At 61.3% G+C, this 54697-nt stretch carries 55 protein-coding genes and 2 pseudogenes (1 of these 57 cut by a window edge); 37 read left to right on the top strand and 20 right to left on the bottom strand.

Translation table 11 applies throughout. From position 1 onward, the window contains the following. The 3 genes in view from X730_RS160905 to X730_RS160915 are tightly spaced (at most 39 nt apart) and all read right to left on the bottom strand, a layout consistent with a single transcriptional unit that may run on beyond the window. A protein-coding gene (locus X730_RS160905) for a uracil-DNA glycosylase family protein (protein ID WP_023825549.1) crosses the window boundary here: on the bottom strand, positions 1–353 show its 5' portion. It extends 265 nt beyond the left edge of the window; 353 of the gene's 618 nt are visible here — the first part of the coding sequence; its start codon is at positions 351–353; the stop codon falls past the left edge of the window. Further along, positions 353–964, bottom strand: a complete 612-nt coding sequence (locus X730_RS160910) for a glutathione S-transferase (protein ID WP_023708349.1) — start codon at positions 962–964, stop codon at positions 353–355. The genes X730_RS160905 and X730_RS160910 overlap by 1 nt, the downstream gene beginning before the upstream one ends. Positions 965–1003: 39 nt before the next feature. Then, complete coding sequence (locus X730_RS160915) at positions 1004–1627, bottom strand: thermonuclease family protein (RefSeq protein WP_023825548.1); 624 nt, start codon at positions 1625–1627, stop codon at positions 1004–1006. 75 nt (positions 1628–1702) lie between these two features. On the opposite strand from X730_RS160915, the gene X730_RS160920 reads away from it, so the two are divergent. Beyond that, positions 1703–3226, top strand: coding sequence for a HAMP domain-containing sensor histidine kinase (locus X730_RS160920; protein ID WP_023825547.1), 1524 nt, complete (start codon positions 1703–1705; stop codon positions 3224–3226). A 9-nt stretch (positions 3227–3235) separates the two neighbouring features. Here the strand turns inward: X730_RS160920 and X730_RS160925 are convergent, their stop codons facing one another. Further along, positions 3236–4234 carry a nicotinate-nucleotide--dimethylbenzimidazole phosphoribosyltransferase gene (locus X730_RS160925; RefSeq protein WP_023688518.1) on the bottom strand — a complete coding sequence of 333 codons (999 nt, stop codon included), beginning with the start codon at positions 4232–4234 and terminating at the stop codon, positions 3236–3238. 187 nt (positions 4235–4421) lie between these two features. On the opposite strand from X730_RS160925, the gene X730_RS160930 reads away from it, so the two are divergent. Next, a complete protein-coding gene (locus X730_RS160930; RefSeq protein ID WP_023824914.1) occupies positions 4422–4655 on the top strand; it encodes a DUF1289 domain-containing protein in 234 nt (77 codons plus the stop codon). A gap of 13 nt (positions 4656–4668) precedes the next feature. Beyond that, positions 4669–5373, top strand: a complete 705-nt coding sequence (locus X730_RS160935) for a TIGR02281 family clan AA aspartic protease (RefSeq protein WP_023688519.1) — start codon at positions 4669–4671, stop codon at positions 5371–5373. Between the two features lie 5 nt (positions 5374–5378). Here the strand turns inward: X730_RS160935 and dusA are convergent, their stop codons facing one another. Further along, on the bottom strand, positions 5379–6374 hold the full coding sequence (gene dusA / locus X730_RS160940; protein ID WP_023755283.1) for a tRNA dihydrouridine(20/20a) synthase DusA: 996 nt from the start codon (positions 6372–6374) through the stop codon (positions 5379–5381). A 218-nt stretch (positions 6375–6592) separates the two neighbouring features. Then, complete coding sequence (locus X730_RS1000000167360; RefSeq protein ID WP_023726601.1) at positions 6593–6889, bottom strand: hypothetical protein; 297 nt, start codon at positions 6887–6889, stop codon at positions 6593–6595. Positions 6890–7137: 248 nt separating this feature from the next. Between X730_RS1000000167360 and X730_RS160950 the strand changes: the two genes are divergently transcribed. Then, positions 7138–7485 (top strand): DUF1294 domain-containing protein, encoded by a 348-nt coding sequence (locus tag X730_RS160950; RefSeq protein WP_023755284.1) that lies wholly within the window; start codon positions 7138–7140, stop codon positions 7483–7485. Positions 7486–8071: 586 nt separating this feature from the next. On the opposite strand, the gene X730_RS160955 is transcribed toward X730_RS160950, so the two are convergent. Next, positions 8072–8746 carry an isoprenylcysteine carboxylmethyltransferase family protein gene (locus X730_RS160955; protein ID WP_050595681.1) on the bottom strand — a complete coding sequence of 225 codons (675 nt, stop codon included), beginning with the start codon at positions 8744–8746 and terminating at the stop codon, positions 8072–8074. A 746-nt stretch (positions 8747–9492) separates the two neighbouring features. Here X730_RS160955 and X730_RS160965 point away from each other — a divergent pair. From X730_RS160965 to X730_RS160975, 3 genes are all read left to right on the top strand, one after another. Further along, positions 9493–9978, top strand: coding sequence for a tetratricopeptide repeat protein (locus X730_RS160965; protein WP_023755287.1), 486 nt, complete (start codon positions 9493–9495; stop codon positions 9976–9978). Positions 9979–10076: 98 nt separating this feature from the next. Then, positions 10077–10664: a hypothetical protein gene (locus tag X730_RS160970; RefSeq protein WP_155922394.1), complete on the top strand. Its 588-nt coding sequence runs from the start codon at positions 10077–10079 to the stop codon at positions 10662–10664. 66 nt (positions 10665–10730) lie between these two features. Beyond that, the gene (locus tag X730_RS160975) at positions 10731–11291 is read left to right on the top strand and encodes a hypothetical protein (RefSeq protein WP_023825545.1); all 561 of its coding nucleotides are present in this window, start codon (positions 10731–10733) and stop codon (positions 11289–11291) included. Positions 11292–11324: 33 nt separating this feature from the next. Here the strand turns inward: X730_RS160975 and X730_RS0133095 are convergent, their stop codons facing one another. The 4 genes from X730_RS0133095 to X730_RS160985 all read right to left on the bottom strand — a co-directional run bounded on the left by X730_RS0133095 (position 11325) and on the right by X730_RS160985 (position 13930). Beyond that, positions 11325–12290 carry a phosphatase PAP2 family protein gene (locus X730_RS0133095; protein ID WP_023755290.1) on the bottom strand — a complete coding sequence of 322 codons (966 nt, stop codon included), beginning with the start codon at positions 12288–12290 and terminating at the stop codon, positions 11325–11327. 98 nt (positions 12291–12388) lie between these two features. Continuing rightward, a complete protein-coding gene (locus X730_RS1000000168055; RefSeq protein WP_023755291.1) occupies positions 12389–12664 on the bottom strand; it encodes a hypothetical protein in 276 nt (91 codons plus the stop codon). A gap of 154 nt (positions 12665–12818) precedes the next feature. Beyond that, entirely contained in the window at positions 12819–13013 is a 195-nt protein-coding gene (locus X730_RS160980) for a hypothetical protein (RefSeq protein WP_023755292.1), read from the bottom strand. 389 nt (positions 13014–13402) lie between these two features. Beyond that, positions 13403–13930: a hypothetical protein gene (locus tag X730_RS160985; protein WP_023755293.1), complete on the bottom strand. Its 528-nt coding sequence runs from the start codon at positions 13928–13930 to the stop codon at positions 13403–13405. A 435-nt stretch (positions 13931–14365) separates the two neighbouring features. Between X730_RS160985 and X730_RS160990 the strand changes: the two genes are divergently transcribed. The 18 genes from X730_RS160990 (at position 14366) to X730_RS161070 (ending at position 30390) form a co-directional block, all read left to right on the top strand. After that, on the top strand, positions 14366–14560 hold the full coding sequence (locus tag X730_RS160990) for a hypothetical protein (RefSeq protein WP_023755294.1): 195 nt from the start codon (positions 14366–14368) through the stop codon (positions 14558–14560). Positions 14561–14719: 159 nt separating this feature from the next. Further along, positions 14720–15721 carry a Flp pilus assembly protein CpaB gene (gene cpaB / locus X730_RS160995; protein ID WP_023755295.1) on the top strand — a complete coding sequence of 334 codons (1002 nt, stop codon included), beginning with the start codon at positions 14720–14722 and terminating at the stop codon, positions 15719–15721. Between the two features lie 42 nt (positions 15722–15763). Next, positions 15764–17269, top strand: a complete 1506-nt coding sequence (locus tag X730_RS161000) for a type II and III secretion system protein family protein (protein ID WP_023755296.1) — start codon at positions 15764–15766, stop codon at positions 17267–17269. A gap of 34 nt (positions 17270–17303) precedes the next feature. Next, the gene (locus X730_RS161005) at positions 17304–17537 is read left to right on the top strand and encodes a pilus assembly protein (protein WP_155922393.1); all 234 of its coding nucleotides are present in this window, start codon (positions 17304–17306) and stop codon (positions 17535–17537) included. An 89-nt stretch (positions 17538–17626) separates the two neighbouring features. Continuing rightward, entirely contained in the window at positions 17627–19093 is a 1467-nt protein-coding gene (locus X730_RS161010; RefSeq protein WP_023825544.1) for a Tad domain-containing protein, read from the top strand. After that, positions 19090–19569 carry a TadE/TadG family type IV pilus assembly protein gene (locus X730_RS161015; protein WP_023755299.1) on the top strand — a complete coding sequence of 160 codons (480 nt, stop codon included), beginning with the start codon at positions 19090–19092 and terminating at the stop codon, positions 19567–19569. The genes X730_RS161010 and X730_RS161015 overlap by 4 nt, the downstream gene beginning before the upstream one ends. After that, entirely contained in the window at positions 19563–20192 is a 630-nt protein-coding gene (locus X730_RS161020; protein WP_023755300.1) for a TadE family protein, read from the top strand. Before X730_RS161015 ends, X730_RS161020 begins: the two co-directional genes overlap by 7 nt. A gap of 43 nt (positions 20193–20235) precedes the next feature. Then, a complete protein-coding gene (locus X730_RS161025) occupies positions 20236–21369 on the top strand; it encodes a hypothetical protein (protein WP_023830077.1) in 1134 nt (377 codons plus the stop codon). After that, a complete protein-coding gene (locus tag X730_RS161030) occupies positions 21366–21950 on the top strand; it encodes a L,D-transpeptidase (protein WP_023755302.1) in 585 nt (194 codons plus the stop codon). Before X730_RS161025 ends, X730_RS161030 begins: the two co-directional genes overlap by 4 nt. 14 nt (positions 21951–21964) lie before the next feature. Beyond that, positions 21965–23407 (top strand): CpaF family protein, encoded by a 1443-nt coding sequence (locus X730_RS161035; protein WP_023755303.1) that lies wholly within the window; start codon positions 21965–21967, stop codon positions 23405–23407. A 7-nt stretch (positions 23408–23414) separates the two neighbouring features. Beyond that, on the top strand, positions 23415–24368 hold the full coding sequence (locus X730_RS161040; protein WP_023755304.1) for a type II secretion system F family protein: 954 nt from the start codon (positions 23415–23417) through the stop codon (positions 24366–24368). Positions 24369–24377: 9 nt separating this feature from the next. Next, positions 24378–25319 carry a type II secretion system F family protein gene (locus X730_RS161045; RefSeq protein ID WP_023755305.1) on the top strand — a complete coding sequence of 314 codons (942 nt, stop codon included), beginning with the start codon at positions 24378–24380 and terminating at the stop codon, positions 25317–25319. Positions 25320–26358: 1039 nt separating this feature from the next. Then, positions 26359–26742: a hypothetical protein gene (locus tag X730_RS0133090; protein WP_245261294.1), complete on the top strand. Its 384-nt coding sequence runs from the start codon at positions 26359–26361 to the stop codon at positions 26740–26742. A gap of 240 nt (positions 26743–26982) precedes the next feature. Next, positions 26983–27459, top strand: coding sequence for an Hsp20 family protein (locus tag X730_RS161050; RefSeq protein WP_023824891.1), 477 nt, complete (start codon positions 26983–26985; stop codon positions 27457–27459). Positions 27460–27533: 74 nt separating this feature from the next. After that, positions 27534–28043, top strand: a complete 510-nt coding sequence (locus X730_RS161055) for an Hsp20/alpha crystallin family protein (RefSeq protein ID WP_023714223.1) — start codon at positions 27534–27536, stop codon at positions 28041–28043. A 70-nt stretch (positions 28044–28113) separates the two neighbouring features. Further along, positions 28114–28881: an NADH dehydrogenase ubiquinone Fe-S protein 4 gene (locus X730_RS161060; RefSeq protein ID WP_023714224.1), complete on the top strand. Its 768-nt coding sequence runs from the start codon at positions 28114–28116 to the stop codon at positions 28879–28881. 203 nt (positions 28882–29084) lie between these two features. Continuing rightward, positions 29085–29582 (top strand): 2,4'-dihydroxyacetophenone dioxygenase family protein, encoded by a 498-nt coding sequence (locus X730_RS161065; RefSeq protein ID WP_023752250.1) that lies wholly within the window; start codon positions 29085–29087, stop codon positions 29580–29582. 70 nt (positions 29583–29652) lie between these two features. After that, positions 29653–30390: an SDR family oxidoreductase gene (locus X730_RS161070; protein WP_245260122.1), complete on the top strand. Its 738-nt coding sequence runs from the start codon at positions 29653–29655 to the stop codon at positions 30388–30390. Between the two features lie 659 nt (positions 30391–31049). Here the strand turns inward: X730_RS161070 and X730_RS161075 are convergent. Beyond that, positions 31050–31460 carry a hypothetical protein gene (locus tag X730_RS161075; RefSeq protein ID WP_023825542.1) on the bottom strand — a complete coding sequence of 137 codons (411 nt, stop codon included), beginning with the start codon at positions 31458–31460 and terminating at the stop codon, positions 31050–31052. A 293-nt stretch (positions 31461–31753) separates the two neighbouring features. Next, entirely contained in the window at positions 31754–32848 is a 1095-nt protein-coding gene (locus X730_RS161080) for a mandelate racemase/muconate lactonizing enzyme family protein (protein ID WP_023825541.1), read from the bottom strand. A gap of 187 nt (positions 32849–33035) precedes the next feature. On the opposite strand from X730_RS161080, the gene X730_RS161085 reads away from it, so the two are divergent. From X730_RS161085 to X730_RS161110, 6 genes are all read left to right on the top strand, one after another. Then, complete coding sequence (locus tag X730_RS161085) at positions 33036–33785, top strand: FCD domain-containing protein (protein ID WP_023748427.1); 750 nt, start codon at positions 33036–33038, stop codon at positions 33783–33785. Further along, positions 33782–35401 carry a GMC family oxidoreductase gene (locus X730_RS161090; RefSeq protein WP_023825540.1) on the top strand — a complete coding sequence of 540 codons (1620 nt, stop codon included), beginning with the start codon at positions 33782–33784 and terminating at the stop codon, positions 35399–35401. Before X730_RS161085 ends, X730_RS161090 begins: the two co-directional genes overlap by 4 nt. Before the next feature lie 103 nt (positions 35402–35504). Beyond that, entirely contained in the window at positions 35505–36485 is a 981-nt protein-coding gene (locus X730_RS161095) for an ABC transporter substrate-binding protein (protein ID WP_023672664.1), read from the top strand. A gap of 60 nt (positions 36486–36545) precedes the next feature. Further along, positions 36546–38090: a sugar ABC transporter ATP-binding protein gene (locus X730_RS161100; protein ID WP_023825539.1), complete on the top strand. Its 1545-nt coding sequence runs from the start codon at positions 36546–36548 to the stop codon at positions 38088–38090. A 53-nt stretch (positions 38091–38143) separates the two neighbouring features. Then, on the top strand, positions 38144–39091 hold the full coding sequence (locus X730_RS161105; protein ID WP_245259923.1) for an ABC transporter permease: 948 nt from the start codon (positions 38144–38146) through the stop codon (positions 39089–39091). A 3-nt stretch (positions 39092–39094) separates the two neighbouring features. Then, entirely contained in the window at positions 39095–40060 is a 966-nt protein-coding gene (locus tag X730_RS161110; protein ID WP_023682464.1) for an ABC transporter permease, read from the top strand. Between the two features lie 183 nt (positions 40061–40243). On the opposite strand, the gene X730_RS161115 is transcribed toward X730_RS161110, so the two are convergent. Continuing rightward, positions 40244–41644: a Do family serine endopeptidase gene (locus X730_RS161115; protein ID WP_023707500.1), complete on the bottom strand. Its 1401-nt coding sequence runs from the start codon at positions 41642–41644 to the stop codon at positions 40244–40246. 445 nt (positions 41645–42089) lie between these two features. Here X730_RS161115 and X730_RS161120 point away from each other — a divergent pair, with 445 nt between their 5' ends. From X730_RS161120 to X730_RS161130, 3 genes are all read left to right on the top strand, one after another. Further along, entirely contained in the window at positions 42090–42701 is a 612-nt protein-coding gene (locus tag X730_RS161120; protein WP_023672669.1) for an ATP-dependent Clp protease proteolytic subunit, read from the top strand. A 69-nt stretch (positions 42702–42770) separates the two neighbouring features. Next, complete coding sequence (locus X730_RS161125; protein ID WP_050588073.1) at positions 42771–43199, top strand: GFA family protein; 429 nt, start codon at positions 42771–42773, stop codon at positions 43197–43199. Positions 43200–43246: 47 nt separating this feature from the next. Then, positions 43247–44314 (top strand): M20/M25/M40 family metallo-hydrolase, encoded by a 1068-nt coding sequence (locus X730_RS161130; protein WP_023672671.1) that lies wholly within the window; start codon positions 43247–43249, stop codon positions 44312–44314. A 129-nt stretch (positions 44315–44443) separates the two neighbouring features. On the opposite strand, the gene X730_RS161135 is transcribed toward X730_RS161130, so the two are convergent. Next, positions 44444–45268, bottom strand: coding sequence for an SIR2 family protein (locus X730_RS161135; RefSeq protein ID WP_023696169.1), 825 nt, complete (start codon positions 45266–45268; stop codon positions 44444–44446). A gap of 914 nt (positions 45269–46182) precedes the next feature. On the opposite strand from X730_RS161135, the gene X730_RS1000000165740 reads away from it, so the two are divergent. Together X730_RS1000000165740 and X730_RS161140 are read left to right on the top strand one after the other, a co-directional pair. Continuing rightward, positions 46183–46353: a hypothetical protein gene (locus tag X730_RS1000000165740; RefSeq protein ID WP_023672674.1), complete on the top strand. Its 171-nt coding sequence runs from the start codon at positions 46183–46185 to the stop codon at positions 46351–46353. Between the two features lie 39 nt (positions 46354–46392). Further along, positions 46393–46890 carry a hydrolase gene (locus X730_RS161140; RefSeq protein ID WP_023702861.1) on the top strand — a complete coding sequence of 166 codons (498 nt, stop codon included), beginning with the start codon at positions 46393–46395 and terminating at the stop codon, positions 46888–46890. Positions 46891–47086: 196 nt separating this feature from the next. On the opposite strand, the gene X730_RS161145 is transcribed toward X730_RS161140, so the two are convergent. From X730_RS161145 to cphA, 3 genes are read right to left on the bottom strand one after another with little or no spacing between them, the layout of a single operon-like run. Further along, positions 47087–47911, bottom strand: a complete 825-nt coding sequence (locus tag X730_RS161145; protein WP_023710470.1) for a cyanophycinase — start codon at positions 47909–47911, stop codon at positions 47087–47089. Continuing rightward, a complete protein-coding gene (locus X730_RS161150) occupies positions 47908–48807 on the bottom strand; it encodes an isoaspartyl peptidase/L-asparaginase family protein (protein WP_023825538.1) in 900 nt (299 codons plus the stop codon). Before X730_RS161150 ends, X730_RS161145 begins: the two co-directional genes overlap by 4 nt. Then, complete coding sequence (cphA, locus tag X730_RS161155) at positions 48807–51692, bottom strand: cyanophycin synthetase (RefSeq protein ID WP_245261293.1); 2886 nt, start codon at positions 51690–51692, stop codon at positions 48807–48809. Before cphA ends, X730_RS161150 begins: the two co-directional genes overlap by 1 nt. Positions 51693–52240: 548 nt before the next feature. Between cphA and sdhD the strand changes: the two genes are divergently transcribed. After that, the gene (sdhD, locus tag X730_RS161160; RefSeq protein WP_027050929.1) at positions 52241–52630 is read left to right on the top strand and encodes a succinate dehydrogenase, hydrophobic membrane anchor protein; all 390 of its coding nucleotides are present in this window, start codon (positions 52241–52243) and stop codon (positions 52628–52630) included. Positions 52631–52733: 103 nt separating this feature from the next. Here sdhD and X730_RS0133080 read toward each other — a convergent pair. Both X730_RS0133080 and X730_RS1000000165735 read right to left on the bottom strand, forming a co-directional pair. Then, positions 52734–54059 (bottom strand): annotated as a pseudogene (locus X730_RS0133080) (cytochrome c oxidase subunit 1); the annotation flags it as partial. 10 nt (positions 54060–54069) lie between these two features. Continuing rightward, a pseudogene (locus X730_RS1000000165735) lies at positions 54070–54618 on the bottom strand (cbb3-type cytochrome c oxidase subunit I); the annotation flags it as partial. Positions 54619–54697 lie beyond the last annotated feature (79 nt).

Raw genomic sequence — 54697 nt, 5'->3', positions numbered from 1 at the left:
GGCGCGCGCCAGGCCAGCGCGCATTCTCGGCGCGGCGGCAGGTCGCCGCCCTTGGCGTCCTGGCCGGGGAAGCAGAACCCCATTGGCACGATGGCGAATTTATCCGTGTCGTAGAATTCCTCGCTTGTCACGCCCAGCCAGCTTCGCAAGCGGTGGCCGGACGCGTCGGTGAACGGCATGCCCGACAAATGCACCTTTGTGCCTGGCGCCTGGCCGGCGAGCAGGATGCGGGCGCTGGATGATGGCAGCAGCACCGGGCGCGGCTCGTGCGGCAGTGGCCTGCCGACTGGAGTGTCGACGCAGATGCGGCAGGCGCGGACCTTTGCCGTCAGGCGTTCGAGTTCCGCCTCCATCAGGCGGAAGCGCTCGGGCGACTGGAGACGGCACTGTACCAGCGCAGCACGTTTGTGCACTCGTCCGGCACTTTGATGCGCGCCGGTTTCATGAAATCCATGGCGATCATGCCGGTGATATCGGCGATCGAATAGGCGTCGCCGGCGGCGAATTCGCGGTTTGCCAGTTCGGGGTCGAGCAGTTTCAGGAATTCAACCGCTTTCGCCTTGTTGGCCTCGCCCCATTCGGGGATCTGCGGAATTTCCCATTCCTTCATCGCCGGATGGATGTGGCGAAAAGCCTGGGCGACGCAGCTGAGCAGATTGAACTCCATGCGCCTTTGCCACATCTCGACCTTGGCCTTGCCGAGCGCGCCTTGCCCGAACAGCGCCGGTTCGGGATGCAGTTCCTCGAAATAGCGGCAGATGGCGACGGATTCGGTGAGGATGGTGCCGTCGTCGAGCTCGAGCACCGGCAGCCGCTGCAGCGGGTTGCGCGACCTGACCGGCTCCTGTTTGTGCCCCATCGCACCCATGTCGACCGGCACCAGTGGCACTGCGATGCCCTTCTCGGCGAGGAAAACCCGCACGCGCCGCGGGTTGGGGGCGCGGCCGCCGTCGAACAGTTTCATGCTTATCCTCCCGATCTGGTCCTTCAACTATAGTGCTCGTCACCAGAAGCGAAACATCTCTCGCAAGGCGTCACCGACCGAAGCCAGGGTGCCGTGCTTTCTTTCGAGCGGGCCGCCGTGGTGGCTTTCGCGCCAGTCTTGCGGCTCATCGAACGTGCCGGCCCAGATGCCAACCTTGCCGGCGCGGGCAATGGCCTGCTCGGTGTCGAAATCGCCATAGGCAATGGCCCAGCCGGCCTCGACCTGGGCCCGGTTGAGATCCTTGCCACCGGCCTTGCAATCGCCGAGCAGGCGGCCGTAGCGGTCGCGCTGCCAGCCGCTGCAGGTCACCGGATTGCCTGATATCAGCCGCACCAGCGCCTGGCGTGCCAGCCTGCCGCAAGCGTAGTCTGCGCCATGCCTACGGCAGATCTGCTGGTATTCCGGAGCGTCGATGCCGCGCATGCGGATACGTTCGGTGCCAAGGGTGAGTGAATCGCCATCGTTGACGATCGCCGCCCCTTGCGCCTTGCGCGTCTCGAAACGGTCGAGGCGTGCGGCGAGCAGGATCAGCAGGCCGAGCAGAATGACCGTCAGCGCGTAATCCAGCAGCTTGCGCCACAGGCTTCGCGGCGGCGGCGGATAGTATCGCCGGCGCGGCCTTGGCGACCACGAACGGCTCATATGGCAAACAGTCTCTTAATCATTCGAACGTAGCTTAACGAATTGAGATCGCTGCGCGCATAAATCGAAGTTTCCATGCCTCTGCTACGCTCGAACACAGCGGATAAATTCATTGTGGACCGCCGGAAACCGCACCGCAACAGCGATGTGGCGCGCGCGGTGCGCAAGACGCGCGACCGTCTTTCGCAGCAGGTCGGCAATCTCGACTTCGACCGCGAGCTGCTGAAGCTGCATGCCGGGACCATGGTGCGCGGCGCAGCCGTCATCCCACTGCTGGTGTTGGCGGTCGCGGCGGCCGGGCTGCTGGCCGGTGTGGACAAACAGATCAGCGTCTGGGCGCTGTTCACCCTGATCTGCTATTCGATCGTCGCCTTCATGGCGCGCCGCGTCGAGCGCACCGAAGCCGCCGAGCTCAATCCTGTTCGCACCCGCAGGGATTTCCTGATCGGACATTCGCTGTGCGGCCTCGGCTGGGCGTGGTTCGCATGGCTCGGCTGCGCCACCTGCCAGATCGACCAGTTCCAGGCCGCCAAGGCGGTGGTGCTGCTGCTGGCCATGGCGGCGACCGCTATCATGGCGTCGTCCTTGCGCGGCTCTCTGCTTGCCACCTTCGTCGTTCCGGTGGCGGTCTATGCCTATGCTGAAACGAAATTTTGGGTGCCGGTCGGGACGATCATGGTCGCCCTGCTGGTCGCGGCATTGCCGTTCTTTGCCTATATCGCGCGCCATCTCAACCGCTCGTCGCTGATACTTCTGTCCTTCCGCTCCGAAAAGGACGCGCTGCTCGCCGAGGTGGAGACCGCGAAATCGATGTCGGACGAAGCTCGTCGGCGGGCCGAAGACGCCAATCTGGCGAAGTCGCGCTTCCTTGCTTCTATGAGCCATGAGCTCAGGACGCCCCTCAACGCCATTCTCGGTTTTTCCGAGGTGATGGCCAATGAGGTGCTCGGGCCGATGAGCAACCCGACCTATCGCGACTACGCCCGCGACGTGCACGATTCCGGCCAGCATCTGCTCGACCTGATCAACGAAATCCTCGATCTGTCGCGCATCGAGGCCGGCCGCTATCAGCTCAACGAAGAGCCGGTGATGCTGCTCAACATCGCCGAAGATTGCTGCCACATGATGGAATTGAAGGCGCGCAACAAGGACATCCGCATCGTCCAGGATTTCGAAAGTGCCCTGCCGCGGCTGTTCGCCGACGAGCGCGCGGTGCGGCAGATCACGCTCAACCTCCTGTCCAACGCCATCAAATTCACCGCCACCGGCGGCGAAGTTCGCGTGCGCGTCGGCTGGACGGCGGGCGGTGGCCAGTACATTTCGGTCAAGGACAATGGGCCGGGCATACCGGAAGACGAAATCCCGATCGTGCTGTCCGCCTTCGGCCAGGGCTCGATCGCCATCAAGAGCGCCGAACAGGGCACCGGGCTCGGACTGCCGATTGTGCAGGGCCTGCTCGCCATGCATGGCGGCGAATTCGAACTTCAGTCGAAATTGCGCGAAGGCACCGAGGCAATCGCCATCTTCCCGCTCGCCCGAGTGATGGAGGAACTGCCGGCGCTGCCAACCAAGACCGTGGCGGCGGCCCGCCGACGTTGACAGCTTGTTCTAGGCTTTGACCGCCGCCGCCATGCCCGAACTGGTAAGCGCCGCCGCCTTGACCAGACCGGCGGCAAGGGCGGCCCCTACCCCTTCGCCGTGGCTGATGCCGAGATCGAACAGCGGCCTGAGGCCGAGCCGCTCGGCGGCAAGCCTTTGGCCGGACTCCGGCGACAGACTGGCCAGCAGGCAATGGTCGAGCGCACCCGGGTTGGCGGCGTGCAGCACGGCAGCGGCGGCGGTCGCGGCGAAGCCGTCGAGCAGCACCCGGATTTTCTGCATCCGGGCGGCGAGGATAGCGCCGGCAATGGCCGCGAATTCGCGGCCGCCGACCCGGCGCAGTGCTTCCAGGGGGTCCTTCAGAGCCGCACCATGGAAGGCGACGGCTGCATCGACTACATCAGCCTTGCGCGCCTGCATGGCCGCGTCGGCACCGGAGCCGGGGCCGACCCAGTCGGCGCCGCTGCCGCCGAACAGGGCGGCGCACAAAGCCGCCGCAACGGTGGAGTTGCCGACGCCGAGATCGCCGAGGCAAATCAGATCGGAGCCACCGGCAATGGCTTCCATGCCGAAGGCCATGGTGGCGGCGCAGCCGCGTTCGTCGAGGGCGGCGTCCTCGGTGATGTCGGCGGTCGCAATGTGCAGCGCCAGGTCGAACACCTTGAGGCCAAGATTGTTGGCGACGCAAATCTGGTTGATTGCCGCACCGCCGGCGGCGCACAGCTCAACGGCGTTTGCGGTCTCAGCGACAGGGCGCGGCGAGATGCCGTGGCGGGTCACGCCATGGTTACCGGCGAAGATCGCCACCAGGGGCCGGTTTACCGCCGGCGGGGCGCGCCCGCTCCAGGCAGCAAGCCAGGCGGCGATGTCCTCAATGCGGCCAAGCGAGGCTTTCGGCTTGTCGGCCTTGGAAAACAGGGTGCGCACCCTGTTTTCCGCGACTGTATCGGCAGGCGGCAGGCTCGCCAGCAGATTGCGAAAGTCGTCGAAGGGCAGCGCGCTGGTCATGTCGGTCCTGATCATTCCCTGTGGTTGATCAGCGGCATAACCGCCTTGCCCGGCCGGCACAACTCCCCTCGACATTGGCGCGAAAGCGGTTGCCCGCGCCGCATTCCGAAGGGCTTGCATTGGCTTTGCCGTTGCACCATGTGGAGATGGAACGAGGGATTCCGGACGGAACCTTCAAGAGAAAGTCATGACGGCCATCGAATCCCCGTGCATCCTGGTCTGTTCGATCGACATGAAAACCGGCTTCTGCTTCGGCTGTGGCCGCACGCGCGATGAAATCGGCGCCTGGATGGGGATGACGCCGGAGGTACGCCGCAGCGTCATGGCCGAGTTGCCGGCCCGATTGGAAACGGTCGAGCGCCGGCCGCGCCGGGAAACACGCCGCAGCCGCATGGCGCGCGAGCGCGACGTCCTCTCTTGAGGCGGCAGGTCCAATGAACCGACTGTTCTGGATCGTGATGGCGGCAATCGGCCTCGGGCTGATGCTGCTGATGATCAACAACGACGCCGGCAGCACGTTCGGCATCGAGAATTACGATTTCAGCCGTCTGGTCTGGCTGGGGGCGATCGGCTTGCTGGTCAGCGCCGGCCTTGTCCGGTCCGGCAGGCCGCTCGGCGTCATGGCCCGCAATCTCGGCACGTGGGCCCTGATCGTGCTGGCGCTCGTCGCCGGCTACCAGTACCGCTACGAGTTGCAGGATTTCGCCAGCCGGGTGACGGCGGGCCTCGTTCCCGGCAGCCCGCTGGCGCTCGGCGTCGAGGACGGCCATGCCACCGTGACCCTGGACAAGGCCGGCAGCGGCCATTTCGAGGCCCGCATCACGATCAACGGCGCGCCGATCCGCACCGTCGTCGATACCGGCGCGACCAGTACAGTGCTCACCGCCGAAGACGCGCAGGCGGCCGGCTTCAATCCGGCCGCGCTGAGCTTCACCGTCCCGGTCTCGACCGCCAATGGCATGGCACGCGCCGCTTCGGTGCGCACCGACGAACTGGCGATCGGCGGCATCGTGCGCAAGAACATGCAGGTGATGGTCGCCGCGCCCGGCGCGCTCAGCCAGAGCCTGCTCGGCATGAACTTCATCGGTTCCCTGTCGGGTTTCGACGTGCGCGGCGACCGGATGATTCTGCGCGACTGAACTGCTTAAGCGGCCTTTTCAACACGGTCGAAATCGACGGCAGCGAACGCTGCCTTCAGCACATCCGGTCCGGCGCCGGGTTTCGTCGCGTCGGTGGACAGTATCTGCCGGAAGCGGCGCGCGCCCGGCAGGCCGTGGAACAGCCCGACCATGTGGCGGGTGACGTGGCCGAGCCGCCCGCCCTGCTCGATATGCCGCGCGGCGTAGTCGGCTATCGTGTCGATCAGCGCGGCAAAATCGTAGGCGCCGGCCTTGTCGCCGTAGAATGCCGCGTCGACGCCGGCCAGGATGCCTGGCGTGTGGTAGGCGGCGCGGCCAAGCATGGCGCCATCGACATGATCGAGGTGGCGAGCCGCCTCTTCGAGCGATTGAACGCCTCCATTGATGCCAATGAATTTGTTCGATTTTCTAGCCTTGAGGCGATAGACCCTGTCATAGTCGAGCGGCGGGATGTCGCGATTTTCCTTCGGGCTCAGACCCTCCAGCCAAGCCTTGCGCGCATGCACCCACAGCGCGTCGGCGCCGGCCGCGAAAACGCCGTCGGCCAGCGCGTCGAGCGCGGGCTCCGGATCCTGCTCGTCGACGCCGATGCGGCATTTGACCGTCACCGGGATTGTCACCGCCGCCTTCATCGCCTCCACACAATCGGCGACGAGGTCAGGCACTTTCATCAGGCAGGCGCCGAACGTGCCGGATTGGACCCGGTCGGACGGACAGCCGACATTGAGATTGATTTCGTCGTAACCGAAGCCCTCGCCGATGCGCGCCGCCTCGGCCAGCTTTTGCGCATCGGAGCCGCCGAGTTGCAGTGCCACCGGATGTTCGGCCTCGTCAAAACCAAGCAGCCGCTCGCGCGCACCATGGATGACAGCGTCCGCCACCACCATTTCGGTGTAGAGCAGCGCACGCTGCGTCAACTGGCGGTGGAAGAACCGGCAATGCCGGTCGGTCCAGTCCATCATGGGTGCAATAGCCAGTCTATGATCTTGATTTTTCAGCATTTTCTTTAACATCAAATCGTTAGAGCAGCCCGAGTGCACGCGAATTTACGCCAGAATACGACCCTTTTCGCCACGTTTCGATCTCTCAGTGCACACGGAGCGCACACGAGAAAATGGACTAAACTCTCGTCCGGTTCATGGCGTGTCCGAGTCCGTCGCAAGGGTCGCTACGTTAGCGAGACCTTTCTGCGCCGAGACGACGCCAGGCGCTGGGCAACCTAAACCGAGCGCCAAGTCGATCGCGGTGAGACGCCGACCAAGTCCGTATAGCGCGCCTGAAAACTTTCGGCGAACCCATCGACCTTCATATCGACGACATGTGCGATGTAGGCAAGTCCCCTCGCCGCTCCAAGGCCGCAGCCCTCGATATGCTCCAAAGACATCTGGGGAAGTGCAACATAGCTGCCCTTGATCGCGAACGGCTCATTCGTTTTGGTCGCGACCGGGCCGCCCAAGGTGCCGGACCGATGACGCTCGGCATCGACATTGGCTTTGTAAAACTCATTCTGGCTCATGCCGCTGCGGTGCACGGTCTGCCCGTCAAGGTCGAACCGGTTGATCTCGCGCGTATTGCCCTGAAGAGGCTTCGCGTGGTTGGAAAGGCCATCAGCGCGACAGGCGCCGGACGCAGGATGAACTCGACAGGCTCATCGGTCACTTCGTGTCACCATGACGACGTTTCAGATAGCCCATTTAGATGGACCCGTTGCCATCCGATGATTTAGCGGGCTTAGGTTATACTGGCCCGAAGGTGGAGGAGCGCATGCCGGGGCAGTTTGCAATCGGGGTCATCGGCTACGCTGTCGCGGTAAACTTGCTGGCTTACGCCACCATGTCGTTCGACAAGGCTATGGCCAAAAACGGTGCCCAACGCATTCCAGAGTCGACGCTTCTTACACTCGCCATCATTGGCGGTAGCATCGGGACTGTGATCGCGCAAAAGACGATCCGGCACAAGACGCGCAAGGAGCCGTTCCGCTCCAGCCTCGCTCGCATCGTCCTGCTCCAAGTCCTCGCGGTAATCGCGATTGAAGTGGGATTGCTCTTTCCGGGATTGCCCGAAGCGCTCTCGCAATTACTGACATTCGGAGGCGAATTCGGGGGCCTCTAGTTTCAAGGGTGTCAAGAGCGGACGTTCAGGTCATACAATTCGCGACATGGCCGAAACGGATGAGGGCGCGCATTGCCTGCTGGCAGATTTGGCGGCAAGCGGCGCGTCCATCCGGCCGGCACCTAATAATTGTTACCCAGTCACGTGGTGCTGTCCCTGGTAGCCGTTCTGAGTGGCCCGGCACCTTGGCGGGGCTCCACCAAGTACGCGCCGGGCCTAGCCGGAAGTGGACTATCGGGAAACCGGCTGGGGCCACATGCGCACCATCTGGACATCGGCGAAACATGCAGACGAATGACGCCCTGCCACGCGCTGAGAGCTTCCCTGCGTCGGCCTCTATTTGCTAGCAGGGACGGCGGTTTCGAGAAACACGCAAAGCTTGGTCTCGTCTTGCAATCCCGCAAACCAGCGCCACGCCGTAAAGCTGGATCCAGGTCCCGTGAGCGGATCATCCCAACCCATTCGGATGACGGCAGCGCACGCTCTAATCTTAACTTGCTCCCAATGAAAGGCTCCAATGCCAAGCGGCACCGGATCAGCGATGAATGTGGGGCGCCCTACTGGAACCGTCCCCGACTGGTGCCCCTCAATGCGCGGCTAGCGGCAACCTTCGCGAAAAAGGAATGAGCATCGGCACCTTTCGCGAGTACGAGTCATATTCGGGAAAGGACAAGGACAAGACGCGTTCTTCGTTCAAGATCCGCCAGTATTGAATGGCGAAATTCACCACGACCGACGTGATGACCACGGGTGACGGATTGGCCGCGACGGCTCCGAGCATGAAGAGCGATTCCGCGAGATAAAGCGGATGACGGACGACGGCGTAAGGACCGCGCGTTACCAATCGGCGGGCCTGCGCATCGATCGAAAACGATCGGCCGAGCCAGAGAAGGCAATAAGCAGAGCCCGTCATGCCCGCGAAAACCAGCAATGCCGCGACGGTTTGCATGCCCTCTGTCGGTGTTGGGCGAACCGTGATGGCGATAGTCGCGAGCATAAAAGTTCCGCAGACAGCTGCGATGCGCGGCCCCCAGCCAAGGCTGATATCCCTAGGGGGGAGCCGGATGATGGTAAATGTCACCAACAGCGTGGAGAAGACGAGCGAAGACGCCCGCGAGACGAATTGGAGCATGAAGTCGTCTGGAGACATTTGCGCGTTGCCAAAGAGTGCGACGAGGCGCCCAACCCCGCTAAGCACGAAAAATGCAAAAACCAGCATGAGGATCAGGCGCCCCGCGAAGTCGAACGACCAGATTTTCATGATCCACCCTCCCCTGTCCAACGGAGAATGAAGCATTTCTTAACCGTTCCCGCAACTTCGCTCGTAAGAAAGCGTTAACGCTGCTCTTAACGTCGAATTAGCCGAAGCTCCCTAACTTGGGTGGATCGACCTTGGGGCGCTGTAGCTTATGTTTCGGCAATCTGTGCGAATTCTGGTGGTGCTTGTCAGCCTCCTGATCGTGGCGGCTGGCGTTTTCATTGGCCGGCTTCCTGCTCAATGCGAGTGGAAACTTGGCACTGGCCCCATGAGCGCTTGTATCAATCGCGCGATCATCCGCAACGGGGATCGCTTTGAGACGAAGCGGATGCATGCCTCGGCGTGATCCGGCCGCGCTTGAGTCACTCCCGATATGAGTCATGGCTCGGAGGACAGGGCACCCGCTTCGTATAAAAGCCTTTGCGTATCCGCTGCGGATTGCCTGCTTGGCGACTTAGTATTTGATCGGGCATCAATGCTGTTTGGGCTGGGCAGTGGCGGGCCCTGAACGCGAGCGCCTGGGGCTGGAGGTGACGAACGCCACTAGGAGCTGTCCAGAGCGCATCCCCGATCACCCGCTGGAACGATTTTCATAATGCGGTCGCGGGGCATTTTTGCAACAGCTTGTTCAGAAATACCTAATATAATCGGTCGCGCTGTTGGATTCGGCATATTCGGCCTATAGCCTTGGGGGAAATAGGTCCTGCGTGGGGAAAGGTCCGGGAAGCGTGTTCAGGAGGGGCTGGGGTTTGGCGGCGATTGTCGTCGGCGCTTTGTTTCTGGCCGGTTGCCAGACCGGAGATTTGTCCTCCTATGGCGACAGCGCCGCCTCCGTAAAGGACCTCCCCGACGTGTCTTTCTACAAGACCGACGAGCTGGTCGCACTAGGCAAGACCCAGTTCAAGGAAAAGAACTACGGAATGTCCTACGCGCTCTTCAAGCGCTCGGTCGAACTCTTCCCCAAGGACCCGCAGGCATGGCTCGGCTTCGCGGCTTCTGCCGATCAGATTGGCCGTTTCGATACATCCGACCTCGCCTATCGCCAGCTTGCAACGATGATCGGCGGTCGCCCGGAATACTACAACAACGTCGGCTACTCCTATCTTCTGCGTGGAAATCTCCAGCAGGCGCGACGCAATTTCCTGAAAGCCTATGAGTTGGACCCGTCGAACGAGACGACTGCTAACAACCTTCAACTGCTCGCCAACAGCACTGCGTTGGCGAAGCGGCCGTGATGCCATGTCTTCACGGCGGTTTTGGAAAGACGGCTGAACTGAGATGGATCGGACGGCTCGGCTGCTCCCGTTGAAACAACCGGTCCGGCGAGGCGGTTATGCTTAACTTCGTCGTCGGCAGTGAACCGGCATCCCTGGCGTATCCACAAAACTCGGGACCGCCAGAGCCGGGGCCGTTGATGCAGAAGGCCGGAGTGGCTGGCGGCATAGCCATCACGCTTAACGTAATCTCCCTTGTTTTCGCCGTCGGCATGGTCGTCATGCTGATCTTTCTCTCGCGATCGGTCCGCGAGGTTTCCGCGCTCGAGGATCGGCTTTCCGGCCTCGGTCAATTCGAGACGCGGCTTTCCAGACAATTGGACACGGTCAACCAGGGTGTCCAAAGCCAGTTCGAGGAATTGAACCGGCGTATCTCGGCGCTGGTCGATCAGACCACGCAGCTGGAGAATCAGGTCGCGAAGCTCACTGGCGAAAACCAGGACATGGCCGAGCGTTTGCAAGCGGTCTCCGAGGCCGGCGACCCCGTGCTCTCCACCCCGGAACCACCGAAGGAAATCGTTCTGAGCGCTCCCCCGCCGCAACCGAAAGAAGTGCGTTCCGAACCTGCCCGTCCGGCGAACCCGGTCCAGTTCGAGCGGACCGTGTCGCCCGACGGAAAAGTAACCTACAGCAAAGTCCGCGAGTAGGTTTGCGCGGAACCAATTCTTAACGGAAGAAGTTCATCGTCCCTGCAAATGTTGCGGGGACGACCGATGCTGAGATATGCCGCCAGGTTGATCTACCTTGCGCCTGCGCTGACCTTTGGCCTCGGCGCGGCGTTCATTGCGTCCGCCTATCGGCTTGGCGCCTCACCCGCTGATCCCACCGCTTGGGAAGGTTTTATGACTCTCGCCCCGCTGGTCCGCGAGCCGTTCTACCTGGTTGCCGGGCTGCCGGGTTCCGGTTACGCCGCCGCCTTCGTCATATTCGCGGCTGCCGCACTCGCCGCCGCCGTGATCGCTTTCTCCTCCCGTCCAGCCGGCAGGGCACTATTTCTCCAAGCCCATCTGGCTTTCCTGATGCTTTTTCTGTCGATGGGTCGCGCCGGAGTGTTTTCAGCCGGCACCGACATGGGCGGCATCGGCCCGGCATCGCCGATCGACTGGACCCCGGATTTCGGCAGCTTTCCCGCCCTTGGCGTGAGCCTTTTCGCGGTCGTCGTCCTGGCCTGCGCGGCAAGCCATCTGTTCGTCATACGCGACATGATTGCGCGGTCGACGGCCAGGCGGCAGGTCGAGAGCCGATTGCTGACTGGCCTGCGCGAGTTGGCCTGAGACGGGACTGCCCAACCTGCTTGCTCGCCGGCGTTATGTGGCTCTTGAAGGCAATCCGGCCTGTCTGGCCGTGCCGACTCTGAAAAAGCAGACAAAGTAGATCGACAGGGCCGCGATGGCCCCGCCTGCAAGAGTGTCGACGAGATAGTGGCCGCCGAACGGCACGGCGCCAACGATCAGAAGCGAATTGAGAACTATTGCGGGACCACGCACATAAGGTGTTGCCCGCAGGGCGAACGCCAGCAGTACGGCAAGGATCGTGTGAAAAGACGGAAACGACACAATCCCGGCGTTGCGCTTCAACAGAAACGGTTCGCCAGACCTTAATGCATTGAAATCTGCCAGATGGGAACTTCCGGCGACATTTGAGTAGGCATCGAACAGGGCCGGCGCCGGATGATAGTAGCCATAAGGTCCGATCACCGGGACAACGGCCGAAATAGCTACCGTGAGCGTCACGGTGAGGCCAATCAGCGCCGCAAGTTCAAGCAGGCATCTCGTTTGCGATGTGGCGATCAAAATGATTGGTACCACGGCCAGTTGCCAATTTAAGCTCTGATAAGCGAACTGAAGGACAGATGGTGCAAAGGCAGTCTCGTTCGTAAGGGCAAGGAAGCCGAGCCAGTCAAAGGCCAGCGCCGCGTCGAGCGCGGAGAGATCGGCGTCAACCAGCGATACCCCGGCGGCTGCGGCGAGATAGCTCAAAACGACAGCGGGGACCGCGACTGGCACCATGATGGCCAGATAGAGTGCCGCACGCATGGCCACATTGAACACCACGACGAACGCCCGGCCGAGCCTGGATTGATCGTCTCGGGCTCGATAAACGATAAATCTGCTGAATAGATACAGGGCCAGAACGAAGGCTTCGAGCACCCCGAAACTGCGGACGATGACCGGGTCGAGCGTCACCGTCGAACGGGGTAGCAAAACCGCAAGCGCGGCCAGGTTCAAACCGGCAACCACCAACGGAATGACGATCAGTCGGTCGGGTTTCATTGGCGCATCGACCTCGAGAGCAGCATTATCGCGAATTCCTGAAAAGCCAAGTCGTTCCGGCAGGACTACAAGGGGTACCGTTGGGCGAGGTGACGCTTTCACGTTGCGAAATAGCGCGAGTAAATCGCAACCAGCGCCGCCGCGGCCATGATGACGCCATAGGGCACCTTGCGCGATTTTCGGATCTCCTCGATGCGGGACAGCGCCGGCCATGCCTGGTGTTGCAGCGGCATGGGAAACTGCAAGGCGAGGCTGACGACGACCCCGCCGACGGCAAGCCCGACGGCGAACGAGAACAGATGGTCCAGCCCGACGACAGGCCGATCGGGAAGAACAGTTTGGCGTCGCCGGCGCCCAGCATCCGCAAGGCCCATAGCACGAAGCCGATCGTGAGCAGCCCGCAGCCATGTCGCCCTGGAGCGGCGAAGCGCTATCGATCTCCGCTAAAATGCCGGCCCCTGCCTGCCTTGCCCAGCGGCGAAAGCAAGCGAGCCGACATTTAACGTGATGGCTATGCCACTATCGATGTTACGCCGGGGCGGAGAGACTGGTGGTGAACCACGTACCCCAACTCGTCCACGCGGCGCTCAGGTTGACACCGACCGCCAGTACCGAAGCGATGACGCCTCCAACGAGCAGCCCCAGGAGAACGAGGTATTCCGAAAGCGCGATGCCGTTCTCTTCGCGGGCGAAGGCACGGAACATGCTGGTCAATTTGGTCATTGTGATACTCCCTTACATGACTATTCCACTACCCGTCCGCGAGAGGAGCCCCCAGCGCCAGACGAGTTATTAATAACTCCTTAACAAGAGTGACGTCAATTAGCCGACACTAATGTGACCTTTCTGATTTGGTCTATGGTAAATTATCAACGGTCCTATGCACCTGCTCCTACTTGGCCGGCGAAGTAGCTCCGGAGGAGGTGTGAGCCGAAACACAACAAAAACCATTCGTTGGGGCGGCGATCCCCCCCGCCAGGCGGCAGGTCGAGAGCCGGTTGCAGACTGCTCTGCGCGAATTGTCCTGAAACGGACTGTCGTTCGCTCGCCAGTGTTATGTGGCTCCTGAAGGCAATCCGAAGCCACTCGACAAAAGCTGCATCGCAAGCCTGTCAAGCCGCGAAATAACGCAGGTACATCGCAACCAGTGCCGCCGTGGCCATGATGACGCCATACGGCACCTTGCGTGATTTTCGGATCTCCTCGATGCGGGACAGCGCCCGCCATGCCTGAAATTGCAGCGGCACGGGAAACTGCAAGGCGAGGCTGACGACAATCCCGCCGGCGGCAAGCCCGACGGCGAACGAGAACAGATAGTGCAGCCCGACGAACAGGCCGATCGGGAAGAACAGCTTCGCGTCGCCGGCGCCCAGCATCCGCAAGGCCCACAGCACGAAGCCGATCGTGAGCAGCAACAGGCCCGCAGCAAGGTCGCCCTGAAGCGGCGAATCGCCATCGACCCCCGCCAGAATGCCGACGCCTGACGGGTTCGCCCAGCGGATCAAAGCCAGAAGCGCGTAATCCGCAACCAGCGCCAGAACCGTCCAGTTGCGTATTTTCCAAGCCAGAAAGTCCTGCCATGCGGCGATGACGATCAATCCCGCCCCTGCCGCGATAGCCAATGCCCCGAGGAATTCCATCCCGCCTGTCCCCATTTTCCATCTTGGCATATTGCCGGACGCCCGACCGGCCGAATCATGCAGAATGATTATGCCCGGCGAAAGCCGCCGGCGCATCCGCCCGATCGCTGCCATCGGCAATTTGATCGAGGCCAGGGGAAGCGGCGGACGAAGCAGGCGGAGACCTTAGCCAACTGTAACCAAGAGGCGGTGTCGCGGCCGCCAGCGGATGGTCGTTGTTGTATTTCCACTCACCTCCTCCGGAGCTACTTCTTTAGAGCTACTCCTTTGGAGCTACTTGCATGGGCGTTAATTTACCATAAACCAAGTCGGAAAGGTACCATTAGGACGAACTAATTGACGGCACCCTTTTTAAGGAGTTATTAATAAATCGTCTGGCGCTGGGGGCTCCTCTCGCGGACCGGTAATGGAAACGTCATGTAAGGGAGTATCATCATGACCAAATTGACCAGCATGTTCCGTGCCTTCGCCCGCGAAGAGGACGGCATCGCGCTTTCGGAATACCTCGTTCTCCTGGGCCTGCTCGTTGGAGGCGTCATCGCTTCAGTGCTGGCAGTGGGCACCAACCTGAGCACCGCGTGGAGGAGTTGGGGTACGTGGTTCACCACCAGTCTCTCCGCCCCGGCGTAACACCGCCAGCGTCAAAAGGCGGCTTGGCTGCCGTCTTTTGACCTCAGCAGAATATGGTGCATAGATAATAAGCGGCTTTGTCAGCCGCTTGTTATCCAGTTACTATCTTGATTGATTGATTGTTCCTCTGGGCGAACAAGTTACGGCGGGGGCCGTTAGATGAAAAGCTCCACCACGATAAGTCTGCTTGTCTCGGTCGCGCTGGCACTGCTGGCTGTTTTCGGCGTTCGCTCCTATCTCGCCAACCAGCGCGACATTCTCGCGCAGCGTGCCGGCCTGGGCGAGCCCGCATCCGAGGAAACGATTCTTGTCGCCACCCGCGCGCTGCGCTTTGGCGAGGCGATCAAATCGGAGGACGTCAGGGCTCTTGCGTGGCCGACCGGAGAACTGCCGGCCGGCGCCTTCCGCAAGCCGGAGGATTTGCTCGGCAAGGACGGTGAGCTTCGCTACGTCATGTCGGCAATGGAAAAGGACGAGCCGGTGCTCGCCTCCAAAATCACCGGGCCCGGCCAGCGCGCGACATTGTCGGCGGCGCTTGGCGAAGGCATGAAGGCGGTCTCGATCCGCGTCAACGACGTCCTCGGCGTCGCCGGTTTCGTGCTGCCGGGCGATCGCGTCGACATCATGCTGACGCGGGTGATCAAGGTTGATTCCGGCGCTGACCAGACTTTTGTCGACGTGCTGCTGCAGGGGGTCAAGGTTCTCGCCGCCGACCAGACCGCGGACGACCGCACCGACAAGGTCGAGGTCGTCAAGACCGTGACCTTCGAAGTCACCACCACCGAGGCGCAGAAGCTGACGCTGGCCGCCAATGTCGGCACGCTTTCGCTGGCGCTGCGCAATGTCGCTTCTTCCGGCGTGGAACAGACGCAGCCGGTGACGCTCGCCGATCTCGGCGGCGGGCCGATGGCGCAGGCGCTCAAGAACGATCGTGCCGACCAAGATGAAAGCAGACTTACCGATCTGGAGAAGCTCGTAAAAAGTGTTGGCGACACGCTCGGCAATCGCCTCGGCGCGATGGAAGACAAGCTCAAGCCAAAAACCGTGCCGGCTGAACCTGCCGAACCAGTTCTGGTGGCGGCGCCGAAACCGGACTTCGTGGTGATTGGCGTTTCGCGCAATATGAAGCGGGAAGAATATCGGGTCCACCTGCTGGACTGACAAGAAGCCATTCGGGAGCGGACGGGGGAAGGGTGACGGAGCATGGGCAATCGCCAGCTTGAAGACAGGGGCGCACCGGCCTCGAGGCCGACGCGCGTTCTCGTTGCAATTGCGTTCCTGGCTGCCGCGATCTCCCTTCTTGTCGGTCTAGTCGAGCCTGCATACGCCCAGCAAAAAGCCATCACGATCGGCAGTGGAAACGTCATTCATGTGACGGTCGCGCCGGGCAGCACGCTGACGATCACCACCAGCCGCCGCTTCGCCGATCTCGTGGTTGGCAACGCGACGGTGGCCGACGTTGTGCCCTTGACGGAACACTCGCTTTATATCCAGGGAAAGGGATCGGGTGCCACCAACATCTCGATCTATGACGACGCGAAAAATCTTCTTGGCGTCATCGACGTGCGCATCATGCTCGATTTCAACGAAATCAGGGCGGCGATCCGCTCGGCGGTGCCGAGTTCGAAGCTGATCGTCACCAACGTCAACGACCGCATACGGATTTCCGGCGTGGTCAAGGACGGCGTCGATCTTGCCCGGGTGCTGGAGATCGCGCAGCAATATTCGAGCGATCCCGTGCTGAACCAGGTTCGCGTTGCCGACGCCCAGCAGGTGATGCTGGAGGTTCGCATCATAGAGGCATCGCGCAGCGCGGGGCGGGATCTCGGGATCGGGTTCAATGGTGCAAGTGCGAGCGGTGGCCTCTTTACCGCGGCGCCCCGGCTTCACATCGGCGTTAACGATGACTCGCATCAACTCCAGACAGAAGTCGGCGGCGTCGCCACGCAGAACGGCACGCCATTCGGCGAGATGATCGCCAAGGTGCTGGAAGTTTCCGGCTGGCGCATTGACGTCGTCATCAACGCGCTGGAGGCAAAGGGTCTCGTCCGCCGGCTGGCGCAGCCAAATCTTGTGACGATGAGCGGCACGACAGCCAGCTTCCATGCCGGCGGGGAGGTGCCGATTACGCGCGCGGTGTCCGCTGGCGGGGAACTCGCGACCGAAATCAGCTATCGGCCCTATGGCGTCAAACTCTCCTTCACCCCCATTGTCCTAGACGATGGCCTCATAAATCTTGTGATCGAGCCGGAGGTCAGCGAAATCGACCGTTCCGTCACGGTCAACGGCAATCCCGGCTTCATTTCGCGCAAGGCCAATGCCACCGTCGAACTGCGTGACGGGCAGAGCTTCGCCATGGCCGGCCTCTTGCAGTCGGTCAACGCCGGCGACGTGCAGCAAATGCCGTGGCTTGGCCAGGTCCCGGTGCTTGGGGCGCTGTTTCGCTCCACCTCGTTCCAGAAGCGGGAGAGCGATCTGGTGATCGTGGTGACGCCTCGCATCGTGCGGCCGACCTCGCCCGACGAGAAGCTGCATTCGCCGCTGGACCAGACGCGGCCGGGCAACGACGTGGATATGTTCCTGCTCGGCATGCTGGAAGTCGACAAGGACATGATGCGAGGCTTCAAGGACGGAAAGGGCGTCATCGGTCCTTACGGCCACATCATCGATCTCGATTTCGGAGGCGCGTATGCCGTCGGCAAGAAATAGGACGGCCATCGCCGTGCTCGGCGCATGCCTACTGATGAGCGGTTGCGCCGATTACATGGCGCACAGGGATTCGGTGACGCTGGGCCTTGGCGACGCACCGCAGGCCAATATCGGCATCCAGACGATTGATCCGTTCCCGAAGGAAGCGTGGAACACCAGGATCGACGGCGACGGACGCGTGGTCGCACGGGCGCAGCAGCGCTATGCGCCGACCGCGGTGATCGTGCCGGCGGCGGTCGCGCCGGCTGCAACGGAGACCACGAACTGAGGACGACAACGAGGACAAGTTAGGGAGCAGGCGGCGGCTCCGGGGTTTGCGAAGCTAAGTGCGGCGAAAACCGACGCTAGGGGCTGGATATGGGACGGAAGATACTCGAATTGCTGTTCGACGACCGTGGCTATGTTACCGCGCTGACACTGATAGCCATGCCGATGCTTCTGGGCTTCAGCCTGCTGGTCATCGATGTGTCGCGCGGCAACAATCTCCATACCGATCTGCAGAATGCCGTCGACGGGCTGGCGCTCGCCGGAGCAAGAGAGCTGAACGGAGCGCCGGACGCCATCACACGGGCCGATGCCGCGATTGCCGACCTGGTCAAGAATGAAGCAAGGTTTTCCAATGGTGGCCCGATCACCATGGACAAAACCCAGGTCAGCATAGCGTACCTGAAGATCATTCCGCCTAGCGACGACACGGCGATCGACGCTGCCTGGATTACAACGAACGGAACGACTGACAGCACTGCCGCGGCCTATGTCCTAGTCCGTTCGACGCCGCGCGCCATGACCTCGCTGTTTCCGTTACCGGTAGGACTGACGAATCCGACGCTGAACTTCCAGGCCGAGGCCGTCGCGACATACACCGCTGCCGCGTGTGACGTCACACCGATGTTCATCTGCAATCCGTTCGAAGCTCAGGGCCTTTCGATGCAACAAGCATACGCACAGGGGTTGACCTATAGCCGCGAACTGCAGGTGCTTAAAACCGACAGTACACCAGGGCCCGGCAATTTCGGACTGCTGGACACCGATATTCCGCTCAAGGACGCCTTCGCCAAGGGCGCCAGCGGGCAGTGCTACACGAAGAAATCCGTGGTTACCAAGACCGGCGTAACGTTCGGCCAGGTGAATGTCGGCCTGAACGTGCGTTTCGACATATACGCCGGAAGCCTGGGTTCGGCGAAGGGAGATCCGCTGTATCGCCCCGCCACCAATGTTCGAAAGGGAGCCAAAAACACCACTGGCTCGGCTGGCTGCGGCAAGGTGGACAGTGACGTTCCGAGCAAGGCAATGGGATTCGGGCCAGGAACGTATCCGACGCCCAGCTTGGGTATCAGCACTAATGGTTCCTGGGACCGAGCCGGCTATTGGAGTCTGAACCATGTCAGCACCCCCTTCCCGGCGGCGCTTCAGAACGCGTCACGCTACGATGTTTACAGATATGAAATCGACCACAATCTTGTTGCAGACAGGGCGGGCAACAAGGGGAGCGGCGAGAACGGCGTCCCGCGTTGCTACACCGGCGCGCCGGAGACACTCACTGATAAGCCGGATCGCCGCACCATATTCGCGGCTGTCGTTGATTGCGGTGACTTCGCCGATGACACCAAGCACACGACGATCAGCGGCAAAACGACCCTTAAACCCGATGCATTCGTCAGTATGTTCCTGACGAACCCTATCGAAAAACAGGACAACAGCAAGGAAGACGATACAACCGCCAGTGAAAAGCCGATCCGTCTGGAGATCGTGGATGTCACGGGCCAGGGCGGCAGCGGGACGCTGGATCAGTTCCTGCGCGAGGAGGCGCAATTGGTCCGATGATCACCAGGCTGAAACGGTTTCTCGAACGGTTCCACCGCGACGAGCACGGCGCGGTCCTCGCCGAGACGCTGCTCATCGTGCCGTTCGTCACGGTGTTTGCCGTTGGCATCCTGGAATTCGGCAACATGTTCTGGGAGAAGGAGCAGGTCGAGACCGGCCTGCGTGACGCGGCGCGCTATCTTGCCCGCTGCCAGCCAAGCAATGCGCTTTCCGGCTACGTGTCGCAATGCAGCGACACCGTCGCCCGGCGCATCGCCTATTACGGGACGTCCAACCCGGCTGCCACAGTGCTGCGGGTGCAAGGATGGGGGCCGAGCGGAAGTGCGATCGTATTTTCCACGGTTACGCGCTCGGGGACTAAAGTTATCACCGCGAACACGTCACTTGCCTACAGCTCCTCGCCGCTGTTCGGCTGGACCGGCCTCGCCAACATCACCATCCAGGCCTTTCACGAAGAAAGATATATCGGATGGTGAGGGCACCTCTCTTCCGATCCTTTGTCCGTGAGGAGTCCGGTGTCACGCTCGCGGAGGGGCTGATCGCGATGCCTTTGGTCCTGCTGATCTTCGCTGCCTTCGTCGAGTTCGGCTATGCGGCGTTCCAGTGGAACCAGACCGTCAAGGCGCTGCAATTCGGCGCGCGCAGGGCGGCGGTTTCGAGTTCGATGGTAGCCGGCTTCGATCCCGCCATCGTGACAGCCCTGGCGCCCGGGAGCACGAACGGCGGCGTTGCGATACCGGTCGGCGCGCTTGGCCCCTGGACATGCACTGGGAGCCCGGCCTGCACCACGGAACTCAACCGTATCGTGTATGGCGCCCCCGGCGTGACATCATGCCAGCCGATCGGCACCGGCAGTCCGGCAATGTGCCAACTAAACCCCCGCATCGGCATAGACAACGTTCGCGTCACCTACATGATGTCGGGACTTGGCTACTACGGAAGGCCGGGCGGTGCGGTGCTAACCATACGCATGGAAGTTCTCGGCATCACTTTCAATCTGCCTTTACTCGGCGCTTTATTAGGACTCAATAATGTAACGGTTCCAGCCATGCCGGTGACCGTCACAAGCGAGGACTTGAACACAAACTCGGGCAGCTGACCAAGGCTGCCGAACATCGAGCATTTCTCGGATGACAAGCCATATGAACTTTTCGAGAAGAATAAAGGTGCTGATCGCCTCGGCGGATCAGGCGGCGTCCGAGTTCATGCAGAGCTCGCTGTCGGCGCTTTCGCAATACGATTCCGAGGTGAAGGATCATGGCGCGCTGCTGGACAAGCGCATGGCGGTCGATCCGGCAAGCTACGATTTGCTGGTGCTCGACGCCGGCGATGGCGCCCTCCTCGAAAGCACCGTCGCGCAGGAACTGCGGCGCAAGTTCGCCGCGCTTCCGCTGATCGTGGTTTCCGATCCGCTCACCGACCAGCGCATGCGGCTGCTGCTGAAGCTCAACGGCAGCGACTGGGTGAGAAAGCCGCTGGACCGCAAGGGCTTCCTTGAAGCCGTGACCGGAAATGTGCAGATGGCGCATTCAGGCGGCAACCATGTGCATGCGGTCGTCTCGGCGGTGGGCGGAGCCGGCGGAACCTCCGTCGCAATCTCGCTGGCCGATGCGCTCGCCCGCACGGCGAAGAAAACGCAAGTCAGCGTTGCCTTGTTCGATCTCGATTTTGCCACCGGCGCTTGCGGTCACTACCTGAATACGCCCAATGACTACGATTTACGGCCGATCATCGCGCAGCCTTCGCGGGTCGATCTGGAATTCATCGACATCATCAAGAAGAAGCACCAGCGCGGTTTTTCGCTGCTGTCGTTCCGCCAACCCGGCGTCACGATGGCTCCCACCGGCGGCGAACTTGTCCTGCGCATGCTGGACGTCGTGTCTCTCCAGAACAATCACACCGTGGTCGACATCCCCTATTACGAGACGAGCTGGAAGGATGAACTGCTGGCCGCGGTCAATTCCATCCATCTGGTCACCGAATTGACCATTCCCGGCCTGCAGCAGGCCAAGGAAGTCTACAACCGGATCAAGAAGCTCAGAAGCGACGATATTGCGATCAAGGTCATCGCCAACAAGCATCGCAGGCGTCTCTTCAGCTTCGGCATCGGCAAGAAGGACGCCAACAACATCTTCAAGCAATCGAGCGCCATGGTCGTCGAGGACGACTGGGGCACCATGAACGAGGCAATCAATCGCGGCATGCTGCCGGTCGAAGTCAACCCGCGCTCGAAATTCGTCCGCCAGATCGAAAAACTAGCCGAGGCCGTGAAATGACCAGTCTGGGTCGGATCGGCCGCCTAGCGCGCGGCAGCGCCCGAGCCGGTCTTGTGTTGGTGGCCATCGCCGGCATCGGCAGAGCCGATGCGACGGAGAGACGAAGCGACCCGGTGCCGAAGAGCCTTGGGCCGGTCACCAGGCGCGTCGTTGCGACGGAGACCAGGGAAAAGCCGGGAACAATCCTGATCTCGACCGCGGCGCGAACGCTCGACTTTGTCGTGGCGCCGGGCAAAGTCGCCAGATACTCGATCGGCGTGGCCAAGGATGAGTTCGTATGGACCGGCACCGTGCGTGTCGGCGGTAAGGCCGAATGGCCGGAATGGCGGCCGCCGGCCGAGATGCGCCAGCGCGATCCGCGGCTGCCGGAAATGATGCCGGCAGGCCCCTACAATCCGCTTGGCGCGCGCGCGATCTATCTGTTCAAAGGGCAGCGCGACACACTCTATCGCATCCACGGCACCAACGATGCGCCCTCGATCGGAGGATTCGTGTCTTCCGGCTGTTTTCGCATGACCAACGCCGATGTGCTGAAGCTCTATGGCGAGGTGCACATTGGCGCAAAAGTGATTGTCGAATAGGAAGAGCGGGCGGTATGGCCAACGGCATCATTGGACGATTTTACAGGTCACGATCCGAGGATCTGCCGCAGGCGCCTGTCGTGGCGTCTGACCTCGCGCTCGCAGAGAAGACCAAGACCGAAGTCGTTCCTTCCGTTCCGCCGCTGACCGAGGAGCCAAAGCCGGAGGAGCGTGGTGCTCTTGGCCCCGACATGGTTTCGGAACGTGTGAACCTGCACCGCTATCTTCTGGACCGTATCAATCTCGGACTGCTTGAGACCGCGCAAAATGACGAACTCGCGGCAGAAATCCGGCCGCTGGTGCGCGAATACGTCCGGGCGCGGAATTTCCCGCTCAATGCACGTGAGCTCGACACCCTGATCAGCGACATTACCGACGAGATGCTCGGGCTCGGCCCGATAGAGCCGTTGCTCAAGGACGATACGATTTCCGATATCCTGATCAACGGCCATGAGCACGTCTACATCGAGCGCTATGGCCAGCTTGAGGATACCCCTATCCGGTTCAAGGACGAAGATCACCTTATGCGCGTGATCAACAAGATCGTCACGACCGTCGGGCGACGTGTGGACGAGTCGTCGCCGCTGGTCGACGCGCGGCTTCCCGACGGATCCCGGGTGAACGCTGCCATCAGGCCAGTCGCGATCGATGGTCCGCTCGTCTCGATCCGCAAGTTTTCGCGCCGCCCGTACACGCTCGACCGCCTTGTCGAAAGTCATTCGATGGCCAAGGCAATGCAGGTTCTGCTGACCGCGGCGGTCAAGGGCAAGGTCTCGATGATCATCTCCGGAGGAACCGGTTCCGGAAAGACCACCATGCTCAACGCGCTTTCGTCGCAGATTTCAAACCGCGAGCGCTTGATCACGATCGAAGACGCCGCCGAATTGCAGCTTCAGCAACCCCATGTCGGCCGGCTCGAAACGCGGCCGCCGACGCTGGACGGACGCGGCGAAATACGCCAGCGCGAGCTCCTGAAGAACGCCCTCCGTATGCGACCCGACAGGATTATCGTCGGCGAGGTTCGCGGCGAGGAAGCGTTCGACATGCTGCAGGCCATGAACACCGGTCACGAAGGATCGATGACGACGATTCACGCCAACACGCCGCGCGATGCGGTCTCCAGGCTTGAGCAAATGATCGGTATGGCAGGCATGCCGATGTCGCAGTTGAGCATCAAGTCCCAGATCGCTTCGGCAATCACCCTGATCGTCCAGGTCGAGCGCCTTCACGACGGCACGCGGCGTCTGGTTTCAGTCACCGAAATCACCGGCATGGAGGGCGACGTCGTCCAGATGCAGGAGATCATGAAATTCCAAAAGCTTGGCGTTGACGACTTGAACAGGGTGAATGGTCAGTTCCGGGCAACCGGCATCCGTCCGCGATTCCTCGAGCATATCGCCGAACTGGGCTTCCAGCTGCCGGGCGACATTTTCGATCCGGGTCGCTCATTGGTGTAGGTGCGCAATGGACCTCATGCTCATCTACGCATTAGTTTTTATCGGTGGCCTGATACTGTTCGAAAGAGTCACAGGGATTGTCGCGAACCAATTCCGGCGAAGCAGTTCGCTGAACTACCGCCTCAAGCTTCTGCAAGGCACCGAGGACAGTCTTGGCGTCTTCAAGGGGATGGTCCGCGAAAGGGCGCTTGACTATGATCGCCGCGGCTTCAAACCGCTGGTCCGACTGCGGCGGTTGTTCGCGCAATCCGGACTGAAGCTGGACGTCATGAGGCTGGCGATCTATGCGCCGGTGATCGCTGTTCTGGTCTGGTTGGTGCTGAGCTATCTAGGTGTTCCGACACTGCCGAGGTTCATCTCGGTGGTCCTCTTTTTGGCCGCCCTGCCGCTTGTCATCATGATACGCGTGCGTGGGAAACGGATAAGAAAGTTCACGACCCAATTGCCAGGCACACTCGACGTGGTGACCCGGAGCCTTTCGGCCGGGCATCCATTGCCGATATCGATAGCCCTGGTCTCGCGGGAATTGCCCGATCCCATAGGGACGGAGTTCGGCATGCTCAGTGACGAACTCACCTACGGAACCGATCTCAACGATGCGATGCTCAACATGATCGAGCGCGTCGGAGCGGAGGACCTGAAGCTTCTGGCGATCTCGATGAGCGTCCAGCGTGGAACCGGCGGCAATTTTGTCGAGATACTGGAGAACCTGGCGAACGTGGTTCGCGAACGAGCGATCCTTCGGGCCAAGGTCAAGGCCCTGTCCGCCGAAGGCAGGATAACGGCCCTGATCATGTCGGCATTTCCCTTCGGCCTCTATCTTATGATCAGCACACTCGTGCCGACCTATTTCGATCCTGTCTGGGAAAGTGGATATAGCAACGTTATTTTAGCGGTGGCCTTCGCTGTGATGGCTGTCGGGAATTTTATTCTCTATAAACTTGTCAATTTCGATTTTTGAGTGCGATAGATGAACGAAACACTGATCCTCCTTGCCACTTTCGTCGGTGTTCTGCTTTTCTCGACGGTCATTGTTGGAAGGATTGCGAGCCAACGCGAAATGGCGTCCAGGCTGACAGATGCAGCGAGCGACAGCGACGCGGTCGGCGGTTCCTATTACAGCACTGCATCCGAAATAACCGATGACCGGTACGGCGTCTTCGTCAAAAACTATTTCAACGTTGTCCGGAAAGACGCAAATTCGAATTCATTGCCGAACCGCCTGTTGCGAGCCGGGTTCTTTTCACCGCAGGCTAGTACGATATTTCAGACCGCGCGTGCCGTGATCTCGGTGCTGGTGCTGCTTGGCACATTTCTGGTTTTCGAACACTACTTGGTCAGCGTTTCCAGGCCGCTCGCGATCCTGATATCCATGTTGTGCGGGGGCCTTGTTTTCTTCATCCACGGCATCGTGCTCGAACGCATGGGAGTTGCCAAGGAGAAAGCCTATCGCAGGATCTTTCCTGATTTCATGGATATGTTGATCGTTTGCGTCGACGCCGGCCTGAGCGTCGAAGCGGCGGCCGATCGTGTCGCGCGTGAGTTCATGTCGACCCGGCCCGACTTCGGGCTGCACCTATCCATAATGATGCTTGAAGTTCGCGGCGGCCGGCGCCTACGCGATGCATTGACCAACCTGGCGACCCGCCTGCGCATCGACGAGGCCAGGTCGCTTGCCGTGTTATTTCGACAGTCGGAAGAACTTGGCTCCAGTGTCACAAAGAGCCTTCGCGTCTACAGCAAGGAAATGCGTCAGATGCGAATCCTGCGCGCCGAGGAAAAGGCCAATGCCCTGCCTATCAAGATGCTCTTTCCGCTGGCCACATGTCTGTTTCCGCTGAGCCTGATAATCGTACTGATGCCGATAATCATGCGCGTCGCTTCGATGCTGAAGTCGATGACGCCCGGGTAGCGCGCAACTCAGATCCGTCGAGGTAGAGCAACCCGCTCATCCCGCCACCGTGGCGTACGCGCGTCAACGATATCCGTGAAAAGCCCATGGAGTCGGGCTGAAACAAGCGCCAATAAATAGGACGCGGGCCCAAGTCACGCCAAATCAAACCGCGATTCCCGGGCGTAGGTCCGTCTCCGGCCGGGTGCAAGTTGCCGTCCTGTGGCGATATGAGGCGCAAAGCGGCCGTCTACACTCGACGCCCGCCAAACTGCCGGAAGCCGAATCTCCTTCCCGCTTCGTCCAGGAGCCCCAGTAATTCGGGCTGAGGTGCGACCCAGAAAGTTCGAACAGCTTCCATGAACCGCAGAAAAATTGGACGCCGCATCGGAGAATGAGGTTCACGGATATCCCGGCGAACATCCGGATTGGAACGGTCAATGTCGTCGGGAAGAAGGGCGTCCGAAAAGGGCAGTCGGCGCCGCCGTCGTGGGAACGAAAAAGAAGAGAAGCAGAACTTACGTGTGCGATTTTTGCACACGGTATCATGCAGCTATCTGATATTACTCATCATCTATCCCATCCATCATCGGTGCAATGGCCAGTCTATGCTCTTGATTTTTCAGCATCTGTTTAACATCAGAACCTTAGAACCTGCCGCACACGCTGCGTCAGCGAGACCTTCCTGCAACGCGAGGATGCGCGGCGCCGGGGCACCGACACCAAGTCGATCGCAGTGAGACGCCGACAAAGCCCTGTTAGCGCGCCTGAAGCCTTCGGCGAACTCATCGACCTCCATATCGACGACATGTGCGATGTAGGCAAGTCCCCTCGCCGCTCCAAGGCCGCAGCCCTCGCTATGCTCCGAACATCTGGGGAAGTGCAGCATCGCCACCCTCGATCGCGAACGGCTCGTTCGCTTCGGTCGTGATCGAGCCGCCCAGGGTGCCGGACGATGAGTCTCGGTATCGACATCACCTAGGGAAAGTCGTTGAGCGTCGTTCCTGGATGATCTGCCTGGTCGTGATCGACAGCCGCTGGCGAGAGCCGCCAAACACGCATGAGATTGTCTGAAGCGGAGGACCATCCATGGAAGGACCCATTTCGAGCTATTTTGCATCGATTGAACCCGTGGGCCCCTGACGTTTTTCTGGACCGCTTGCTGCATCCGGCGCGGCATTTCAAACATCCCCACGACGTTTTGGCCGATGTTGCCCTGGACGCTCAGGAGAAGCGCGCCATTCTTTCGTCATGGGCATCGGATGCCTGCGCCGTAGAATCCGTGCCAGCGCTTCGCATGCTGCCGCGAGCGGGTGAACCGGTCACCTTCGACACGATCATGGATGCGTTGCAACAGTTGGATCAATCGGATGAGCGTGCCGGTCCTGACTGCAGTGACAGCGCGGCAGTGGCCGCGTTCATACCATTCGTCGATCGGATTTAAGGGCGACGTCGTTGTTCTTGCGCCATGGACCCGTCGGCGAGTGACCCCGCCGGCGGAAGGGGTGGCATTGGTGCGTTCGCCCAGATTGCCGATGAAAATTTTCCTATTCTTGCTCTTGAAGGTGTAAGTCGCGATTCTAAATTGATGGTCGCCGGCAGCCTAATGGGGCCGGCAACACCAGGAGGCGGCAAGGCTCTTGGCGCCTTCTGTTGTCCATGTTGCTCAAAGGAGGATGTGGCTATGAAGACAAACCTCGATTTTACCCCTCTATACCGGTCCAGCATCGGCTTCGACCGCATGGTCGACATGCTTGAAAGTGCGAGCCGTGTGGCCTCGTTCGACAACTGGCCGCCCTACGATATCGCCAAGGTTGATGATGATCAGTATCGCATCACGATGGCGGTCGCCGGTTTCTCGCAGGACCAGCTGACCGTCACCCACCAGCCCAACATGCTGGTTGTGAGCGGGTCGCAATCCGGCGATGAGAACGGCCGGTATCTGTACCGTGGCATCAACGGGCGCGCTTTCGAGCGTCGGTTCGAACTGGCCGATCATGTCAAAGTCGAGGGCGCCAGCCTTGAGAACGGGCTGCTGAGCATCGATCTCAAGCGCGAGGTTCCCCAGGAGATGAAACCGCGCAAGATCGAAATCTCCAGCGGGGCTCCCATGCCGAAGATCGAGGCGCCCAAGGTCGAGACCGACAAGCTGGCCGCCTGAGCAATCCACCATGAAGGCTTTCGCTTGAGCCGGGCGTCCCGCCCGACTCAGAGACCTACAAAAGGAGAAAGACAATGAGCGTACGTGACTTGATCCCATGGGGCCGGGGCAACGGAAACTCGGCGCCCAGTCTCTTCCCCGACGGAGATCGAGACCCCTTCGTCTCCCTCCACCGGGAGGTAAACCGGCTGTTCGATGACGCCTTCCGCAGCTTTGGCGCCAGACTGCCGGCCTTCGGTCCCTCTTTCGCCGCCAATTGGCCGAGTGTCGAAATCTCCGACACGGACAAGGAAGTCCGCGTCACGGCGGAAATACCTGGCCTGGACGAGAGCGACATAGAAGTCCTGCTGGAAAATGGGGCGCTCAAGCTTAAAGGCGAGAAGCGTTCCGAGACCGAGGACAAGGACCGGCAGTTCTCCGAGCGCTTCTACGGTCGCTTCGAGCGCCTCATTCCGCTCGGCTACGAGGTTGAAGAAGACAAGGTCAACGCCGCCTTCAAGAACGGGGTGCTGACCGTGACGTTGCCCAAGACCGAGCGGGCGCAGGCGAAGGCCAAGCGGATCGCAATCAACGGGAAGAACTGACGGATGCAGTATGGGTGGCGGCCCTTACGGCCGCTGCCCGTGCGACCCTTCATAACGGGAGGGACAGGCAATGGAGACAGTTCAAAGCAGCGACAACAGAAACCTAACCAAGACGTCCGTCCGGCCGGACAATGACAATCGGCCTCGTCTAGACGGGCCGGCTTTGTCAATGGGACGGTCAGTGTTTCCGGAGGGCGCAGTGGCGCGGATCTACCAGCCCTGCCGCTCGGCCATGACCTCGGCAAAGCCCCACAGGGACTGGCGATTGGTCTTCGAACGCCGCACAGCCCCGTTCATCGAGCCGCTGATGGGCTATACCGGTGGCCGGGACACCCTGACCCAGGTTGAACTGAACTTTCCGACGCTGGAAGCGGCGATCCGTTATGCCGAGCGTCAAGGCCTCAATTACGTGGTGCAGGCGGCACCTCCTGCTTCCCCGGCCAAGATCAGGAGACAACATGTATCGGAGGAAAAACAGGCCTTTTCCGACCTGGTTTGGCAGCGGCTGCAGTTGGCTTGGCTCCAGGCAAGTCACGGCTATGGCGCCGGTGCACAGACAGCGCACATACAGACGGCGCTTTCGGAGCCCGAGACATTCTACGCCTCTCCGATGGAGGTCGTGGACGACCCGGTGCTCGCACCCGACGAGAAACGCGCCGTGCTCAAGAACTGGGCCTGGAACGAGTATCTGATCGACCTGGCCACCGCCGAAGGCATGCCGGAAAATGCACGCCCGTCGCGATTGGACGAGGTCGAACTCGCCTTGCTGGCCTTGGAAGTCCGAAACCGGGGCTTCCAGACCAGAACCAGCCCGGTGCACTCCCGGATAGCCGCATGATAAGGCAAGAAGGAACCCACTGATCGTCTTCGACGCCCAACGGACCATCCCGAAACCCTTCCCGCTTGCGGTCGCGGCAGCGGGCGGGCGCGCGCCGACAACTTTCCCAATGCGTGGGCGCCCGATTGCGCCTCGGCAGAACTCGGCCCAGTTGTTAGGATCGCGCTGATATGGACTCCAATGAATTGGCGACAGAGGTTCCTATGTATCAATCCTTCAACGGCTCCGCCCATCCCCTGGCACCGAAAGAGATCGCGATCGCTGCCGTCCCCGAAGACGAGCGTGTCTGGGTCCCACAGGCTAAGGGCGTGTGGTTCCGACCACTTATGCTCAACACAATGCAAGGCCAGTGGTGCAATCTGCTCCGCGTACGCCGGGCCGGGATATTAAGCCGTCATCTGCATCCGGCCCCCGTGCATGGCTATGTGATCAAGGGGCGTTGGCACTACCTTGAACACGACTGGGTGGCAGAGACCGGATCTTACGTTTTCGAGCCGCCCGGTGAAATCCACACGCTCACGGTCCCAAGCGACGTGCCCGAGATGATCACCTTCTTCAACATCTCCGGCTGCATGGTTTACCTGGACAAGGATAACAAGCAGATTGGTTTCGAGGACGTTTTCACCAAGATCGACATGTGCAGAAGCCACTATGCGAGCGTGGGTCTCGGGGACGATTTCGTCGATCAATTCGTGCGGTAGACATCCGCCCGTTTGTCTTCCGCTGCGGTAAGTTCGCGCTCCGCCACAGAGGCGAAACGAGGAGATCTTGGTGACCGATTCCATATGGGCGATGCCCTTCTTCGCGGGCAAGACCGTCGTCATTACCGGAGGCACGACAGGCATCGGAAACGGCATCGCCATGGCGTTCGCCGGGGCCGGGGCAATCGTCCACGCGACGGGGGCCACGGCCGCCGAGGTAGCGGCCGCTCGTGCATGCGGCACCCCCGTCTCGTATTCAGTACTCGACGTCCGGGACATGACTGCGGTCGAAGGATATTCCAGTCAGTTCACATCCGTTGCAGCGCTCGTAAATTGCGCAGGGGTAAACCTGCGCGCCGCCGAATTCACTGTCCAGGGTTTCGAAACGGTGGTCGATATCAATCTCACCGGCTCCATGCGGAGTGCGAGCGCGTTCCGAGGGGCACTCTCGAACGGGGGCGCCATCGTCAACATCGCCTCGATGTTCGCGTTTTTCGGCGCGGCTCATGCGCCGGCTTACGCCGCATCCAAGGGCGCCATCGTGCAACTTACCAAGTCGCTCGCCATCGCCTATGCCGGGGATGGCATCCGCGTAAACGCATTGGCGCCTGGCTGGATCGAGACCGCCATGACCGCCGCGCCACGGGCCGATCCAGCTCGCAACGCGGAATTGATGAAACGCACTCCGATGGGTCGCTGGGGTACGCCGGGCGACCTGACCGGCCCCGCCTTGTTCTTGTGTTCGCCGCTCGCGGGATTCATCACTGGGGCAATTTTGCCGGTTGACGGTGGCTATCTCATTGCGTGAGGCGTTGGCTATGCTGCGCGACCGATCTCCAAGCCTGTGTCGTCGAGATCAAGATCGAACGCGACCAATCGACCATGCCTGACCGCAATTGCCGCCACCAACTCCGCAAGCTCGCCATCCGTATGCTCGCAAAAAGCTGCCTGTTTCCTGACAATCGTGACCGCATCCCGGGTCGATACGACAGAGAACGGCCTCCGGGATCTCACGAATGATTCCGCAACCTCCGCGACGGATGAAGCTCGGTCAAAATTATCTTGCATACTTGCACCTCTGTACGACGCTAGCCCAAGCTCGGCCCGCGCAAATTGTTCCCATTGGCCTAATGCAGCCTGGTTGGCGTCCGGCTTGGGCTGCTTGTGCGAAGGCCGGGAGCAACGCGACATGGCCGTCGCGGTGCCTTGGACAGTGGGCTGGACGCATTCGTCTCCACTCAACCAAAGGTCACGCCATCGGCCAGTCCTCGCTACATGCTTCAAATGCGAACACGAGCCCGACGCTACAGACGAGGAGGATCAGATGTGTCCAAGCCGCTCGCCAAAGTTTCCGATCCTCGGATCACCGCAGTTCCCGCGCAACAAGTCGCCGGGAGACCTGTTTGCTCGCGTTAATTGCGGTCGACTGACTCCTGGCTCATTCGCCGCCCCGCCAGTTGGCTCCGGTCAGCCGGCCTCGTCCGTCTTCGTCATCGCTGGCCGGCGGACGATCCAATCCACCAAACCGGCTTCGGTCTGCTCGCAGGCCACGAATTCGCGCACCAGACTTCGTGCCAGCTCGCGCCATTGACACTCGGGCACGTTCATCTCCGCGATCAGATCTCGGCATGCAGCGCGTATGATGTCGGCATCGAAGGCTGACACGGCGACAGGACCACGGTCTGTATTCTTTGCTCGAGGAGTGTCGTCGCCCTGACGTTCGCGAAAGCGCCTCAGCACCTCGCGCGATGTGGCGATCGCTTGTCGGGTTTGACTCATAGCCTCGTAAAATCCAACTTCGCGGACCGGTGAGCGGTGCCGTGATAGAATGAAGTCCTCCATAACCGCATGCGCAGTGTCCGTACGCGTTGCAACCATCGCCGCCTCCCTGCAGGCGCACCCAATGCTTGCAGCTTCTGCCCGTTTTCGGGCGGCCGCCTGCATTTGTCGTGTCGCTGCTATGATCGCGTGAGTTAAAGCCGGTGAAGCGTCGCTGCAATTACAAATGTAAGTGTGGCATCCGATAAGTGGTATGCCCGCTGGCTGCGGCGGCGGCGAGTTCGTTCTTCAGACGGTCGAAGTCTTCCTCGGCGAAGCGCTCTCCGCGTTGCCGGAACGAGGAAGCAGGATCTGGACAAAATGCATGCGGCCGTGCCGCCGTTCAGGGGGCGCTATTGGCGAAAATCCGCCAATTTCCGCCAGTCGAAGACAACGCCCACTCCAGGCTCGTCGGGTGCTATCGCCAAACCATCCTGAAGCCTCAGCGGCTCGGTGGTGTAATGGTCAATATCGAAACTATGCGCCTCCAACCAGCCGGCATTTGTCTGACCTGCAACGAGGCTGACATGAAGTTCCTGCATCCCGTGACTGCAGACCGGAATGCCAGCCTTGCGTGAGAGCGCTGCCACGCGCAGCCAGCCCGTGACCCCGCCGCAGTTGGAGGCGTCGGGTTGGATGTAGGCGAGATCCGACCAAGCGAAGGCATGCTCGAACTCCTCGATGACATGCAGGTTTTCTCCCATTGCCAGGGGCATTCCGGTCGCCTTGGCAATGCTGGCGTAACCCTCATAGTCGTCGGGTATGATGGGCTCCTCGAACCACAGCAGATCGTAGGCGGCGAATGCTCTCGCTGCCTCGATCGCTCGCGGGACGTCCAGCGCGTAGTTGGCGTCAACCATAAAGGTGACATGAGGGCCGATGCGCTCGCGAACTGCCTTCACCCGGGCCACATCCTCGGCAAGGTCGTCCTTGCCGACCTTGATCTTCACCCCGGTGAAGCCGGCATTGAGATAGGAATCGATGCTGGCCAAAAGCTGATCTAGGGTGAAGTTTAGGTCGATGCCGCCGCGATAGGCCTTGGCGCTCTTCCCGGCCCCGCCCGCCATCTGCCAAAGCGGCAGGCCGCTACGCCGGCCCTTGAGGTCCCATAATGCGATGTCGATCGCCGAGATCGCGAAAGAAGTGATGCCGCCGCGCCCGACATAGTGGATGTGCCAGAGCATGCCGTCGTAGATCGTGTCGATTTGCGTTGCGTCGCGTGCCTTGAGGAACGGCGCGAGGTCGTGATCGATCATTGCCTTGATCGCATAGCCGCCCCTGCCGCCGGTGTAGGTGTAGCCTGTGCCCTCGGTGCCGTCGGCAAGCCTCAGCGTGACGGTGACCAGCTCGAAATGCGTGTGCGCGCCGTGCTTCGCATCGGTCATCACCTCACGCAGTGGGACCCGAAACAGCCGGGTCTCGACTTCCTTGATTTCGGTGCGGCTCATGCTGCGCTCCATTCACGTTTTTTCATCGGACCATAATTGCACCGGCAGCGCTGACTGGCAACAATGTGGCTGATCTTTCAGCGGTTCTGAAGCCAATCCGTCATTTTTGGTCCTACAAAAGCATCAATCCGCTTGTGCTTTGGTCCGATTTACCTTCTAATAACAGGACCATCTGGGAGGAAAAGGCTTGCTGGATACGGAAGAGCGTCCTGAGATGCCCGCGGCTATTCTCGCCGCCCGCGCGGCCGACGCGATGGTGGCCGGCATAGAGGCCGACATCACGTCCGGAAGGCTTGGCGACGGCAGCTACCTGCCGGCCGAGCGCGAACTGATGATCGAGTATGGTGTCGGCCGGGGCGTTGTGCGTGAGGCGATTGCGCGCCTGGCCAGCCGCGGCCTGGTGGAAGCGCGTCCGCGGTTCCGACCCGTGGCGCGCCGGCCCGGCCTGGATGCCGCGCTCGGCGCCCTCGACGGCATTGTAGGACATCTGCTGAGCGACCAGGCGGGCGTGAAGAACCTCTACGACATGCGCGTCTTCCTCGAGGCGTCGCTGGCGCGCAACGCCGCCATCCATGCCCGCAAGGATGACATCGCAGCCCTGAGGGCGGCGCTGGCGATGAACGAGGCGGCGATCCCGGATTCCGAGAAATTCTATGCGACGGACGTGGCGTTCCACGCAGCGCTCTATGATATCGCGCGCAACCCGGTGCTGCCTGTCGTGCACAAGGCATTTACCGCCTGGCTGTCGCCGCATTGGATGCGCATGCCACGGTCGCCCGAGCGCAACCGCGTGAATTTCCTCAGCCATCGTGAAATCTGCACGGCCATCATTGAGCGAGATCCTGACGGCGCCGAGCGGGCGCTGCTCAACCACCTCTCGGCGGCCTGGGAGTATGTCCGCGGTACATTCGAAAGCCGTGAGGCGCCGGAAGCATGACGCAGTCCTACGACCATATCGTGGTGGGCGGCGGAGCAGCCGGCTGCGTCGCGGCGGCAAGGCTTGTCAAAGCGGGACGGCGAACCCTGCTGCTGGAGGCCGGCCATTCCCATCATCACCCCTTGCTCGACATGCCGCCCGGCATCTTCAAGATGATCAACGGCTCGAAATTCATGCGCTATCACCGCACCGAGCCGCAGGCCCATCTCGACGGGCGCGTCCATGAAATCTCGCAAGGCAACGTGCTGGGCGGCGGCACCTCGGTCAACGCCCAGGTCTACATGCGAGGCCGCTCGGCCGATTATGAGGAGTGGGACGAGCTGCTGCGCGGCAACAATGCCGGCGTACGCTGGAACTGGCAGGCGGTGCTGCCGCATTTCACCGGCATGGAGGGAAACAACCGCCTCGGCGGCGAACTGCATGGAAGCGAAGGTCCGCTACTGGTCTCGGATCCAGGCCACATCGATGATGTTTCCCGTTGGTTCGTCCAGGCCGTCCAAGGCCTTGGATTGCCGTACAACCATGACTTCAACGGACCGTCGCAGCGCGGGGTCGGCTTCTACCAGTTCATGAACCGGCAGGGAAAGCGAAGCAGCGCCGCCTATGCCTTCATCGAGCCGCTGACGAATGATCCCAAGCTGACGCTGAAACTCAATTGCACAGTCAGCCGGCTGCTGATCGAAAACGGTCGGGTCACCGGCGTCGTCTATTCGGATGCGTCGGGCGCCGAGCATACCGTCCATGCAGATGCCGACGTGATCGTCTCGTCCGGTGCCCTCGTCTCGCCGAAACTGCTCATGCTGTCCGGCATCGGCCCCGCCGAGGCGCTTGCCGGGCACGGCATTTCCTGCGTCGCCGACCTGCCCGGGGTCGGCGAAAACCTGATCGACCATCCGGAGGTGCCGATCATCGCCACCGCAAACGGCCCATACGGCTATTTCAGGCAGGGCCAAGGCTGGAGGATGATCAGGAACGGCCTGCATTTCAAGCTCTTCGGCACCGGCACGATCCTGTCAGCGGGGGTGGAGGCCGGAGCCTTCGTCAATCCGGCCGATCCCGAGGGCGAACCGACGATCCAGGCCTTCTGCGTGCCGCACGTCTATCTGGACCGCGATATCCTGACCTTGGTCGAGAACACCTATGGGCTTACCGTGACGACAGTGGTGGTGAAGCCAAAGTCGCGCGGTTTCGTAAGGCTGCGTTCGGCGGATCCGAAGGACATGCCGATCGTTTCGCCGAACCTCCTTAAACATCCCGACGACATGAGGGAAATGATCTGCGGCCAGCGTTATTTCCTGCAGGCTTTTCAGACCAAGCCGCTCGCCGATCGGGTCAAGGCCATTGCCGTGCCAAGCCAGGATGATCTCAGCGACGAAGCCATGACAAAGCATTGCAAGCGCTTTGTGAAGACCAACTACCATCCGGCCGGGACATGCCGGATGGGCTCGGACAGCGACCGGATGGCGGTGCTGGACGCGGCGCTGCGCGTGCGCGGAATAGACAATCTGCGGGTTGCCGACATGTCGGCCTGCCCCAACATCAATGCCGGCAATACGGCGGCGCCCGCCATGATGCTGGGCGACCGCTGCGCCGACTTTATTTTGGAGGCGGCATAGCGCCTCATCCAGCTTCCCGACGGCGTCATCGCCGACGCCGTCTGGGCCGATATCGTGAGGAAATTACACAGTCGCTGAAAGCGACAATAAAGGAGGAAAGAGCATGATCATTACCCGTCGAAAACTACTGGTTGGCTCCGCCGCCGGCGCGGTCGCGCTGACACTCGGCTCACGCGCCTTCGCGGCGCTCCCGCCGCTCGCCAAGAAGGACAAGTACAAGGTCGGTTTCGCCCAGACGGAAAGCAACAATCCGTGGCGTCTTGCCGAGACCAAGAGCATGCAGGACGAAGCCGCCAAGCTTGGCCATCAGCTGGTCTACACGGATGCCGCGGGTTCGTCGGCCAAGCAGGCCTCCGACGTGAACTCGATGATCGCGCAGGGCGTCGACGCAATCTTCCTGCCGCCCCGCGAAGACAAGCCCCTGGTGCCGGTCATTCTTGCCGCGCGCGATGCCGGCATACCGGTGTTTCTGGTCGACCGCGACGTTGATCACACCATGGCCAAGCCGGGCGAGGATTATGTCTGCTTCATCGGTTCGGATTTCATCGAGGAGGCGACCCGCGTCGGCGAATGGCTGGTCAAGAACGCCAATGGCAAGTCGAAGATCATCGAGCTGGAAGGCACGACCGGAGCCTCGGCCGCTACCGACCGCAAGAAAGGCTTCGACGATTTCATCGCCAAGCACTCGCAGTTCACCATCCTGGCGTCGCAGTCCGGCGACTTCGCCCGTGACAAGGGCCGGCAGGTCGCCGAGACGCTGCTTCAGGCGCACCCTGATGCGGATATCATCTACGCGCATAATGATGAGATGGCGCTGGGCGCCATCGCCGCTCTGGAAGCAGCCGGCAAGACCCCGGGCAAGGATGTGCTGATCTTGTCGATCGACGGCGAGAAGGAAGGCGTCCAGGCGATCATTGACGGCAAGATCGGCGCTATCTGCGCTTGCAGCCCGCTGTTCGGGCCGAAGGCCTTCGCTACGATGGCCGACTATGCGGCCGGCAAGAAGATCCCGCCGTTCATCAAGAACGAGGATGCCTTCTTCGACGCCACGAACGCGAAGAAAGACTTCGATATTGCGTTCTGATATCCACTTTCTTTCCAGTTGCCCTACCCGCTTCGGCGGGTAGGGTTTGGGAGTTTGACGATGACCGCTCAGCCGGACCAAGCCGCGCTGCTCCTGGACATGCGTGACATCCAGAAGCGTTTTGCCGGCATCCCTGCCCTGGCCGATGCCTCGCTCCAGGTTCTTCCGGGCGAGATCCACGCACTCATCGGCCAGAACGGTGCGGGCAAATCGACACTTATCAAGGTGCTCACCGGCTATTACCGCCGGGATGCGGGGCAGGTGCTGTTCGAACGGAAGCCGTTCGAAGTTGGGTCTCCGCATCAGGCGCAGGTCAGCGGCATCAGCACCATCTACCAGGAGATCAATCTCGTACCGCTGCGCTCGGTGACCGAGAACATCTGCCTTGGACGCGAGAAGCGCCGCCGCGGCCTGCTCGACTGGAGCGCGATGCATGCGGAAGCCGAGCGCCTGCTCAGCCGCTTCTCGATCGGCATCGACGTGCGCCGCCCGCTCAGCGATTTCAACACCGCCACGCAGCAGATGGTGGCGATCGCCCGCGCCATCGGCTTTTCCGCCCGCCTCGTGATCATGGATGAGCCGACCTCCTCGCTAGACGAGCGTGAAGTCTCGGTCTTGTTCAGCGTTATCCGTCAGCTCAAGGCCGACGGCGTCTCCGTTCTGTTCGTCAGCCACAAGCTCGACGAGTTGTACGAGGTCTGCGACCGGGTCACGATCATGCGTGACGGCCGCACGGTGCGAAGCGCGGCGATGAGCGACATCGGCAAGCTGGAGCTGGTCGCGGCCATGCTCGGCCGCGACGTCGCAGCCGTCGAAGGCCATGCGACCGCGTTCGGCGAACGCGATCGGTCGAGGATCGGTGATGTGCTGTTTACCGCGCAAGGGCTGGCGGCCGGCCAGTTGGTGCGTGACGTGAGCTTCGACCTGCGCCGCGGCGAGATCGCCGGCTTTGCCGGCTTGCTCGGCGCCGGCCGCACCGAAACAGCCCGCCTCGTATTCGGCGCCGACCGCCGGAGCGCAGGCGAGATGACGATGGAAGGCGCGTCCTACCATCCCGCACGTGCCGCTGATGCCATCGCCGCAGGGATGGGCTTCTGCACCGAGGACCGCAAGGCCGAGGGCATCGTGCCGGAAATGACCGTCGCGGAGAACATAACACTGGCACTGCTGCCGAAAATCAGCCGCAATGGCATCCTGAACGAGGCCCGGCAGAAGGAGATCGTCGAGCGCTTCATTCGTGAACTCGACATCAAATGCTCGGGGCCTAACCAGAAGGTCCGCGAGTTGTCGGGCGGGAACCAGCAAAAGGTGCTGCTTGCCCGCTGGCTGGCAATGAACCCGAAGCTGCTCATTCTCGATGAGCCGACGCGCGGCATCGATGTCGGGGCCAAGGCCGAGATCCAGCGCCTCATCCGCAAGCTTGCCGATGGCGGGCTCGGCGTGCTGATGATCTCCTCGGAACTCGAGGAAGTGATGGAAGGAGCCGACCGCATATTCGTGCTGCGCGAAGGAGTGAGGGTGGCCGAACTGGAAGGCCAGGCAGCCAACGAGGAGGACGTGCTCGCGGCGATGGCGCATGGCGGCGCGGCGAAGGAGGCAGCGTGAGCGATCTGGCCACACCATCCGCAGCCAACGACGCTGGAAACCGCCGCTTTGATGTGTTCGGTTTCCTGGCGCGCTACGGCACGGTGATCGCGCTTGTGCTGCTGGTCGTCTTCAACCTTGCCTATACGCGCAATTTCGCGACGCTGCAGACACTCAACGTCAACCTGACCCAGGTCTGCACGATTGTGATCGTCGCGGTGGGGATGACCCTGGTGATCGCCACCGGCGGCATCGACCTGTCGGTTGGTTCGCTGATGGCGATCTCCGGCGCATTGGCGCCGATGATCTTCATGGGCACGATCTTCCCGGTCGGAAACATCTATCTGGCGGTAGCCGTCGCGATGATTGCCTCGATCCTCGTCGCCGGCCTGTTCGGGCTGTTCAATGGCTGGTTGGTCTCGCGTTTCCGCATCCAACCTATTGTTGCAACGCTCGTGCTGTTCATCGCCGGGCGCGGGATCGCGCAGGTCATGACCAACGGCAATCTGCAGACCTTCCGCGTGCCGCAATTCCAGTGGATCGGACTTGCCCGCCCGCTCGGCATTCCCGCGCAGGTCATCATCATGGCCGTGCTGGTTGCGGTGGCCGCTTGGGCCCTTCACCGCACGGTGTTCGGGCGAAGCATCCTGGCGGTCGGCGGCAATGAAAAGGCCTCTGAACTCGCCGGCATCGCCGTATCGAGGATCAAGCTCGCTGTCTATGCGATCAGCGGCCTGTGCGCGGGGCTAGCCGGTCTCGTCGTCATTGCGATCAACTCCTCCAGCGACGCCAATCTCGTGGGGCTGGGCATGGAACTCGACGCCATCGCGGCGGTCGCGGTGGGCGGCACGCTGTTGAGTGGCGGAAAGGCCACAATCATCGGCACCCTGCTGGGCGCACTGACCATCCAGTTGGTGCGCTACACGCTGCTCGCCAATGGCGTACCCGACGCCGCTGCGCTCGTCGTCAAGGCCGGCATCATCGCATTCGCCGTCTGGCTGCAGCAGCAACACCGGGTGTAATCCATGAACAGCGCCAGACTGGTTCGCATCATCGGCACTTACGGTGTCGTCATCGCGCTTGCAGCCCTCGTCCTGTTCGGATTCCTGCGCTACGACCGCTTCCTCGGCCTCTTCAACGTGATGAGCGTTCTGCGCTACAACTCGATGTTCGCGCTCGTCGCGCTCGGCATGTGCTTCGTGATCATGACCGGCGGCATAGACCTGTCCGTCGGCTCCGTCGCCGCCTTGGGCAGCGTCGCGTCAGCCCTGGCGAGCCCGCACGGCATCGTGGCAGGCCTTGCAGCGGGCGTTGGCGCCGGCCTGGCAGCCGGGCTGATCAACGCGCTCCTGGTTACGCGCGGCAACCTGATGCCTTTCATCGCCACGCTTGCCACCATGCTGGCCGCAAGCGGCTCGGCGCTGCTTCTGGCCGGCAACCAGACCGTTTCGGTGTCTTACGATTCGGGTTTCACCGCCATCGGCCAAGGGAATTTCTGGATTTTCCCGATTCCGGCAGTCATCGCCCTGGTTGCCTATGCCGTCGGCTCAGTGGTCCTGAACTACACCAGCACGGGACGGACGGTGCTGGCCATCGGCGGCGGCGAGGATGCCTCGCGGCTGATGGGGCTGCGCACGGACGGCGTCAAATTTCTCGTCTATGTCGCAAGCGGGTGCCTGGCCGGGCTCGCCGGCGTCGTCCTCGCTTCTCAGTTCGGCGCAGGCCAGCCGATCGAGGGCGTCGGCTGGGAACTGTTTGCCATCGCAGCGGTCGTCGTGGGCGGGACGCTGCTGACCGGCGGCTCTGGCTCGGTGTTGACCACGCTGGCCGGCGTGCTGTTGCTCGGCATCCTTTTCAACGTCCTGAACTTCGAAAACGGCATGGGCTGGATTTCGCTGTCAGCCTACTGGCAGTCGGTGATCCGCGGGCTGTTTTTGCTCGTCGTCGTCCTTCTCCAGGCACGGCTTACGGCAAGGCGCGAAACTGCCTGAGGATGGCGAGCGCCTTCGAGCACGATGGCGCTGCAGAATCAGTGCGCGTTGCGCACCCGGCCGATGAGCGCATCCCGCAGACTTTCTGCGGCGATGCTTCCCCGGTGCACCTGGGGTCCGACACCCTTGGAGCAGGATCCGCAAGCGGATCCTGGTGCAGTCACATGGCCGTCCTGGAGACGGTCATTTCCCGGCGACCGCCACGAACACGGACTGCCCCTGCCTTTCCAGCCGAAACAGGATGGGCTTGCTCTGCCGGCGAGAGTTCGCCCACTCCTCGACGATATCCGAAGGCTCCGTCACGCGGCGATTGTTGGCCGATATGATGACATCGCCGGGCTGCAATCCGCTCCGGGCGGCAAGGCCATCGGGAACCACTTCCACGACGAAGACGCCGGTTGTTCCTGATTTGATGCCTAGCTGCTGACGCGCCTGATCCGGAATCGGGCTGAGGGATAGGCCGAGGCCTTCGGCCGCCGACTTCTTGTCGGGAACAGCGCCGGTCTTCACCTCCGCATCCTTGCGCTCACCGATGACAAGCGCGATCTCCTGGTCCTTTCCGCCGTTACTCCGTGTCAGAGTGGCCTTGCTGCCAGGCTTCTGGCTAGCCGTCGCAAGCGTGAGGTCATGGACACCCTCAATGCCCTTGCCGTTGAACCGGGTGATCACGTCACCCGGCTTCAAGCCGGCTTTCTCCGCCGGGCTGCCGGGCTCGACCGAAGCAACCAGCGCGCCCTTGTCATCTTTCATCCCGAGGGCCTCAGCCAGCGACGGCGTGATGTCCTGCAGGCGGACCCCGATGAAGCCACGCTCGATCCGGCCGGTTCTGATCAACTGGTCGGCGATGCTTTGGGCGGTGCGCGATGGCACCGCAAACCCGATCCCGATGCTGCCGCCGGACGGCGAGACGATGGCGGTGTTGACGCCGATCACCTCGCCACGTGCGTTGAACAGCGGACCGCCCGAGTTGCCTCGATTGATCGACGCGTCCGTCTGGAGAAAATCGTCATACGGCCCGGCTTGAATGTCTCGCGAGCGGGCCGAAAGAACGCCGACAGTGACAGTCCCTCCGAGCCCGAAGGGACTGCCGATCGCGATTGTCCATGCGCCCGGCTGCATTGCATCCGAGTCACCCCATTTGGTCGTGGTCATGTTGGGCCGCGGGTCGACCTTCAGCACCGCTATATCGGTGGCGGGGTCACGGCCGACCAATTGCGCCGGCGCCGTTTCCTTGTCGGAAAATACGACATGGATCTCTGTCGCATCGGCAACGACATGGTTGTTGGTGACGATGTAGCCGTCGGCACTGATCACAAATCCGGAGCCAAGCGCCTCCCTCACCTGCGGCTGAACGGGTCCGAGGCCCTGGCCGTCGAACGGACTTGTAAAGTCGCCCGCCGTCGTCTGGTCCTGGACAACCTCCCGGGTCGTGATCGCGACCACGGCCGGCAATTTCTGCTGGATGATCGCTGTGAAGTCGGTCGGGGTATCCTGGGCCAGGACAGGCGCCACGCCACTGGCCGAGAGCATCAGCGCAACCGCGATCAAGCGCGTTGCAAATCGTCTTTGCATATCGTGAGACATTGCTGGACCTCCTGCCGGACAGCCCCGGCCGCTCGGCCGCGCCGCGCGGAGCCGGTGCTCCGGACGCTAGAACTGCCAACAAAGCTGTTTGTTTCAGCCCCCCGGAAAAATGGCACGGCCAGGAAAAATAGCCCGACCGCAGGGGTCCGGGAGGCAGCAGCCGGGAACCATTGAGGCCGTTGAGTTCAACCGTCCACAGGACTGGTCCCGGACGTGGCAGAAATCAGCAAAGCGACTGCGTCAGCTCCGGCAAATGCCCGATATGCCCGTGGAGCCAACCTAGCGGCTGAGGTGCCTCTACCGGGCCTGGTGCGAAAAGGATCTGCAATGAAAGAGGGAGCTCCACAGCCGCCGAGAGACGCGGCTGTGATCACCACCGCTCGAACTCCCTCAAGGGAACAAAAAGGTACCAACTAAGTTCGACCCCCATAATGAGGATGCCTATATGGACCTGTTGCCCCAGTCAGCCGAACACACCGTCTCCCCGCCGCCCGCTCCAGACCTTCACCGGCTTTTGTTCGATCCAAACTTGCGTATACACGGCTTGATTGATGACACTGTCGTCACCAAAGCCTTGGACGATTTGAAAGCCGTGCGTTCCGGCGAAGACGATCTCTACGTTGAAATCGACACGCCCGGAGGCGACGCCGACGGCGCGCGACGTCTAGCTCTAGAGTTCAAACTTTTTCTGAAACACTCAGGCCGCAACGGCTACATCATTGGCAAGAATACGGTTTACTCTGCCGGGGTAACGGTCCTTGCCGCTTTCCCGAAAGCCTGCAGGTTCCTTTGCCCGCAAGCAGTCCTGCTGATTCATGAAAGAAGGCTTGAGAAAGACTTGGTTCTGAATGGACCAATTCGAAGCTGTCTTCAGATCGTTCGCGAACAACTTGCGCTGTTGGAAACGGCAGAGCGACTCGAGAATGAAGGGTTCGCCGATCTCGTCCAAGGTTCTCGAACATCGCTGGAAGAGCTGCGCGACCATGCCCTGAACAGCTGCTACCTGATGGCAGCAAGAGCTTTGGAGCTAGGCCTTGTTGAAGACATTGCCCATTAACTTGATGCCTCGATGGAAACGGCAGAGCGGAGTCCAACACGTTTCCCCTCACTCATGTCGGCGGCGACCATGAACGACGAGGTTGACAAGATAGAGCGGACCGGCGGCTGTCTTTGCGGGTCTGTGAGGTATGTTGTTGCCGGCGCGCCGTTGCGCGTTGGCTTGTGTCATTGCCAGGATTGCAAGCGAACCAGCGGCAGCACCTACAGTGCCTTTGCCGTGTGGCCACGGTCGGCTTACCAGTGCAAGGGCGAGCTTGCGGCGTTCAACGGCAGAGGTTTTTGTCCGGCATGCGGGTCGCGCGTGGTGAATCTCCGCGACGACGAAGCCGAGATCATGATCGGCACTCTCGACGATGCGCCAAACGACCTTCTCCCGACATACGAGCTTTGGACCCCCCGGCGCGAAGCCTGGCTCCACAACCTGCCTTGGGCTGACCAATTCGCGGGCGATCGCACCGAAGAAGGCCAAAATTGGCGCGAAGCCCGACGAGTATGACCATGCTCGAATGGCCCTCCACCCCTTGAACCGTGAAAGTCAGCTTGATGCGCGATGAATCACTCAAGTTCTTGAAGGAAATTGTGGCGACCCCGTCGCCGAGCGGCTTTGAGCAACCCGTAGCGGAGCTTTTCCGCGAGTATGTTCGTCCGTATGCCCACAGGTTGACGACGGACGTCATGGGCAATGTCACGGCGATCATCAATCCTGAGGCGTCTATGCGCTTCATGTATGCCGGGCACATGGATGAGGTCGGCTTCATCGTCCATTACATCGACGATGACGGCTTTCTTTTCTTCAGCACCATAGGTGGAACGGACGTTGCCACTGAAATCGGCCAGCGTGTCTGGGTGCACGGCAAGGAGCCGATCCTGGGCGTCGTAGGTCGCAAAGCAATCCAGACCTTCAAAGCCTCTGACACGTCTCAAACTCCCTCGCTGATGGAACTATGGATCGATATCGGCGCGAGTTCGCGAGAGGAAGCGTTGAAGGTCGTAGAGGTCGGCAGCGCGGTCACTATCCACGGCGAGTTTGCGGCGCTACAGGGCAACCTTGCTGTCGGACGAGCGTTCGACAACAAGGTTGGCCTCCTCATCGGCGCCGAGGTCCTGCGCTGCCTCTCCGAGGAGGGAGGCGTTCACCCCGGCGTGGGCCTCTATATCCTGGGTACGGTTCAAGAGGAAATTGGGTCCCGAGGCGCGATGACCTCAGCGTTCAACATCGCACCTCGAACCGGCCTCGCAATCGATATGGGCGTGGCGATGGACTATCCGCGCGCTCGCGCCGAGGATCAGGGCAAACTGGACCTTGGGAAAGGGCCGGCAATCACTCAAGGCGCGAACACCAACCCGGTGGTGTTCAATCTGCTGAAGTCGGTGGCCGAGAAAGAGGGCCTACCTTATCAGCTTCAGGCGGTGGGCAGCTCAAGCCCTACCGACGCGCGTGTCATGCAGCAGAACCGAGGCGGCGTCGCAAGTGGAGTGCTCTCCGTGCCTTTGCGTTACATGCATACCCCGTCCGAAGTTGTTTGCCTGGATGATGTGCAAACGACGATTGACCTTGTTTGTGCATATTGCCGGCAATTGACGCCGGAGATCGACTTCACGCCAAGATGATCGCGGCGGGATTGATTGTGGAAGTCCTAGCTCCAACAGTCGCTGATCTGGTGCCTGTCGGCCACCGCCTGGTGCGTCGGTCACCGCGCACCTGAGAAAACCCAACTGCAGTCCACTGGGGAGCGCGCCTCAGGTCACCCCCACCGCTTCCACCAAACGCCTGAGGAAGTCCGTCAGACCGGCTTCAGGATCATCACCTGCGCCAACGAGCACCGAAATACCCCAGCGCCCAAGCACGGCCTCCTCCACAGGGTTGCGGCTGGGCATGAAGATGAACGAAGGGGGACGATCTTTCTCATATCCAGACCGGTGCCAGGTCTGCCAAAGCCGGTGCAACAGCAGCCGGATGTTTGGATCGGAGAGGCTATAGCCAATGAACAGGATCGTGCTGCCGAGAGCATCGGAGCGAAAGCGGACATCAAGGGGAGAATTGAAGGACAGGCGGTCAAGATAGTCGGTTTCGGTGAGGACAAGGGAAGAGTCCTCGTCAAAGTCGCCGTGAAATTTCACGATGTGCGTTACGCCTCGACGGGCCTGCGCAACGTGCCGTGCGTTGGCCACTTTCACGTACTCTCGACCGTGGATTTCAAAAGCGAGTTCCAGGTTCCGGTCATAGTTCGTCGTATAGATGACGGGAAAATCGAGCGTCACGATGAGTCGGTGCAATTCCGATTTCTCAATCCGTTCCTTGGCGACAGACCAGTTTCTGTCCATCCAACTGCGAAGTGGTCCGATGCTGCCATGCTTGATCCGATAGTATTCGGCCAAGGTCTGAAAACGATCGCGTCGCGTGGAAAATTCATCGTCGACGCCGAGCTCCTTTGCCATTCGCTCGATGAGTTTCTCCCAAGACGGAAGTCCGACGCTGATCGATACCCCCGCCCCCACAAACAAAATTGCGCTGCGATGACGAATTGCATTGGCGAGCGAATCTATAGGATCATCATCGTTCATGGATAGGTCCTCCGAAGCCACTCGCGTGGGCCGGACCTAAGGTGCGTGCCCCGGTGCGAGGATCGTGGACGCGGCTCCCCAATTCGAGCCAGCGTGCTCCGCCCTCATCGACGAAATCGGATCGACCACGCACCAGCCAGCCCAGAGGGGGCGGCCCTTGCAGTCTTGCCGAGCCGCTTGCCACCCGAACCGAGGTAGCGGCCGCGAGGACTCTGGCTGTGAACTGGAACCGGCGCTGTTGCGGTTTACTGGCCACGTTGATTCAGTTCTGCGCCAGCCATATTGCGCAAAACTCTATCGAGTTTCGCATTCACCAAGAGGTTGCGCCGCTTCGCGCCGATAAAGATGGCGAGAGAGTAAATCATTGTAAGAACAGAGATCATCGTCATTCCGGCCTAAACATCAGCGGCCGGAGATGTTCCATGCGCCCGGAAATATTCCAGTGCAGGTGTTTTTAAATCGCCGAAGCTACGCGCTCAATGCGCGGTTGGTTTCGTGTCCAGGGCGGACGAATTAGCGCAAGGCGGTATTCATCCTCCCACATCGGCGGCGAACTGAAGCGAAATGCTGGTTGTGTCCCCCAGAATTGCAATGAAACGCCGATGCTTTGCATGCGGCCCGGAACAAATGCTCGCTTGCACAGTTCGAGCCATGCAGCGGTCGACCCCCGCGCTGCAAGATCGGTAGCCCGATCGCCCGCGCCGGCCCCTCCCACGGCGCGGGCTTTCGTTTGAATTCACGCTGTCGGGGTTGGAGTCGCTCCGCCGTTGTCGCGAGCCGGCTGATATACGCGCTGTCCGGGGCTCGCGGGATGCCGGCGACATCGGCATTCGCGCAGTCCGGCAGGTCAGCCGATGCACGGGAACAACGTGGCACTGTGATGGTTTGGTGGCCTCGGAAGGTGGCAGAGAACGATGGGCAAAAAGCCCAAACAGCACGCAAAATCCACGGCGGATCGCGAAAAGGCGATCGAGGCGCTCTACTTCGCGCGCAAGTGCGGCCTTACGAAGGAAGAGGCACTCAAGATGCTCAGGGAAGCCCCGATCGGGATCGATGATGAAGCCGAAGAGCGCTCCGGCAGTTAGAGGCGATCGCCGGTCGCGCGTCGCAGCCGGCCGCGGCGCATGATCTTCTTCACTTCCGATACGCATTTCAACGATCCGCGCATTCTGCGCCTCGACCGGCGTCCCTTCGCCTCGTTGGTCGAGCATGACCAGGCGCTGGTTGCGTTTTGGAACGAAACGGTTGGCCCGAACGACGAGGTCTGGCACCTCGGCGATTTCGCCAAGGGTCCAGCCGAGACCGTGTCTTCACTGCTGTCGTCTCTTAACGGGTCCAAGCACCTGATAATTGGCAACAATGATGGCGCTGCCACCATTGGCGACCCGGCCTGGGCGAGCGTGCACCACTATATGGAGCTTCTTGTCGAGGGCAGCTTGCTGGTTCTGTGTCACTATCCTTTTCGCACCTGGAACCAGATCGGCAAGAGATCGGTAAACCTGCACGGTCATTCGCACGGTCGTCTGAAGCCGATGACGCGCCAGCATGATGTCGGCGTCGACGCCTGGGGGTTTCGTCCGGTAACCTTTGCTGCCATTCAGGCCAGTCGCCGGCGGGGTTAGCCCGGCAGAACGCCGGGCGAGCGAAGGTCTCAGCTTTGCGGGATTCGAGCCGACGAGAGGCCGTCTGTAATCCTGCCGGGCCTGCCACAACGCGACAATCCTGGTTGGGCGACTTCAAATAGGAGAACTGCTTCATATATGCGGTTTTCGCGGTACGCGGACCGCGCCACACCATCAGCTTGAGTGTGGCGAAGTCTTACGGAAGCCCCACCGGCCGTCGCAGCGCGAGATCGAACGCATCGCCTGAGCTCAGCACGTGAACCCTCAGATCATGAATCGAAAGGGCGGCATCAGGCTCACCTTCCGCGATGTTGGAATGGGTCACGCCGGCTGCATCGACCAGATAGACAGCGCCGCTGCCGATGACCTTGAACATCTCGCCCTTCACCACGATCGCCGTGTCTTCATCGATGCCGATGCCGAGGACGCGCGGGTTCTGCGACACCGCCCCGATGAGCCGCCCAATGCGGCCCCGTTCCGCAAAGTGCTGGTCGATGATGACATTCGGCAGCAGGCCCAGTCCCGGCGCCATCCGAATGTGGCCGATCCGAAAGGACGCTGCGTTCGGCCCCTTCACCATCATCGTGTCGCTCATGACCGACGCGCCCGCGGAGGTGCCGGCAATGACGCCTCCGGCTTCATAGATTTCGTGCACCCGCTCGTCGATGGGCGTGTCGCCGATCTGGCTGGTGATCCGGAGCTGGTCGCCGCCGGAGAAGAACACCGCACTCACGTCTGCGAGCGCACTTATTTTCTTTTCATGAGCTGCCTCGAGGCGGTCGTTGACGTAGAGCTCGATGACATCCTTGATGCCCAGTTCACCGAAGGACCTCTGATACTTCTCGAGATAGCCATCCGGCTCATGAGACGCGATGGTGGCAAGCACCAGGCGGCCGTTCGGAACCAGGCTCGCCACCTCCTTCAAGATGACACGATCGCCATCATGGTCCTCGTGGCCGCCGATGATGACGAGCGTTCCGGCTTTACCGTTCGAGGATCGTTTTTTCTTCTTGTCGGTCATTTGTCCACGTCTTTCTTGCGCAGGAAAACGTGTGGGTGGTTGTCCTCGCTGGTCATGAATGCGACTGCGAACTCCCTGCTGTTATGCGCCCATCCAGACACGCCGGTCGCGGTAAGCACGATGGCTCCGGCTTCGCCGCCGATCGCCTCGACTTCCTTGAGCGCGGGATACAGCACCTGCTCCAGGCCGCCTTCAGCCTGCCCCGAGGACAATGCCTGCCGCGCCGAGAGTGCCTGCATGACACGGGCCGCGAGAGCCTTTCGCGCAATATGCTCACCGTCTCCCGAGAAGGCGACGGCTCCCAATTGGTTGTCGGCATAGTAGCCGCAACCGGGTTGCGGAGAATCCCCCACACGACCCGGAGCACTGCCGTCCAGTCCGCCGGTCGAAGTGCCGACGGCGATGTCCCCGTACTGATCCAGGGCAACCACACCGATCGTATCCTTCGCCTCCGACTTGCTGGAGGCGTCGCGCTGCTGCGGCGTGATCAAATCCGCCGGATCGCAAAGCTCCAGCTGCTTGTCGGCGGCGAAACGCCGGGCCCCCTCCGACGCCAGCAGGATCGGCTCCTCATGCAGCATGGCCTTCGCGACACTGATTGGATGGCGCACGCCCTTGATCACTGCGACGGCACCCACATTGAAGTCCCTGCCCTCCATCAGGCCAGCGCACATCTCGACCTCGCCGTCCGAATTGAGGGCACTTCCATATCCCGCATTGAACGTCGGGTCCGCCTCGAGGATGCGACCGGCCGCTTCCACGGCATCGACCGCCGTTCCGCCGCCGGCCAGGACGGCCCGACCTGCCTCGAGTGCCTCGATGCATCCGTTGCGATGCGCCTCCTCCTCTTGCGGATCGATCTCCTTGGCGCCGCCGTGCAGGATCAGCGACCACATCAGCCAGCCCTCAGATGGCGAATATGGGTCTGATCGGGCCCTCCCCTCGAAGGCGTCGCGCCTCCGAAGCCGGTTACCTGCCGCCACACGACTTCAACGTCGTCGACGGTGAGCACGACAAGGTCGTTCTCCCGAGCAAGCCGGAGACACACGTCGACGGCCTCCTTCTCGGGACAGACGGCGTGTATGCGGCCTGGGGCGCAGCCGGCGTTCAAGGCACCTTCCCGCAGCAAGCCGGCGATCGCTCCGGGGGCTCGGCCGCGCAGCTCCTGCTCATCCTCCTTGAAGACGATGACGTCGAATATCCGCGAAGCGATCGCGCCCATCTCGCGGATGTCGCAATCGCGGCGGTCGCCCGGTATGGCGACCAGGCCGATCGTGCGCTGATAGCCGCGCCTCATGTGGGAAACGAGCTTTCCGAGCGCCTTCAGCCCCTCCGGATTGTGCGCATAGTCGACGATGGTGCGGAAACCATGCCCGTCGAAGACGTTGAGGCGACCGGGAGATTGCTCGAACGAGGTGCCAAACTCGGCCAGCGCCGCCCGGATCGTTGCCGCCGGAACGTCGTGGCAATGCGCCATGGCGACGGCTGCCAGGCTGTTGGCAACGTTGAATTCGGCAGAACCCTCGAAGGTCGCGGGAATTTCGTCGACGCTCATCAGGAACATCGATTCCCCATCCTCGTGGATGAAAATGTCCCAGCCGTCGCTGCTGGGCTCCCGCGTCACGGCGCGGCCGCCTTCCGCCAGGTGGCTGCGCAAGAAATCGGGCCACTCGCTCCTGCTCGCCAGCGAGAAGTAGCAGATCCTGCCGCCGGCATCTCGCGACATTGCGGACGTATGGACGTCGTCGGCATTGAGAATGCTCCATCCCCCGCGGCGGACGGACTCGACCACGACCGATTTCACCTCCGCCAGGTCCTCGATCGTGTCGATGCCCCTCAGCCCGAGATGATCGCCGTGGACGTTCAGAACCGCGCCAACATCGCATGCATCGAAGGCAAGCCCTTCGCGCAGGATGCCGCCGCGCGCACATTCCAGCACCGCGACATCGACACCCGGCTCGCGCAGCACGATCCTGGCGCTCTGCGGACCGGAGCAGTCCCCTGTCATGATCCGCTCGCCGTTCAAGTAGACGCCGGTGGTGGAGGTGAGCCCGACGGTTGCCCCATTCGCCTGCAGGATGTGCGCCAGCATCCGGGCAGTGGTCGACTTGCCGTTGGTTCCCGTGATCGCGAAGATCGGAATCCGGCCGTCCTTGCCGCCTTTGAAGAGAAGATCGAGCACGGGCCGTGCGACGTTGCGGGCGCGCCCCGACGAGGGTTCGAGATGCATGCGAAAGCCAGGACCGGCATTCACCTCTATGATGCCGCCGCCGGTTTCGCTCACCGGCCGTGAGATGTCGGGACAGACGAAGTCGATCCCGGCAATGTCGAGGCCGACGATCTGTGCCGCCCGCCTGGCGATCAGCGCGTTTTCGGGATGGATTTCTTCCGTTCGGTCGATCGCGGTCCCACCGGTGGAGAGATTGGCGGTGGGCCGCAAGAGCACCATTTGACCCGGCGCTGGAACGCTCGCCAGGGTGAGCTGCGATTTTGACAGGAAATGCTCGACACATTCGTCGATCTCGATGCGGGTCAATACCGAGGAATGGCCCTCTCCCCTTCGTGGGTCGCGGTTCGTCTCCTCGACGAGCTCGGCGACAGAACTCCGGCCATCGCCGACCACATGGGCCGGAACCCTCTCGGCGAGCGCCACCACCTTTCCGCCGATCACCAGGATCCTGTGGTCCGAGCCGACGAAATGCTGCTCGACTATAACGCTACGGCTGTGTTCTCGCGCCTGTTCGAAGCCCCAGCGGACCTCGTCTTCTGTTGCCAGACCGATGTTGACGCCGCTTCCATGATTGCCATCGAGTGGTTTGGTGACCACGGGGTAGCCCAGCCGTGCTGCCGCCGCGACTGCGTCCTGCGCCGATCGCACCAGCTCCCCGCGTGGCACCGGCAGGCCGGCCTGTTGCAGCAGGAATTTGGTCAGGTCCTTGTCCGAGGCGATCTCGGTCGCAATCTCGGAAGTGAGGTCGCTGCAACTGGCGCGGATCCGCTTCTGATGCTTTCCGTGACCAAACAGCACGAGGCTGCTGTCGTCGATCCGCGCGGCGGGTATGCCCCGCCTCTCGGCCTCGCGCACCAAGGAAGCAGTCGTAGGCCCCAAGGCACGCTCGGCGGCCAGACGCTTGAGCTGCTGCAGCCTGGCTGCGAACTCGAATGGCCCCTGCGTTTCCGCAATGTCGCCGAGCCCCTCGACACCATGCAGATTGGCCGGCAGCAGGCTGTCCACCAGTTCGAGCGCGACGCGTCCGGCGAGCAGCCCGACAAGCTCATCCTTGTAGGCGAACATGACGTTATAAGTGCCGGGACTGCCTTTGACCGACCGTGTCTTTCCTCGTGTCACCCGGTGACCGAGCATGCTCTGCAGTTCCAGGGCGACATGCTCGACGACGTGGCCGAGCCAGGTTCCTTCCTGCATGCGGCGGACGAAGCCGCCGGCGGCGCCATAGCTGCAGCCATGGCCCGCAAGGCCGGGCAACAGTCGGACGATTTGTTCGGAAAACCCGGGCAGTTTGTCTGTCGGGAACGCCTCAAGGGCTCCGAGGTCGATCCGAATCTGGACCATTGGCGTCATACTATAGAGGTGCGGCCCGCGAAACACGCGGGCGTCCACGACGCGGATAGGGCGAAAACGCGGGGCGCCCCGATGAATTTCTTTGTCCGACATAGTCCGTTTCTCCTGACTAACTCCGCAACATCCGGAGGATCGGTTAGTTCCCGGCCTTTCAGCCCAAATATTTTTGCAGGAGAGAGAAACAAAAGTGGCCGTTAACATATGTTGCGCCAAGAACACCCTCTGGTCATCTCGGCCAAGTGCGGTCGCTGTTCTGAGGGCTACTTATCTCTCGGGACGAGGCGGGCCAGGCATTCGCTCGTTTTCACAAGCATTCGCCGGGCACATCGCGGCCGTTGAGCTAGTGCCCGGCTTTGCTCATGGCGACCCATTGTGCGGGTCCAGCACTGAGGCATTAATCTTCAGCACGCCTTCGGCACCCGGGAACATTTCCAGACGCGTCAGGTTTGGAACCATCCTTGCACCGGAACTACAGCCATGCAGAGTCGAAAATCGGTGAAGGCCGCGCTCGTCAAGGAGATCGACGCGGTCCGCCTTCGTATCTCGCTGCTTGAAAGCGAGCTATGCAGAGATGGCAGACCCAGGCAAATTGGATGGCGTTCAGGATACGAACTGGACGCCCACAAAGCCCGCCTTGCTCGACTGGAGACCGTGCTTGCCCACTATCCGTCGGCACCGGCAGCCCGGGCATCGAAACAGCAACAGCTTGAGTTGCGCGCAAGGCAACCAAGTAATTTTGGGGAAACGCCATGGCTGACAGACCCTCAATCAGAACTCCGCTAGCTCGAGTGCGGGGCCTTGGATCGGCGAAACACGGAACCGAAACGTTCATGCTGGAGCGGCTGACATCTGCTGCCCTGTTGATCCTTGTCATTTACATCGTCGCGGTCGTTATAATGCTGGTCGGTGAGCCTCGAGACGCCGTCCTCAGCGTCGTAGGATCGATCTATGTCGCGCCAGCCCTTATTGGCTTCATTCTCGTAAGCTGCGTTCACATGCGGCTTGGAATGCAATCGATCATCGAAGACTACTGCCATGCCACCGTGCTCAAATCGCTTCTTCTGATCGCCAATTGGTTGTTCTGCTGGGCAGTCGCGCTCGCAAGCTTGTTCGCTGTGCTGTTAATCAGCTTCAGATAGCGATCCGGTTCTCAGCTGCAGCCAGCGTCTGCCACCGGCAGGCTGAAGTTCGCCTCAGCGGCGAACCGGGCTGGCTTGCGCAAAGGAGTTCGACAACCCGGCCTCATCTGATTTGCGGCAGCCTGTCCCATTGATGGAAAGGGGGTGGAGAGGTCAACTCCCACTCCAATGTGGTAGCTCCTGGCCCCCACGGGTTCATGCCGGCGGCTCTTCGCCGGTAGAAAGCTTCCAAGATGCCGAAGAGGAAAATCACGACACTCGCGGCCGACAGGTACGATCCATAAGAGGACACCATGTTCCAGCCGGCGAATGCGTCGGGATAGTCGACATAGCGACGCGGCATGCCAGCCAATCCAAGGAAGTGATGGGGGAAGAAGACGAGGTTCACGCCGACGAAGGTCGTCCAGAAATGGACCCCAGCCAGAAGCGGATTGTAGAGATATCCCGTCATTTTCGGAAACCAGTAATACCAGCCCGCGAAGATGCCGAAGATCGCTCCCAGTGAAAGTATGTAGTGGAAATGCGCGACGACGAAGTATGTGTCGTGCAGTTCACGGTCGAGGCCGGCATTTGCGAGTTGAACGCCCGTCACCCCGCCTACGGTGAACAGGAATATGAAGCCGAGGGCCCAGAGCATCGGCGTCCGCAGGCTGACCGAACCGCCCCACATGGTTGCAATCCAGGAGAACACTTTTATCCCGGTCGGCACTGCGATCACCATCGTGGCGAAGGTGAAGTAGCGCTGCGTGTCGAGGCCTATCCCGCTGGTGTACATATGGTGGGCCCAGACGACGAAGCCGATCACCCCGATCGCCACGATTGCGTAGACCATCCCGAGATACCCGAAGATCGGCTTTCGCGAGAAGGTCGAGATCACCTGGCTGACGATGCCGAACGCCGGCAGGATCATGATGTAGACTTCCGGGTGGCCGAAGAACCAGAAGAGATGCTGGTACAGCAGCGGGTCNTCGGTCAGGAGCATGGTGATGGCGCCGGCCAGCACCGGCAGAGCCAGCAGCAGCAGGAAGGCGGTGATGAGGATCGACCACACAAACAGGGGCATCTTGTGCAGGGTCATCCCCGGCGCGCGCATGTTGAAGATGGTGGTGATGAAGTTGATGGCTCCCAGGATCGAGGAGGCGCCCGCAATGTGCAGAGACAGGATGACCAGATCCACGGCGGGACCGGGATGGCCGGAGGTCGACAGCGGCGGGTACAGGAACCAGCCGGTCCCAGGGCCATAGCCGCCGGGGACGCTGGGCATGAAGATCGACAATAAAAGCAACATCAATGCCGGCGGCAGCAGCCAGAACGATATGTTGTTCATGCGCGGGAAGGCCATGTCGGGGGCGCCGATCATGATCGGAACCATCCAGTTGGCGAAGCCGCCGATCAGCGCCGGCATGACCATGAAGAAGATCATGATCAGCNATGACCAGATCCACGGCGGGACCGGGATGGCCGGAGGTCGACAGCGGCGGGTACAGGAACCAGCCGGTCCCAGGGCCATAGCCGCCGGGGACGCTGGGCATGAAGATCGACAACAAAAGCAACATCAATGCCGGCGGCAGCAGCCAGAACGAGATGTTGTTCATGCGCGGGAAGGCCATGTCGGGGGCGCCGATCATGATCGGAACCATCCAGTTGGCGAAGCCGCCGATCAGGGCGGGCATCACAGTGTAGAAGATCATGATCAGCGCGTGGGCCGTGGTGAAGACGTTGTAAAGCTGCTTGCCGGCGTCGATCGCCGCGTCGCCCTGGTAACCGTAGATCATCGACGCCAGTCCGGGGAAAAACTGGATCCCGGGTTGCTGCAGCTCGATTCGCATGCTCACCGACAAGAGCATGCCGATCACCCCCGCGATGAAAGCGAAGACCAGATAGAGTGTGCCGATGTCCTTGTGGTTGGTCGAAAACAGCCATCGGGTGATGCCGGTCGGCTGGTGGCTGTCGAGACCGTCCGGATCTGCCGCCGTATATTCGTTCATGACCTTCTCCGCTTGAGCCGTCCGTCGCCAGCATCGAACCGTGCTGGAACTTGATTGTTCCCTCCACCGAACCGGCGGT

The sequence above is a fragment of the Mesorhizobium sp. L103C131B0 genome, from assembly GCF_000502275.1.
Lineage (GTDB): Bacteria > Pseudomonadota > Alphaproteobacteria > Rhizobiales > Rhizobiaceae > Mesorhizobium.
This window is presented reverse-complemented; position numbering and strand designations above follow the sequence as displayed.

What these genes read in the sequence shown, in the direction of transcription:
- X730_RS160910 (WP_023708349.1), bottom strand. Translation starts at nt 964, where the DNA reads ATGAAACTGTTCGACGGCGGCCGCGCCCCCAACCCGCGGCGCGTGCGG.
- X730_RS160915 (WP_023825548.1), bottom strand. Translation starts at nt 1,627, where the DNA reads ATGAGCCGTTCGTGGTCGCCAAGGCCGCGCCGGCGATACTATCCGCCG.
- X730_RS160920 (WP_023825547.1), top strand. Translation starts at nt 1,703, where the DNA reads ATGCCTCTGCTACGCTCGAACACAGCGGATAAATTCATTGTGGACCGC.
- X730_RS160925 (WP_023688518.1), bottom strand. Translation starts at nt 4,234, where the DNA reads ATGACCAGCGCGCTGCCCTTCGACGACTTTCGCAATCTGCTGGCGAGC.
- X730_RS160930 (WP_023824914.1), top strand. Translation starts at nt 4,422, where the DNA reads ATGACGGCCATCGAATCCCCGTGCATCCTGGTCTGTTCGATCGACATG.
- X730_RS160935 (WP_023688519.1), top strand. Translation starts at nt 4,669, where the DNA reads ATGAACCGACTGTTCTGGATCGTGATGGCGGCAATCGGCCTCGGGCTG.
- dusA (WP_023755283.1), bottom strand. Translation starts at nt 6,374, where the DNA reads ATGCTGAAAAATCAAGATCATAGACTGGCTATTGCACCCATGATGGAC.
- X730_RS1000000167360 (WP_023726601.1), bottom strand. Translation starts at nt 6,889, where the DNA reads ATGAGCCAGAATGAGTTTTACAAAGCCAATGTCGATGCCGAGCGTCAT.
- X730_RS160950 (WP_023755284.1), top strand. Translation starts at nt 7,138, where the DNA reads ATGCCGGGGCAGTTTGCAATCGGGGTCATCGGCTACGCTGTCGCGGTA.
- X730_RS160955 (WP_050595681.1), bottom strand. Translation starts at nt 8,746, where the DNA reads ATGAAAATCTGGTCGTTCGACTTCGCGGGGCGCCTGATCCTCATGCTG.
- X730_RS160970 (WP_155922394.1), top strand. Translation starts at nt 10,077, where the DNA reads ATGCTTAACTTCGTCGTCGGCAGTGAACCGGCATCCCTGGCGTATCCA.
- X730_RS160975 (WP_023825545.1), top strand. Translation starts at nt 10,731, where the DNA reads ATGCTGAGATATGCCGCCAGGTTGATCTACCTTGCGCCTGCGCTGACC.
- X730_RS0133095 (WP_023755290.1), bottom strand. Translation starts at nt 12,290, where the DNA reads ATGAAACCCGACCGACTGATCGTCATTCCGTTGGTGGTTGCCGGTTTG.
- X730_RS1000000168055 (WP_023755291.1), bottom strand. Translation starts at nt 12,664, where the DNA reads ATGGGCCTTGCGGATGCTGGGCGCCGGCGACGCCAAACTGTTCTTCCC.
- X730_RS160980 (WP_023755292.1), bottom strand. Translation starts at nt 13,013, where the DNA reads ATGACCAAATTGACCAGCATGTTCCGTGCCTTCGCCCGCGAAGAGAAC.
- X730_RS160985 (WP_023755293.1), bottom strand. Translation starts at nt 13,930, where the DNA reads ATGGAATTCCTCGGGGCATTGGCTATCGCGGCAGGGGCGGGATTGATC.
- X730_RS160990 (WP_023755294.1), top strand. Translation starts at nt 14,366, where the DNA reads ATGACCAAATTGACCAGCATGTTCCGTGCCTTCGCCCGCGAAGAGGAC.
- cpaB (WP_023755295.1), top strand. Translation starts at nt 14,720, where the DNA reads ATGAAAAGCTCCACCACGATAAGTCTGCTTGTCTCGGTCGCGCTGGCA.
- X730_RS161000 (WP_023755296.1), top strand. Translation starts at nt 15,764, where the DNA reads ATGGGCAATCGCCAGCTTGAAGACAGGGGCGCACCGGCCTCGAGGCCG.
- X730_RS161005 (WP_155922393.1), top strand. Translation starts at nt 17,304, where the DNA reads ATGAGCGGTTGCGCCGATTACATGGCGCACAGGGATTCGGTGACGCTG.
- X730_RS161010 (WP_023825544.1), top strand. Translation starts at nt 17,627, where the DNA reads ATGGGACGGAAGATACTCGAATTGCTGTTCGACGACCGTGGCTATGTT.
- X730_RS161015 (WP_023755299.1), top strand. Translation starts at nt 19,090, where the DNA reads ATGATCACCAGGCTGAAACGGTTTCTCGAACGGTTCCACCGCGACGAG.
- X730_RS161020 (WP_023755300.1), top strand. Translation starts at nt 19,563, where the DNA reads ATGGTGAGGGCACCTCTCTTCCGATCCTTTGTCCGTGAGGAGTCCGGT.
- X730_RS161025 (WP_023830077.1), top strand. Translation starts at nt 20,236, where the DNA reads ATGAACTTTTCGAGAAGAATAAAGGTGCTGATCGCCTCGGCGGATCAG.
- X730_RS161030 (WP_023755302.1), top strand. Translation starts at nt 21,366, where the DNA reads ATGACCAGTCTGGGTCGGATCGGCCGCCTAGCGCGCGGCAGCGCCCGA.
- X730_RS161035 (WP_023755303.1), top strand. Translation starts at nt 21,965, where the DNA reads ATGGCCAACGGCATCATTGGACGATTTTACAGGTCACGATCCGAGGAT.
- X730_RS161040 (WP_023755304.1), top strand. Translation starts at nt 23,415, where the DNA reads ATGGACCTCATGCTCATCTACGCATTAGTTTTTATCGGTGGCCTGATA.
- X730_RS161045 (WP_023755305.1), top strand. Translation starts at nt 24,378, where the DNA reads ATGAACGAAACACTGATCCTCCTTGCCACTTTCGTCGGTGTTCTGCTT.
- X730_RS0133090 (WP_245261294.1), top strand. Translation starts at nt 26,359, where the DNA reads ATGAGATTGTCTGAAGCGGAGGACCATCCATGGAAGGACCCATTTCGA.
- X730_RS161050 (WP_023824891.1), top strand. Translation starts at nt 26,983, where the DNA reads ATGAAGACAAACCTCGATTTTACCCCTCTATACCGGTCCAGCATCGGC.
- X730_RS161055 (WP_023714223.1), top strand. Translation starts at nt 27,534, where the DNA reads ATGAGCGTACGTGACTTGATCCCATGGGGCCGGGGCAACGGAAACTCG.
- X730_RS161060 (WP_023714224.1), top strand. Translation starts at nt 28,114, where the DNA reads ATGGAGACAGTTCAAAGCAGCGACAACAGAAACCTAACCAAGACGTCC.
- X730_RS161065 (WP_023752250.1), top strand. Translation starts at nt 29,085, where the DNA reads ATGTATCAATCCTTCAACGGCTCCGCCCATCCCCTGGCACCGAAAGAG.
- X730_RS161075 (WP_023825542.1), bottom strand. Translation starts at nt 31,460, where the DNA reads ATGGTTGCAACGCGTACGGACACTGCGCATGCGGTTATGGAGGACTTC.
- X730_RS161080 (WP_023825541.1), bottom strand. Translation starts at nt 32,848, where the DNA reads ATGAGCCGCACCGAAATCAAGGAAGTCGAGACCCGGCTGTTTCGGGTC.
- X730_RS161090 (WP_023825540.1), top strand. Translation starts at nt 33,782, where the DNA reads ATGACGCAGTCCTACGACCATATCGTGGTGGGCGGCGGAGCAGCCGGC.
- X730_RS161095 (WP_023672664.1), top strand. Translation starts at nt 35,505, where the DNA reads ATGATCATTACCCGTCGAAAACTACTGGTTGGCTCCGCCGCCGGCGCG.
- X730_RS161100 (WP_023825539.1), top strand. Translation starts at nt 36,546, where the DNA reads ATGACCGCTCAGCCGGACCAAGCCGCGCTGCTCCTGGACATGCGTGAC.
- X730_RS161110 (WP_023682464.1), top strand. Translation starts at nt 39,095, where the DNA reads ATGAACAGCGCCAGACTGGTTCGCATCATCGGCACTTACGGTGTCGTC.
- X730_RS161115 (WP_023707500.1), bottom strand. Translation starts at nt 41,644, where the DNA reads ATGTCTCACGATATGCAAAGACGATTTGCAACGCGCTTGATCGCGGTT.
- X730_RS161120 (WP_023672669.1), top strand. Translation starts at nt 42,090, where the DNA reads ATGGACCTGTTGCCCCAGTCAGCCGAACACACCGTCTCCCCGCCGCCC.
- X730_RS161125 (WP_050588073.1), top strand. Translation starts at nt 42,771, where the DNA reads ATGAACGACGAGGTTGACAAGATAGAGCGGACCGGCGGCTGTCTTTGC.
- X730_RS161130 (WP_023672671.1), top strand. Translation starts at nt 43,247, where the DNA reads ATGCGCGATGAATCACTCAAGTTCTTGAAGGAAATTGTGGCGACCCCG.
- X730_RS161135 (WP_023696169.1), bottom strand. Translation starts at nt 45,268, where the DNA reads ATGAACGATGATGATCCTATAGATTCGCTCGCCAATGCAATTCGTCAT.
- X730_RS1000000165740 (WP_023672674.1), top strand. Translation starts at nt 46,183, where the DNA reads ATGGGCAAAAAGCCCAAACAGCACGCAAAATCCACGGCGGATCGCGAA.
- X730_RS161140 (WP_023702861.1), top strand. Translation starts at nt 46,393, where the DNA reads ATGATCTTCTTCACTTCCGATACGCATTTCAACGATCCGCGCATTCTG.
- X730_RS161145 (WP_023710470.1), bottom strand. Translation starts at nt 47,911, where the DNA reads ATGACCGACAAGAAGAAAAAACGATCCTCGAACGGTAAAGCCGGAACG.
- X730_RS161150 (WP_023825538.1), bottom strand. Translation starts at nt 48,807, where the DNA reads ATGTGGTCGCTGATCCTGCACGGCGGCGCCAAGGAGATCGATCCGCAA.
- cphA (WP_245261293.1), bottom strand. Translation starts at nt 51,692, where the DNA reads ATGTTAACGGCCACTTTTGTTTCTCTCTCCTGCAAAAATATTTGGGCT.
- sdhD (WP_027050929.1), top strand. Translation starts at nt 52,241, where the DNA reads ATGGCTGACAGACCCTCAATCAGAACTCCGCTAGCTCGAGTGCGGGGC.